The sequence below is a fragment of the Arthrobacter sp. CC3 genome (assembly GCF_039907775.1).
Lineage (GTDB): Bacteria > Actinomycetota > Actinomycetes > Actinomycetales > Micrococcaceae > Arthrobacter.
This window is the reverse complement of the sequence record NZ_JARCCY010000020.1, coordinates 1-56,925: the sequence shown is the minus strand read 5'-3', so window position 1 is coordinate 56,925 and position 56,925 is coordinate 1. Positions and strand designations below refer to the sequence as shown.

Here is a 56,925-nt window from a genome sequence, read left to right as displayed (position 1 = left end):
ACCATGCCCAGTTCCGAGGCCCGGGCGGCCAGGTTCTGGGGAGCGTCGAAGTTCTGGACCTGCTGTGTCAGGTCCTGGTTCTGCTTCGTCAGTGTGGACTGGTTGCTCCTGAGCTGCACCAGCTGGTACTGCGCTGTGGAAACGGAGATGTTCAGGACCAGGACCGCCATGAGAGCGACCGCCAGCAGTGCGAAGCAGAGCACAACAAAAGGAGCCCTGCGCTTGCGCGGGGTCGAACGGACCACGGACAGCGGGGTCCGCAGCTTCCGCTCGGATCCGCCGGAAGGCTTAAGGCCTGTGAGGGCTCGGGCCGCCGTGCCGGACACGACTGGGAAGTTCTTGGCAGCGGCGGTGCTCATGCGGCCCTCCTGGCTCTGATTCGTTCAACTGCGCGCAACCGGGCGGACGCTGCGCGTGGGTTTTCGGCGATTTCATCGGCGGTGGGAACCTCGGTGCCCTTAGTCAGGGTTTTGAGTTCGGGCTTGTGTTCTTCCAGTTCCACCGGGAAGCCCAGCGGCGCGGAGGACTTGGATCCGGTCTGGAAGACTTTCTTGACGATTTTGTCCTCCAGCGAGTGGTAGGACATGACCACGACGCGGCCCCCCATCGCGAGGGCGTCCACAGCGGCAGGCACCGCACGTTCCAGGACGTCGAGTTCCTCGTTGACTTCGATCCGCAGGGCCTGGAAGGTCCGTTTGGCCGGGTGGCCTCCGGTCTTCGCCGCCCCTGCCGGAACCACCGCGCGGATGGTGTCGACCAGTTCACCCGTGGTGGTGAACGGCTTGACTGCGCGCGCAGCCACGATGCGGTTAGCGATCCTGCCGGCGAACTTTTCCTCACCCCACTTGCGGATGATCCGGACCAGGTCCTCTTCGCTGTAGTTGTTCACGACGTCCGCGGCCGTCTGGCCCCGGCTCGTGTCCATGCGCATATCCAGGGGCGCATCAAAAGAATAGGCAAAACCGCGTTCGCGCTCATCCAGCTGCAGGGAAGATACGCCCAGGTCCATCAGGACGCCGTGGACTTCCTCGACGCCAAGGTCCCGGAGGACGTCCGGGATTTCGTCGTAGACGGCGTGGACCAGGTCAGAGCGGTTTTCGAAGGGCTTCAGACGCTCGCCGGCCAGGGCCAGGGCTTCTTCGTCGCGGTCGATTCCGATGAGGTGAAGGTCCGGAAACCGCTGGAGCAGGGCTTCGGAGTGACCGCCCATTCCCAGGGTTGCGTCGATGACCACCGGCGTCTCGCCCCGGCTGCGGGCCGCCTCGATGCCAGGGGCCAACAAATTGATGCACCGGTCCTTGAGGACCGGTACATGGCGTTCGGACGTGGGTTTTGGCTGGTTGGGATCGCTCATACCTTCGTCCTTTCGTGCCTCTGTTTGCCTTGCTGGGCCTGGCTGGTCCTCGGTGCGGTTCTTAAGCCAGATCCCCATCCGCGCCTATCCCAACGTCCGCCTGGCTCCGGGGAAGTGAGCCAGGAAAACGTTCGGATGGGCGGCTGGAGATCTCGTTCAAGAAACGCTGCCGTCGTCGCTTCCGGGCCTCAGAAGATTCCCGGGATGGCGTCGTCGGTTTCAGAGAAGGAGGTTTCCTTTTCTGCCAGGTACTCGTTCCAGGCCTGGGCATCCCAGATCTCCGCCCGGGAGCCTGCGCCGATAACGGCGAGCTCCCTGCCAAGACCTGCGTATGCCCGGAGTGCGGGAGGAATAGTCACGCGCCCCTGCTTGTCAGGTACCTCGTCCGAGGCTCCAGAGAGGAAAACCCGGATGTAGTCACGAGTCTGCTTGGAGGAGATGGGCGCCTCCCGCATTTGCTCGTGAATCCGCTCGAATTCCCGCTCACTGAAGACGTAGATGCAGCGTTCCTGGCCCCTTGTGAGAACCAGTCCGCTGGCAAGTTCCTCACGGAACTTCGCTGGGAGGATGATCCGCCCCTTTTCGTCCAGACGCGGTGAGTGAGTGCCAAGAAACATGGCCACCCGCCTGTCTGTCGTCAGGAGCTGCACGTCCCCTGTGCTGCCACTACCCTCTTACCTGCTCCACTTTACTCCACATCGCTCCACAGTCAACGCGACACGGAAGATTCGTCCCGGGTTTGGACAAATCCCGCCCCGGAAATCCGGGGTTCTGGGCGGGTGGTGGAAAGTGGTGGGATATCGGCGCCTGGAGGGGCGCGAAGAACAGCACGACGGCGGACGGCACGGACCGGACGGCGTCGCGTCCGCGAGCGCCGGCCGTTAAAAGCAAAAGACCCGCCGCGGCGGGTCTTTCTGCAGGTCTGCCAGGGGCAGGTGGTGCGAAGTGGAGCGTTAGCTGAACACTGTCACGGTCGGGTTATTGCTGCTCACCCCGGCGCCGTTCATCCCAGCGTTCTTCAAGGCCGCTCATGAACGAACTGCGCCCCTTGCCGGTTTTCTTGCCACCGGTTGATTTCGCTTTGCCGGCGGCGGAGCTGCGCATCGTTGCGAAATAGACTCCGGCTCCCATCACGATAAATCCGAGGACACCAACAAAAATGCTCTGAAGTGATACGCCCACCAGCAGGAGGAGGACACCGGCCAGTGTGGCCAGCACGCCGATCACGATGTGGCGCGTGGACCAGTTGCGGCCCGGATCCGATCCCATTGAATTGGCAAACTTCGGATCGTCCTCGTGCAGCTGCTTCTCCAGCTGCTCGAGCAGCTTCTGTTCGTGCTCCGAGAGCGGCATCACGACCTCCTTAAGTCGGCCAACGTCCGGACCTGCCCTGGTCCTGTGTTGTCAATCCACTAACGTCCGGCATGCGCGGGAGGTTCCCGGCCACCGTATAACGAAAGGCCGGATTCCACGCATTCGGACGGCGGACCTGTTCAGCAGGGTGTTCGGTAAGTCCAGACGTTCGAAATCTATGTATATCTAAGGATAGTTTGTTGCGCCCTGTTCTGAAAGACACTCCGGCGCGGCGGAACGGTCACTCTCCGGGCGTGTGCGGGTCCATCAGGCGCGCCGGGAGCACCGATTTCGAGCCGAACTTGGCCGCCACCTTGTCCAGTGCTTGTTCCGCGGCCCGCCAGTTGTCGTCGCGGCGGTCAAAGCTCAGCTGGAGCGAAGTCTGGGCAGCTTCCTCAAGCTGTTCGGCCCGGACGCCGACGAGCCGGACCGTCATGGCCCGCGGACCGAGCGATTCCAGGAGCTGAACGGCCACGGCGTAGATCAGCTGTGCACTGTCGACCGGGGCGTGCACCGTGCGGCTGCGCGTGATGGTGGAGAAATCGGTGTAGCGGAGCTTGAGGGAAATGGTCCTCGCCACCATCCCCGTGCTTCGGAGCCGCTCGGCGGTCCGGTGGGACAGGCGCAGCAGTTCACGGTGCAGGAGGGCGTCGTCGGCTGTATCAACGGCGAACGTTTCCTCGGCGCCGATACTCTTCTCGAGGCGGACGGGGGTTACGGCACGGGGATCAATCCCCCACGACAGCCTGTAGACGTGCTCCCCTGACGCCCCCAGCAGCTTCTTCAGTACCGACGGCGGCGTCGCGGCGACATCGGCCACGCTCCGGATTCCCATGCGGGCCAGCACCTCGCCCGTCTTCGCCCCCACGCCCCACAGCGCGTTGACGGGAAGGCTGTGGAGGTAGGCGACGGTCTCATCCGGCCCGATCAGCAGGAGCCCGTCCGGCTTACAGCGGGTGGATGCGATCTTGGCGACAAATTTGCTGGCCGCAATGCCCACGGAGGCCGTGATGCCGAGTTCCTCGTGCACGCGCCGGCGGATGATCCCGCCGATCTCGCGCGGACTGCCCAGCCGCCGGATTGCTCCGCCGACGTCGAGGAAGGCCTCGTCGACGCTCAGCGGCTCCACCAGCTCCGTAATCGACCCGAAGATGGCCATGAGCTGGGCGGAAACCTCGTAGTAGAGCTTGTGCCGGGGTTCGATAATGACGGCCGAGGGGCACATGCGCGCCGCTATTGCCATGGGCATCGCGGACTTGACCCCGAATTTCCGGGCCTCATAGGACGCGGACAGCACCACCGAACGCTCCGCCGGGTAACCCACAATCACCGGTTTGCCGCGAAGTTCGGGCCGGGTCCGAAGCTCCACGGAGACGAAAAAGGCGTCCATGTCCACATGCATGATGCTGCTTCGCCGGAGCTCCCGGAGGGTCGCTTCGAGCTGCTGTTTATCCTGTTCCGACCCCACGTCTTCAATCCTATGCCGTGGTACTGACTAAACTGGAGGCTGCATCCGGCGTCAACACCAGGAGGAATGTCCCTGTGAAGGTAATTGGAAAGCTCAAGCCTGCGGGCTGCGCCGTGATCGTGGCCGGCGCGGTGCTGGCCCTGGCGGCGTGCACCCCGGCCAATCCCGGCGCCACAGCCACCGGGACTGCCAGCGCTTCAGCTTCCGTCACCGGACAGGCATCCGCCACCGCCCCCGCGAGCCCCACCGCCTCCCCTGGAACCACCGCCGCCGTCGGCGCATTGGTGGCCGGCTTCCCCGAGAAGCTGCTGCCCGTGATGCCGGGGGCAAAGGTGGTGTCCAGCAGCTTCGACAAGACCTCCACTCCGGCAACAGCGGCATTGGTGGGAAACATCACCTCCCCGGCTGCCGCCGTCGTAGCGTTCTACACCAAAGAGCTTGAGGCCCAAGGCTTCAAAGCAGTGCCCGGCGAGAACGTGGGCGCGGTCGCGTCCAAGGACTTCCTCCGCGGTGACAACGAAACCGTGAACATCGCAGTGGTGGAAACCGGCGGGGTCTCCACGTTCACCATCGGCGCCAACGTCGCAGCTGAGTCCGCGAAGTGACGGTCGCGGAGCAGCTGCGCCTGGAGCAGACGGCCTACGTAGCCGCTGTCGCGGGCAAGCTCAATGACTTCCTGGCGACCCGCCAGTCCGTGATGTCCGCCATTTCCCAGGACATCGACCCGCTGATGGGGTCCATCTCCAACCTGGTCACCGGCGGCAAGCGGCTGCGTGCGCTGATGTGCTACTGGGGGTGGCGCGGCGCAGGCGGGGATGCTGCTGCCAATGAGGTGATCACTGCCGGATCGGCACTGGAGCTCTTCCAGGCGGCGGCATTGATTCACGATGACATCATCGACCGGTCCGATACGCGGCGCGGCGGACCCAGCGTCCACCGGCGCTTCAGCCAGCTGCATGAAGACCAGGGCTGGGCCCTGGACAGTGAGCGGTTCGGCCATGCCGCAGCCATCCTGACCGGCGACCTCTGCCTGTCGTTCAGTGAAGAAACGTTCACGGACATCGGCCAGGCGGCAGCATCAGGGAGCCAGGCACGGCTGATCTTCAACCTGATGAGGGCCGAGGTGATGGCCGGGCAGTACCTGGACATCCTGGAAGAAGTCGCCGGTCCCATGCGCGACCGGGCCGGAGCGGTCAGCCGGGCCCAGTCGATCATCCGGTTCAAGTCGGCGAAGTATTCCACGGAGCACCCGCTCGCCCTCGGAGGTGCCCTGGCCGGGGCGTCCGATGAACTCCTCCGCGGCTACTCAGCGTTCGCGCTGCCGCTGGGCGAAGCGTTCCAACTCCGGGACGACGTGCTGGGAGTGTTCGGCGATCCCGTGACCACCGGAAAGCCGGCGGGCGATGACCTCAGGGAGGGGAAGAGGACGGTCCTGGTGGCCTTCGCCCTCGACCAGGCGTCCCCGGAGGAGTCCCGCTTCCTCGACGCAAAGCTCGGAAGCCCGGACCTGTCCGACGATGATGTGGAGGAAATCCGCCGCATCATCGTGGACTGCGGTGCGCTCCAGGCCACCGAAGTCCTGATTGAGGAATTCGGCCGCGCCGCCTTCAGCGAACTGGACATGCTTCCACTGGAAGACCTTCCCAAGACGGCCCTGCGGAAACTCGCCGAGGCCACCGTCAGCCGCGCCTCCTGATTTCGGGGGGCGCGGCCACCGCGCGTGGAATAACCGCGCGGTACTGCCGGGCGGGGATTACCAGGCGAGGGATTGTGCCCTGCGGCGGATTTCCGTCTTCCGGCCTTCACGCAGGGCGTCAATCGGACGGCCACGCAGTGATTCATCCGGGGTGAAAAGCCACGTCACAAGTTCCTCGTCGGAATAGCCTGCATCCGACAGGACCACAATGGTCCCCTTAAGGCTCTCGACCGGATGGCCGTCCTGCATAAAGTCCGCCGGCACCGACCTGATGCGGCGTTCACCGACCCTCAATGCCACCAGTGCTTTTTCGTCCAGCAAACCGTGGACCTTAGTAATGGAGACGTTCATCATTTCTGCAACGTCGGGCAGGGGCAGCCATTCGCCTACAAGGCTTTCTACAGTACTCACGGATCAAGATTGCCACGCGGTGCACTGTTGCGCCTAGTCAGCACAATGAGGCGGGCGGAAGGCGTAAATCGACACTCCGAAAAAAGGCATATAAGAGATGCCATACATTTCTTGTGCTAATCAGCAATTCGTGAGAGATTCACATAGATCACATTTGCATCAACGCTAACTTTAGTAACACTAGTACCATTCGTAACAACGGCCTGACCGACAGCATTCGCCGCTGAGAAGAGGATCACTCCCATGACGACGCCCCGATCGCCAAAGCAGCACCCCAGGCCGAGCCTGCCTATGATTGCGGCGACCACGGCCGCCCTTCCGGCCGTCGTCCTGTCCTCTCTCGCCATCGCCCAGCCGGCGGCGGCGGAAGCCCGTCCGCGGGTTGTTCCTGCCACCTTGGCAGCCGCGATGCAGGCCCAGGAAGCCGCCCTCAAGGCGGGCGTCATTCCGGCCGCCTCGGTCTCCACCTCAATCCCGGCCTCCCTCCGGCCCGCCCAGCCGTCCGCTCCGGCTGAGTACACCATTGCCCGCGGTGACACCATCAGCGGCATTGCGGGCCGCTACGGCCTCGACACCAATGCCATCCTGAAGCTGAACAACCTGCAGCCCAACACCATCATTTACCCGGGCCAGAAGATCAAACTGACCGGGTCCGCCCCGGCACCTTCCGCTCCGGCGGCGAAGCCCGAGGCCCCTGCACCCGCCACGTCCGGCGGAAGTGTCTACACCGTAAAGTCCGGTGACACCCTGGGGGCCATCGCCGCGCGCCACGGAGTGAAGCTGTCAGAGGTGCTGAGCTGGAACGGCCTCAACATGAATTCCATCATTTACCCGGGCCAGAAGATCAAGATCGGCGGCGGCCAGTCCTCCGCCCCGGCACCTGCCCCGGCCCCCGCGGCCACCCCGGCTCCTGCTCCGGCCCCCGCCCCCAGTTCGGGCTCCTACACGGTGAAGTCCGGGGACACGTTGTCCGCCATCGCCGCAAAGCACGGCGTCAAGCTCTCAGACATCCTGTCGGCGAACAAACTCACCCTGTCCAGCGTTATCTACCCCGGCAACAAGCTGGTCATCCCCGGCGCTTCGATCCAGCCGGCTGCCAGCGTCACTCCCCTGGTGCCGAGCTCCTTCCTTGGTTTCACCTACCCCGCTGCAGTGGTCTCTTCCGCCAACCAGAACAAGGCCCTGCTCAACGCTTCTCCCGTACCCACTCGGGAACAGATGAAGTCGATCGTCGCCGATACGGCACGTCGGATGGGCGTGGACCCCTCGCTGGCCCTTGCCTTCGCCTACCAGGAGTCCGGCTTCGACCAGCGCGCAGTCTCGCCGGCCAACGCCATCGGCACGATGCAGGTCATCCCGACGTCGGGCGAATGGGCCTCCGACCTGGTGGGCCGCAAACTGAACCTGCTCGATCCCTATGACAATGCAACCGCAGGCGTAGCCATCATTCGCCAGCTGATCCGCACGAGCAAGGACCTGGACCACGCCATCGCCGGCTACTACCAGGGCCAGTATTCCGTCAGCAAGAACGGCATGTTCGACGACACCAAGGCCTACGTGGCAGCCATCAAGGCGCACCAGAAGAACTTCGGCTAGAACCATAACGGCACCGCAAAGGCGGGTGCCGGGAGGGTAACGATACGGGTCCGGATTGCATGTCGATTCGGGCCCGTTTCCGTGTAGCACTTAGGATCGTAAGGTGCAGGAAAAAGTGTCGGACTCCCTCGTTGGAACCCTGGTGGACAACCGCTACCGGGTTCAGTCCAGGCTGGCGCGCGGCGGAATGTCCACTGTCTACCTGGCCACGGACCAGCGTCTTGAGCGCGACGTCGCACTCAAGGTCCTCCATCCGCACCTCGTCAACGACGGAAACTTCCTGGACAGGCTGGGCCGGGAGGCAAAGGCCGCGGCCAAGCTGTCCCACGCCCATGTGGTGGGCGTCCTGGACCAGGGCAGCGACGGTCACACGGCCTACCTGGTCATGGAGTACATCAAAGGCCACACCCTCCGGGACGTCATCAAGGAGAAGGGTGCGCTGTCTCCGCGGCTGGCCCTGGCGCTGATCGACCCCGTAGTGGAAGGCCTCGGAGCGGCGCATTCCGCCGGGCTGATCCACCGCGACATCAAACCCGAAAATGTCCTGATCGCCGACGACGGCCGAATCAAGGTGGGCGACTTCGGGCTGGCCCGTGCCGTCACCACCTCGACGAGCACCGGGGCACTGATCGGCACCGTGGCCTACCTGTCCCCCGAGCTCGTGCTCGGCAGGCAGGCCGACGCCCGCAGCGACATCTACTCGGTGGGCATCATGCTGTACGAAATGATCACCGGGACGCAGCCGTTCGACGGCGAAGTCCCCATCCAGGTGGCCTACCAGCACGTAAACTCCTCCGTCCAGGCCCCCTCGGCGGTTGTGCCGGGGCTGGCTGCCGAGGTGGACGAGCTGGTGCAGTGGTGCACGGCGCGTGACCCTGAACAGCGTCCGGTGGACGGCAATGCGCTGCTGTCCGAACTCAGGCACATCCGCACCAACCTGACCGACGCGGAACTGGATCTCCAGCCCCCGGCGGCTATCGCCGCCGTCGCCCATTCTCCGGCCGGGCTGCGCCCTCCCGCCCACCCGCCCTCAGGTCGACCCGCCGCGGCCCGGCCCCCTGAGCGCCAGGACCACACGGAGGTCCTGTCCGCCGGCCAGCATCCGACGGAAATCATCACCCGCCAAAGCAATCCCACCACGGTGCTGTCTGCTTCCCCCGGGCGGACGGGCCAGTTTGGCGCCCTGGCGGCCCCGCCGGAAACGGAATCCGACTTCGCGGATGCCGGCGACGACGGGCCGGACGACGCGGTTCCATTGAGTAAGCGGGCGCAGCGCAAGCAGGACCGCGACGCCGCCAAGGCACAGTCGAAGGCGGCGTCAACGCCGGTCCGGCCCCTTCGCGAAGGTAGTCCCCGCCGTCGCGGCATCCTGTGGATCATCATCCTTGTCATCGCCGCGTTGCTCGCAACGGGCGCCGGCTGGTTCTTCGGCATGGGACCCGGCTCCCCCGGCACCATTCCGCGGGTAGCCAACAAGACGGTGGCCGAGGCCCAGCAGCTGCTTGGCACTGCCGGGTTCCAGTCCACCACAAAGGATGTTTTCGACGACGATATCCGGGCCGGGCTCGTCGTCGGCACCGAACCTGAGGCAGGGCGGGAAATCCGCAAGTTCCAGTTGGTGTCGCTTTTCGTGTCCAAGGGCCCCCAACTTTTTCCGCTTCCCGGACTGACAGGCAAGTCATTGGACGAGGCCAAGACCCAGCTCAACGGGGCAGAGATGGCCTTGGGCAAAGTCACGGAGACCTACAGCGAAACCGGTCCGGCGGGAACCGTCCTCGCCCAGGACCCGGCGGCGGGCACCCCCGCCCGACGCGGCACGCCCGTCAGCCTCACTGTCTCGAAGGGGCCGGAGCCCATTCCCGTCCCGGATGTGCGCGGCCAGGAACAGGGCGCAGCAGTCAAGGCGCTTGAGGCGGCCGGACTGAAGGCAGTGATCTCCCCCGAAACGGTCAACGACAAGAAGGTCCCCAAGGGCGCCGTCGTGGCCCAGGACCCGTCCTCCGGCACCCTGACCCGGGGCGATACCGTCACCCTGACGGTCTCCAAGGGACCCAAACTCGTGGATGTGCCCAGCTACATCGGCAAGCAGGCCAATGATGCCCGCAAGGCGCTGGAGAAGCTCGGCTTCGAGGTACGGGTAAACAACATCCTGGGCGGCTTCTTCGGAACGGTGCGCGACCAGGATCCGGTGGACACCCAGGTGCCCGAAGGGTCACTCATCACCCTCACCGTCGTCTGACCTGGACCCACTAAAAAAGCTCCGCCCGGCTGGTTCCAGCCGGGCGGAGCTTTGTGATTAGTCAGCGCAGTCAATCAGCGCGTCCGAGTCGGATCAGGGGCGCTTGGACAGGGCTCCTGCGACGAGGAAGGCCATCTCCAGGGACTGCATGTGGTTCAGGCGCGGGTCGCAGACCGATTCGTAGCGGTCCAGGAAGGCTTCCTGGTCGATCGGGTCGGCACCGCCGAGGCACTCCGCGACGTCGTCCCCGGTCATCTCAACGTGCAGGCCGCCGGGAATGGTGCCCAGCGAGTGGTGGACTTCGAAGAAGCCGCGGACTTCGTCGATGACGTCGTCGAAGTTCCTGGTCTTGTAGCCGTTGGGCGAGGTGACAGTGTTCCCGTGCATGGGATCGGTGACCCAGAGAACCTGGGCGCCGGAGGCCGTGACCTTCTCGACGATGGCGGGGAGCTTCTCGCGGATGTTGCCCGCGCCCATCCGGGTGATGAAGGTCAGCCGTCCGGGTTCGCGGTCCGGATCGAGCTTGTCGATGAGCCGCAGGGCGTCGTCGCCGGAGGTCTTGGGGCCCAGCTTGACGCCGATCGGGTTGCGGACGCGGGACAGGAAGTCGACGTGGGCGTGATCCAGTTCGCGGGTGCGTTCGCCGATCCAGAGGAAATGGGCCGAGGTGTCGTACGGAAGTCCGGTGCGGGAATCGATGCGGGTCAGTGCGCGCTCGTAGTCGAGCAGCAGCGCCTCGTGGCTCGCGAAGAATTCGACCCTTTTCAGGGCTTCGAAGTCCGCGCCGCAGGACGCCATGAACTTGATGGCCCGGTCGATGTCGCGTGCCAGCGACTCGTAGCGGGCGTGGGCCGGGTTCTCGGTGAAGCCCTTGTTCCAGTGGTGAACCAGGCGCAGGTCAGCGAAGCCGCCCTGCGTGAACGCCCGGATGAGGTTCAGCGTGGAGGCCGACGTGTGGTACGCCTTGAGCATCCGGCCGGCGTCGTGGGCCCGGGATTCCGGCGTGAAATCGTAGCCGTTGACAATGTCGCCCCGGTACGCCGGGAGGGTGACGCCGTCGCGCGTTTCATCGTTGGAGGAACGCGGCTTGGCGAACTGTCCGGCCATCCGGCCCATTTTGATGACGGGCATGGCCGCGCCGTAGGTGAGGACGACGGCCATCTGCAGGATGGTTTTGACCCGTGCGCTGATCTTGTCCGCCGTGGCGGCCTCGAAGGTTTCGGCGCAGTCCCCGCCCTGGAGCAGGAACGCCTTGCCCTGCGCGGCAGCGGCCAGCCGTTCGCGGAGGATGTCCACCTCGCCGGCGAAGACGAGCGGCGGAAGGACGGAAAGTTCCTTCACGGACGTGTCAAAGACCTCTTTGTTTTGCCAGCTGGGCTGCTGGGAAACCGGCAGGTCCCGCCAGTGGTCCAGTCCCGGATAGTTGGCGGCGCCGCTCTGGGCGGTACTGGTCAGCAGGGAGGCAGGTTTTGCGGATAGCTCAGTCACACTACAAGACTAGTTCCCGGATCGGCGTTTACGCACCGCAACCGTCATTCGCCCCAAACCATCGTCACAGAACCGGCGTCACGCTTTGTCGGGTTCCGCGGGGCCGGCGCCCCCTCCGGATCCGTCCGAGCCGCCGGATACGTCCGGGCCGCCGGCGCTGCCTGAGCCGTCAGCGGGTGTGCCCGCCAGCCGCAGTTTGACGACTGCCGCATATTCGTCCACATACTCCTGCCCCGAGAGGCGCATGAGTTCGTACATGATTTCGTCGGTCACGGAACGCTGGATCAGCCGGTCTTCCTCCATGCCGTAGTAGCGGCTGAAGTCCAGCGGTTCGCCGAAGATCATGCCGATGCGCCGGATGTTCGGCATCCGCTTACCGATCGGCTGGACTTTGTCCGTGCCGATCATGGCGACGGGAATCACCGGAACCCGGGCCTGCAGGGCAAGTTTTGCCACACCCACCTTGCCGCGGTACAGGCGAGAATCGGGGCTGCGGGTTCCTTCCGGATAAATTCCCAGCAGCGAACCGTGCGAGAGGACGTCCATTCCGGCGTTCAGCGAAGCGGCCGAGGCCGCGCCGCCCGACCGGTCCATGGGCAGCTGGTTGGTCAGCCGGAAGAAGAGTGCAGTCAGCCGGCCCTTGAGGCCCGTGCCGGTGAAGTATTCCGACTTCGCCAGGAAGACCACGGGACGCGGAACCATCAGCGGCATAAAGATGGAGTCGGAAAACGACAAATGGTTGGACGCCAGGATGGCTGCGCCTTCGGCCGGGACGTTGTCCAGCCCTTTGACCCAGGGCCGGAACAGGAGCTTTAGCACCGGTCCCAGGACGAACGTCTTCATGAACCAATAAAACACGTGGTGTACCTCTCCGGAAGGCGTCTGGCCGCCCCTTCGTCGGGCCCGGCCAGGACTTCAATGCAACCCTACTCTAGTGAGATTTGTGGTGAATGGTGACACGATGGGCACATGAGAGAAAGCAGCAAACCGACTGTGCCTGCCGCTTTCAGCTACCCCGGCCACGGAAGCAATGCCCGGATCGGCGTCGCCATTTGCCACGGCTTCACGGGAAGTCCCCTCAGCGTCATGCCGTGGGCCCTGCACCTGGCGGAGCAGGGGTTCGCCGTTTCCGTCCCGCTCCTGCCCGGGCACGGGACTGACTGGCGCGAGCTGGCCCGCTCGGGCTGGCGGGACTGGGCCGGTGCCTTCGAAGCCGCCTATCTTGAGCTCGCCGGCCGGACTGACACCTGCTACGTCGCCGGGCTGTCCATGGGCGGCGCAGTCGCCCTGCGCACGGCGTCCCGCCATCGCGTTGCCGGTGTGGCCGTGGTCAATCCCGGGCTCAGCTTCTACGACCGAAGAGTCCGTATTATCGGCATCCTGAAGTACTTCCAACAGACCACGCTGCCGATTGTGGAAGCCAACCCCACCGCGGCCACCACTGAGGACGGCGACTATTCGCAGACGCCACTGGCCGCCGTCCACCAGCTGAAGAAGCTGTTTGCCGCCGCCCGCCGTGGACTGCCCCGCGTCACGGCGCCGGTTTTGGTTTTCAAATCGGACACCGACGACGTTGTGCCGCCGTCGTCCCTTGAGCTGATCAGGCGGCGGCTGGGGTCGGCCTCGCTTCGCGTGGTGCCGCTGCCCAACAGCGGCCACGTGGCCACCCTGGACAACGATGCCCCCGTGATCTTCCGGAATTCGTCCGCCTTCTTCCATGAGCACGCGCAGCACCACGTACCCTCGGAGACATCATGAGCATCGCCGCCGACCACAGCCCCCTGAGTTCCCCCTTTACCGGAGACGGCCCGTCGATCGGCGTTGCCGTGTCCCACGGCTTCACCGGAAGCCCGCACGGTGTGCGGGCCTGGGCCCAGTCACTGGCGGACGCCGGCTTTGCGGTGCGGATGCCGCTGCTGCCGGGGCACGGGACCAGCTGGCAGGAACTTGCCAGGACCCGCTGGCAGCAGTGGTATTCCGCCTACGACGCGGCGTACCTGGAGCTTGAGGCCGAATGCGACCATGTGTTCACGGCCGGCCTGTCCATGGGCGGGGCACTCGCCCTGAGGGTGGCAGCGCAGCGTCCGGTGGCGGGTGCCATCGTGGTCAATCCGGGCCTGGTCATTGATGATCCCCGGGCGCCGCTGGCCGGTGTCCTGAAGCTGGTCCTGAAAAGCACTCCAGCCATCGCGAACGACATCCTCAAGCCGAACACGGACGAGGGCGCCTACCCGCGGACACCCGTGGCGGCGGCGCACGAACTGAACAAACTGTTCAGGGACACGCGGCGGCTGCTGCCGCGGATCACTGCACCGGTCCGGGTGTTCCGTTCCACGGTGGACCACGTCGTGTCGGATTCGAGCATCGTGGCGCTGCGCCGCGGCCTCACCCATGCCACGCTCCAGCTGAGCGCCCTGGGCAACAGCTACCACGTGGCCACCCTGGACAACGATGCCGCAGAGATTTTCAGCGGGACCGCGGAATTTATCCGCGCCGTGGTTCCGGGAAACCTGGACCCGTCCCCCGCTAGCCGTGAAGGACATGGCCGATGACCCGATCCGACTCCAATTCCTCAGACCAGAGCGCGAACCAGGACGACGCCGTATGGCTCGACCTGGTGGCCCGGCTCGAGGGCAGCGACACTCCGGCCGCTGACGGCACCGGTGACGCCGTCGAGGGCAGCCAGCCAGCCAAACGGCCCTTCCGCGACTTCGATCCGCTGGGCCTGTCCGGAGCCGCGCCGACGGAGCCCTCTGCGTCTGAACGCCAGGCCGCCGTCCGCGAGCCGCAGCTGGGGGCGGACCACGGAAGCACAGCTGAGACGGAGGCAACCGGTGGGCCGCGGGATTACGACGCCGATGACGATGAACCGTTCGTACCTGAGGAACCGCCGAGCCTGGCCGGCACGGATCCCCTGACCATGCTCGCCTGGCTGGGTGCCGTGGGCGGTCCCGTCGCCCTGGTGCTGGCCGCCATGTTCTGGCGGTCGGCGCCGCTCATGGCCATTTTGGGAATCGTCGCCGCATTCGTCGTCTCCGTGATCTACCTGATCATGCAGCTGCCGCAGGAAAAGGACGAGCACGACGACGGCGCGCGGGTTTAGTGCCCCGCGCTTAGCCCGCTGATCGCCCGGTTAGCCGTGCATCCGGCTGCTGACCCGTGACAGGTCCGCGGCGCCGATCAGCCCGGCGTTGGGGCCCAGGGCGGCCAGGGCGATTTCCGCCGCCGGGCGGAACCCGCGCCCGGTCAGGTTCCGGGCAAAAGCCTTGCGTGCCGGTGCCACCAGCAGCTCGCCGGCATCGCACAGGCCTCCGCCGATCACGAACTTCCCGGGGTCCAGCGCGGCAGCCAGGTTGGCCAGCCCCAGTCCCAGCCACTCCCCGACGTCTTCCAGGAGCTCCCTGGACGTCGGATCGCCCGCCTTGGCCAGTTCCGTCACAATGACGCCGGTGATCCGGTCAACCTGTCCGTCCACGGCTTTGAGGAGTTCCTGCGCGACGGGTGAATTGGCGGCGGCCAGCTCGCGGGCTTCACGGCCCAGGGCGTTTCCGGAGGCATACTGCTCCCAGCAGCCGCGGTTTCCGCATTCGCACCGGTGGCCTCCGGGCATGATGATCTGGTGGCCGAATTCGCCGGCAACGCCGAAGCGTCCGCGTTCCACCCGGCCGTCCATCACCATGGCGCCGCCGATCCCGGTGCCGAGGGTGATGCAGACGAGCCTGTTTTGTCCCTGCCCGGCGCCAAAGCGCCATTCGGCCCAGGCCGCGGCGTCGGCGTCGTTGGTCAGCAGGACCGGCCGTCGCAGCAGGCGCTGGAGGTTGTCCCGCAGCGGTTCGTTGCGCCAGGCGAGGTGGGGGCTGAACAGCACTGTCCCGCCGTCGAGGTCCATCCAGCCGGCGGCGCCGATTCCCACCGACCAGATGCGGTGGCCCTGGCTTAGCTCTTCGACCAGTTCCACAATCACTTGTTCCACTGCCCGGGGGTCGTTCCCGGGCGTCGAGCGCCTGGCCTGGCTGAGTATCCTGCCGTCGGCGTCGACTACGCCTGCAGCGACCTTGGTGCCGCCGATGTCCACACCGATTGCCAGCCCCTTGCGCCCCAGCCGGAGATGCTCGCGAAAGCCCTGGCTTGCGGCCAGCGCGTCCTGCCCGGCGGGCTTCCGGCGCCGCCAGGAGGCAGTCCGTCGGTAGGGTCTGGGCAGGTCGCCGGGTGTTGGTGTGTGCATGGTTCCCCATTCTATTGCCCGGGCCCTGTTTTCCCGCGTGGCCGGGCGCTGCGTGAAGCGGCTCCGGACACGGCTCGCGGCGGGCCGGATTGGCGGGTTTCCGGCCGTTAACCGTAAAGTTACTCGCCAGTAGGTGAAACAGGACACACCTCCGCAACGGGCGTACTAGTGTTAGCAGTACCCCCTGCGGGTCTATGGATAACAAAGGAGCTATCGTGCGCGAATTCAGTGTTCCGCCCTTGGTGAATGTACCCCCCGAAACCAACATCACCGACCTGGTGCTGCGGCAGGCCGCCAAGGCCTCGAACCCGTCCCTGTATTCGCGGCTCGATGCCGCCGGGCAGTGGCAGGACATCACTGCCACCGATTTCGTCGCCGACGTCCGCGTCCTGGCCAAGGGACTCATGGCCAGCGGAGTGGCGGCGGGCGACCGCGTGGGCATCATGTCCCGCACGCGGTACGAGTGGGCCCTGGTGGACTTCGCCATCTGGTTCGCCGGCGGCATCTCGGTTCCCATCTACGAAACGTCGTCACCCAGCCAGGTTGCCTGGAACCTGGGCGACTCGGGTGCCGTGGCCGCGTTCGGCGAATCCGCGCACCATGAGGACATCATCCGGCAGGCCGCCACCTCGGAAGGACTCTCTTCCCTCGCCCACGTCTGGCAGCTCGAGGGCGCCGGGCTGGACGAACTCCGCGCCGCAGGAACCGCCGTCAGCGATGAGGACCTGGAAGCCCGCCGCAGCCTTGCCTCGCTCGCCGACGTCGCAACGATCATCTACACCTCCGGCACCACCGGCAGGCCCAAGGGCTGCGAACTGACACACGGCAACTTCGTGGAGCTGTCCGAAAACGCCCTGGCCACGTCGCTGTCCGGCATCGTCCACGAGCAGGCACGGACCATCATGTTCCTGCCGCTGGCCCATGTGTTCGCCCGGTTCATCTCCGTCCTGGCCGTAGCCGCCGGCGTCACCGTCGCGCACACCCCGGACATCAAGCACCTCCTGCCGGACCTGCAAAGCTACAAGCCCACTTTCATCCTGGCCGTGCCGCGGGTGTTCGAAAAGGTCTACAACTCCGCCCTGACGAAGGCTGAGGACGGCGGCAAGGGCGCCATCTTCCACAAGGCTTCCGACACCGCCATCGCCTACTCGAGGGCACGGCAGGCCGGCTCCATCGGCCTCGGCCTCAAGCTCCGCCACGCACTCTTCGACAAGCTCGTCTACAGCAAACTGCGTGCGGCCATGGGCGGCCAGGTTGCCCACGCCGTCTCCGGCGGCGGCCCGCTGGGCGAACGCCTGGGTCACTTCTTCCAGGGCATCGGCATGCAGATCCTCGAAGGCTACGGCCTGACCGAGACCACCGCGCCCATCACGGTCAACACCCCGTCGCTGATCAGGATCGGCACCGTGGGCGCTCCCCTGCCGGGCAATGCGGTGAAGATCGCCGACGACGGCGAGATCCTCGCCAAGGGCGTCTGCGTGATGCGCGGCTACTACAAGCGCGAGGACCTCGCAGCCGACACGTTCGTGGACGGCTGGTTCCGCACCGGCGACATCGGACAAATGGACGCTGACGGCTTCCTGACCATCACGGGCCGCAAGAAGGAAATCATCGTGACGGCCAGCGGAAAGAACGTCGTCCCCGCCCTGCTGGAGGACCAGATCCGGGCCGATGCCCTGGTCTCCCAGGTGCTCGTGGTGGGCGACAACATGCCGTTCATCGGAGCCCTGGTGACCCTCGACGAGGAAGCCCTGCCGGGATGGCTGCACCGGCACGGGCTGCCGACCACCACGTCCCTTGCCGAGGCGGCGGAACATCCCGTGGTCAAGGCGGCCGTGCAGGACCTCATCACCCGCGCCAACCAGTCGGTATCCCAGGCGGAAGCCATCAAGTCATTCCGGATTGTGCCGTCCGACTTCACCGAGGCATCCGGCCATCTGACGCCTTCGATGAAGGTCAAGCGGGCCCAGGTGATGAAGGACTTCGAGTCGGTCATCGGGGAAATGTACGCTGCACCGAGGCCGGCCCGCGCCGAGCCGTCCGGCCAGCACTAGCCCAAGGCAGCACTAGCCCGGACAACACAAAAGGGGCCTCCCGGCGGGAGGCCCCTTTTGTGTGTGCGTGGGTTACTCGACGACGAGCAGCAGGTCTCCGCCCTGGACCTGTTCCACGGCGCCGACCGCGAGGCGTCCAACGATGCCCGCCACCGGCGTCGTGATGGAAGCTTCCATCTTCATGGCCTCGATCGTGGCAACGGTGTCGCCGGCATTGACGGCGTCGCCCACCTTGACCGTGAGCGTCACCGCTCCGGCGAACGGTGCGGCGACGTGCCCCGGCTGGCTGGCGTCGGCCTTTTCAGCTGCCTTGACATTGCTGACCACGGAACGGTCGCGGACCACCACTGGCCTGGACTGGCCGTTGAGCGTGCACATGACAGTGCGCATGCCCTTCTCGTCCGGCTCCGACACGGCTTCGAGGGAGGCGATCAGGCGGACGCCCTTCTCGAGCTCGATCTCGTGCTCCGCTCCGCGCTGGAGCCCGAAGAGGTAGTCGCGGGTGTCCAGGACGGACAGGTTGCCGTAGGTCTCCACGCTCTTCAGGTAGTCCTTGGTGGGGCCTTCGAAGAGCAGGCGGTTGAGGGTCTGCTGGCGGGTCTTGGAATCACTCTTCAGGGCGGCGCTGTCCTCTGCGCTGAGCTCGGCATCGCGCACCTTGATGCTCCGGCCCTGGAGGGCTTTGGTGCGGAACGGCTCCGGCCAGCCTCCGGGAGGATCACCCAGTTCGCCGGACAGGAACCCGATGACGGAATCGGGGATGTCGTAGCTCTGCGGGTTTTCGTTGAAGTCCGCGGGATCGGCATTGAGGCCGACGAGGTGCAGGGCCAGGTCGCCCACCACCTTCGAGGACGGAGTGACCTTCACAAGGCGGCCCAGGATGCGGTCTGCCGCCGTGTACATGTCCTCGATGGCTTCGAAGCGTTCGCCGAGGCCCAGGGCCATGGCCTGCTGACGCAGGTTGGAGAGCTGGCCGCCCGGAATCTCGTGCTGGTAGACACGGCCGGTGGGACCCGGCAGGCCCGACTCGAACGGAGCGTAGACCCGCCGCACTGCCTCCCAGTAGGGTTCCAGCGAGCTGACCTCGGCCAGGCCCAGGCCGGTATCGCGGGGCGTGTGGGCCAGGGCGGCAACCAGGGCGGATGCCGAGGGCTGGCTGGTGGTTCCGGCCAGTGACGCCGAGGCGACGTCCACCGCATCCACCCCGGCATCCACTGCCGCCAGGAGCGTGGCCAGCTGGCCGCCTGCGGTGTCGTGGGTGTGCAGGTGGACCGGAAGGTCGAAGCGTTCACGCAGAGCCGCCACAAGCTTCGCAGCGGCCGCGGGACGCAACAGCCCTGCCATGTCCTTGATGGCGAGGATGTGGGCGCCGGCGTCGACGATTTTCTGCGCCAGCTCCAGGTAGTAGTCCAGCGTGTACAGCTTTTCGTCGGGGTTGAGCATGTCGCCGGTGTAGCAGAGGGCAACTTCAGCGACGGCGGTGCCGGTGGCGCGGACGGCGCGGATGGCCGGAGCCATCTGGTTGACGTCGTTGAGGGCGTCGAAGATCCGGAAGATGTCGATGCCGGTTGCCGCAGCCTCGTTGACGAATGCCTCGGTGACTTCCTCGGGGTACGGGGTGTAGCCCACGGTGTTGCGGCCCCGGAGCAGCATCTGCAAACAGATGTTGGGCAGTGCCTTGCGCAGCGCGGCAAGCCTGTCCCAGGGGTCCTCGCCGAGGAACCGCAGGGCGACGTCGTACGTGGCACCGCCCCAGGCTTCCACGGACAGCAGTTCGGGAAGCAGCGCGGATACGGCAGGGCCGGCTGCCACCAGGTCGCGGGTGCGGACCCGGGTGGCCAGCAGCGACTGGTGGGCGTCACGGAATGTGGTGTCGGTGACGGCGACGGCGTTCTGATCGCGCAGTGCCTTGGCGAAGGCCTCGGGACCCAGCTCGAGCAGGCGCTGGCGTGAACCCTTGGGGGCGGGGGTGTCCCCCACTGCGGGGAGCTTGGCCGCGGGGTTCGAGTGGACCGTCAGTTCGCCGTTGGGCTTGTTGACGGTGACCTCTGCCAGCCAGGTCAGCAGCTTGGTGCCGCGGTCCGCCGAGACGCGGGCCTTGAGCAGCTCGGGGCGCTGGTCAATGAAGTTGGTGGCAACATCGCCGGCGATGAAGTCCGCGTCGTCCAGGACGGCCTGCAGGAAGGAGATGTTGGTGGAGACGCCGCGGATGCGGAATTCCGCCAGGGCCCGCCGGGCACGGGCGACGGCTGCGGGGTAGTCACGGCCGCGGCAGGTCAGCTTGACCAGCATGGAGTCGAAGTGCGGGCTGATCTCGGCACCCGAGTAGACGGTGCCGCCGTCGAGCCGTACACCGGCGCCACCGGCGGAACGGTAACCGGTGATCTTTCCGACGTCGGGGCGGAAGCCGTTGGCCGGATCCTCGGTGGTGATGCGGCACTGCAGTGCGGCGCCCTTGAGCTGGACGGTTTCCTGCGACAGGCCAAGGTCAGCGAGCGTTTCGCCGGACGCAATGCGCAGCTGCGCCTGGACCAGGTCCACGTCGGTGACTTCCTCGGTGACCGTGTGCTCCACCTGGATGCGCGGGTTCATCTCGATGAACACGTGCTGGCCGGCGCGTTCGCCGACGGTGTCCACGAGGAATTCCACCGTGCCTGCGTTGACGTAGTTGAGCGCCTTGGCGAACTTCACGGCATCCCGGTAGAGCGCCTGGCGGATGCCCTCATCCAGGTTCGGGGCCGGAGCGATTTCCACGACCTTCTGGTGGCGGCGCTGGATGGAGCAGTCGCGCTCGAACAGGTGCATGATGTTGCCCTCGGCATCGGCCAGGATCTGGACCTCGATGTGGCGGGGGCGGAGAACGGCCTGCTCCAGGAACATGGTGGGGTCGCCGAACGCGGCGTCAGCCTCGCGCATGGCAGCCTGCAGCGCTTCCGGGAGAGCCTCACGGGTGTCCACACGGCGCATGCCGCGGCCTCCACCGCCGGCAACGGCCTTGGCGAAAATGGGGAAGCCGATGACGTCTGCGGCGGCGATCAGTTCATCCAGGTCCTTGGAGGGCTGGCTCGACTTGAGGACGGGAACACCGGCGGCGCGTGCGGCTTCGAGGGCAGCCACCTTGTTTCCGGCCAGTTCAAGGACCTCGGCCGGCGGACCAACAAAGGTGATGCCGGCCTCTTTGGCGGCCCGGGCCAGACGCGGGTTTTCCGACAGGAAGCCGTACCCGGGGTAAATGGCGTCGGCGCCGGCCTCCTTGGCCACGCGAACCACTTCGTCCACATCGAGATACGCCCGGACAGGGTGGCCCTCTTCGCCGATCAGGTACGCTTCATCAGCCTTCTGGCGGTGGATGGAGTTACGGTCCTCATTGGGGAACACGGCGACAGTCTTGGCACCCAGCTCGTAGCCGGCACGGAAGGCGCGGATCGCGATTTCGCCGCGGTTAGCCACCAGAATCTTGGAAAACATACTTCTCCTGCATCATCGCGGGTGTATCGGTAAGTGGTCACAGTGTGTAAGACGGGCGCGGGGAAACACAAATCATTGTGTCGACCATCACAGAATTATCCGTCATGCAGGCCGGTTTAGGCAGGCCAATCCGGCAACCGGTGTCCTCAGGCGCGTGGGATGCGCCGCACAGCCGCCCGATGAAACGGGATTCGACACCTCGGCAACATATGATGAGTCGGGGGCGCTTACGCGCGCCCTCCGCTCCGGGGAGCCGGAGCCGGCACTACCCCAACACGGCAACCGGCGTTAGGTATTGGTTTTTCAAGTGCAAGTAGTCAGCATCAGCAGCCTCAAAGGCGGGGTCGGCAAAACTTCCGTCACCACCGGATTGGCATCTGCGGCCCTGGCCGCCGGCATCCCCACCCTTGTGGTGGACCTTGATCCGCACGCGGATGCCAGCACGGCACTGGGCGTCCAGCCGGATGACCAGCTGGACATCGGCAGGATGCTCAAGAGTCCCCGCCGCGCCCGCCTGTCGGAAAACGTCGTCACCAGCAGCTGGGTGGCCCGGGAAAACTATAACGGTGCCCGGCCCGCCGTCCTGGACGTCGCTGTGGGCTCCGCTTATACGGGAATCTACGATCGCCCGGATCTGGGCCGCCGGGACCTGCGCAGGCTTTCGGCAGTCCTCGCCGGCACGGACAAGTACCAGCTGATCCTGGTTGACTGCCCGCCGTCGCTGAACGGGCTGACCCGGATGGCATGGTCCGCCAGCGACAAAGTGGCCCTCGTCGCCGAACCGGGCCTGTTCTCCGTGGCCGGCACGGAGCGCACCATGCGCGCCATCCAGCTGTTCCGCCAGGAGTTCGCCCCGAACCTCTCCCCCGCCGGCATTATTGCGAACCGCGTCCGCTCAGGTTCGTCCGAGCACGCCTTCCGGCTCACGGAGATGCACTCGATGTTCGGTGAACTGTTGCTGACCCCGCACATTCCGGAGCAGGCAAACTGGCAGCAGATCCAGGGTGCGGCGCATTCCGTGCACCACTGGCCGGGGGATTCCGCAAAGAACGCGGCCAGCCTCTTCAACACGCTCCTCGACAACCTCCTGGCCTCCAACGGCGCGGATTCGGCCGCAGCCCTCCGGGAACGCAGCCTCCGCTAGCGGGTCAGCGGCGTCGAAGCACGCACGGCCTGAACACACGGCTGAATGAGAATGGCCGCCTTCCCGAGGGAAGGCGGCCATTCTCTTTGGCTCTGATCGTTAAGGTACGGATCGATACGGTACGGGCTCAGCCGGTCTTCCGGGCTGCCCGGCGCTTGCTGAGCTCGTCATCCGGAAAGGACTGCTCGACGACGTGTTCGCTGGGAAGAGCCGCGAGGCTGCCTTCCACTTCGCGCCACACCCGGCCGACCGCGATCCCGAAGACGCCCTGGCCGCCCTGCACCAGATCTATGACCTCATCCGCGGACGTGCACTCGTAGACGCTCGCGCCGTCGCTCATAAGAGTGATCTGGGCGAGGTCCTCAACGCCGCGTTCCCGCAAATGCTCCACGGCGGAACGGATCTGCTGCAGTGATACTCCGGTGTCCAGCAGCCGCTTGACCACTTTCAGCACCAGGATGTCACGGAAACCGTAGAGCCGCTGCGAGCCGGAACCGGCGGCGCCCCGCACGGCAGGCTCAACGAGGCCCGTGCGTGCCCAGTAGTCGAGCTGGCGGTAGGTGATGCCCGCGGCCTTGCAGGCGGTGGGTCCGCGGTAGCCCGCGTCTTCGTCGAGGACGGGAAGGTCCTCCGTGAAGAGGAGGCCCTGGGCGCCGCTCGCAGGCAGGGCTACGCCAGCCGTTGACGCCTGCTTTAGCTCGCCCGCTTCGCCTTTCGGACTCACGTGGATCCTCCTCGTCGTATGCTCCCCTAGGGAAGTCGCAGCAACAGCGAACACAGATCTGAAATTCATCCGTGTAATTCAGCCGGGGCTGCACATTCCAGTGTGACTTGCGCGGCTGTTGTATGCAATGGGAACTTGATACTTCGACGTTAGGCCCGACGCGCCCCAAGGTCAAAGATGCTGGCCCCATTTCGGGGGCGTGTCGAAAGTTTCATCCTCAACTTTAACCTTAACGTGATCTCAGCCGTCGAAATCTTCCGGCTCCACGTCGTCCAGGAACTCCCGGAAGCGCCGCAGTTCGCGTTCCTCGTCCACGGTGGGACCCGGCTCTGTGTCTTCGCCTTCATCGTGCTCGGTGATCCGGACCCCGGCCTCGTCCATCACCGAATCGGCGCACCAGATACGGCACTTGGCCCGCAGCGCCAGGGCAAGGGCGTCCGAAGCCCTGGAGCTGACGGTGGTGCCGTTTTCAAACTGCAGCTGTCCGTAGAAGATGTTGTCTTCGACGGCGACGATGTTCACGCTGACGATGGAGTGGCCCAGCGTTTCGACGACGTCGATCAGGAGGTCGTGCGTCATGGGCCGCGGCGGGACCACACCCTGCTGGGCCAGGGCGATGGCGCTGGCTTCCGGGGTGCCAATCCAGATGGGCACGTGCCGTTCACCGTGGATTTCCCGCAGGAGCACCAGCGGCTGGTTGGACGGCAGTTCGATCCTCACACCCACGATCTCGACTTCAATCATCAGATATCCATTCGCGATATACGGTCCTGCACCAGGGCGCGGTGCAGCGTCAGGCAGAGATCACTTATTTCCCGGGCCGCTTCGGCGGCACGGGCGTGGGATGCAGCGTCCTTGCGGGAGGTCAGCGGCGCGACGGCCCGCTCCACCAGCCCGAACTCCCGCTCCGCGGCGGCCTGGAAGGGACGCAGGTGGCGAGGTTCGAGGCCGTAGCTTTCCAGCTGGACGCATGCGCGGGCCACCTGCAGGGCGTGTTCATCGAACTTGCCGTTGACGTGGCCGATGAGGCCGAATTCGAGGAGGGAGCGCAGCAGCGGCACGCTGGCTCCGGACTCGGCCCGAAGTTGATCCTCGCTCAGCCTGCGAACCTTGTTCTGGAGTTCGCTGGCGAGCTCGTCCGAGACGATTCGCGGGGAGACCGTGACGCCGGGCGGAAGGTTCTCGGGGCGTTCGCCGCGGTCGATGGCGTCGAGGTAGTCCTTGATGACCTTCAGCGGAAGGTACTGGTCGCGCTGGAGTGCCAGCACGAATCGGAGCCGCTCAACATCCGTGTCCGCATACTGCCGGTAGCCGGCGGGAGTGCGTTGCGGGTTGATCAGGCCTTTTTCCTCCAGGAACCTGATTTTGGACGCAGTCATCCCGGGAAAGTCGTCGCTCAGCTGCGCGAGTACTTCCCCGATGTTCAGGACCTGGGGTCCGCGCCGTTCCGGTTGTGCCAGTGCCACAGGCAGCTACCCCGGGATCAGACGTTGCCTGCTGCGCGGGCAGGGCTGAGGTAGAAAGTGAGACGGAACTTGCCGATCTGGACCTCATTACCGGACTTGAGTTCGACGCTGTCCACGCGGTCGTGATTGACGTAGGTTCCGTTGAGGCTGCCCGTATCAACCACTTCGAAGCTCCGCGCTGTCCGGCGGAATTCGACATGGCGGCGGGATACCGTGACGTCGTCCAGGAAGATGTCCGCATCCGGGTGCCTGCCGGCGGTGGTGACGTCGGAGTCCAGCAGGAACCGCGCACCGGTGTTGGGGCCGCTGTGGGCCACCAGGAGCGCCGAACCGAACGGAAGGGCTTCAACGGCCACCCGCTCTTCCGGAGCGAGCTTGCGCGCGATGGTCGGCTCGTCACGGATTGGCGTGAGGTGGATCGAGGTGGTCTCCGAAGCTTTCACTCCGCCCGTGCCGTAATCATCACCGCTGTGGCTATTTTCGTGACCAACCATGGAGTCCTCCTTTTCCGTTGCAGATGTCCCCCTGCAAACAACGCGTGCCCTCCGGAAAAGCCTGGCAGATCCGGTACTACGGCGTGTCGTCCGGCTGTCAATCCCTCAACAGCCGGACCTCCAAGCCGGTTATCTTTAGCCTACCTGTTGTTCGTACTCCGATGCACTGAGCAGGGACTCCACTGCATCAGCCTCTGCGAGCTTGACCTCAATCAGCCAGCCTTCACCATAGGGATCGCTGTTAATGAGCGCCGAATCGGTGTCCAGGGCTTCGTTCCTGGCGACGACTTCGCCGCTGACCGGGGCGTAGATGTCACTGACGCTCTTGGTGGACTCAACCTCGCCCACGACCTCGTTTGCCGTCACCTTGGTGCCGACTTCAGGCATCTGCGCGTACACAACGTCGCCCAGTGCGTCCTGGGCAAAATCGGTGATGCCTACCCGCACCACGCCGTCGGCGTTGGGGGCGGTCACCCACTCGTGTTCGGCAGTGTAGGACAGGTCTTCGGGAATGTTGCTCATCAGGGGCCTTTCATCGGGTCAACCAGGAATGTTGGTCAATCAGCAATGTCAACGGAGGTCTGCAGAACAAGCCGCCGCTGAAAGTATATGCATACCAACATCCCCCGCAGGGAGTACCGTGTCGGACCCTTGTGGCACAGTAGTGACATGCCAGAACTTCCCGAAGTGGCCGGGCTGAGCGCTTTCCTGGGCGCCCGGCTTCGCGGAGCCGTGCTGACGAAAATCCAGGTGGTGTCGTTTGCAGTCCTCAAGACCGCAGACCCGCCGTATACGGCGATGGAGGGGCGCACCATCTCCGGCGTGCAGCGCCGTGGAAAGTTCATCATCCTGGATGCAGACGGGATCTTCCTTGCGTTCCATCTGGCCAAGGCCGGCTGGCTGCGGTACACGGAATCGCCGTCGAACGCCGTGCTGGCGCGCGGCAAGGGATATATCGCGGCGAGGCTGGAGTTCGTCAGGCCGGACCCCGGCGGCGGCGATACCCATCTCGGCATCGACCTGACCGAGGCAGGCACCAAAAAGAGCCTTGCCCTGTATGTGGTCAGGGATCCGGAAGCGATTCCCGGCATCGCCACCCTGGGCCCCGATCCGCTGGACGCCTCGTTCAGCCTGGACATTTTCGCCGAAATTCTTGCCTCAAGCACCCAGCAGATTAAGGGACTGTTACGGAATCAGGGGGTGATCGCCGGCATCGGCAACGCGTACAGCGACGAAATCCTGCACGCGGCCCGGATCTCCCCCTTCGCCATCGCAAAGTCCCTGGACCCGGAGGCCGTCCGCGTCCTCTACGACTCCATCCACAGCGTTCTGGTCGGGGCCGTCACCGAGGCCGTGGGCAAGCCGCCGAACGAACTGAAGGACGCCAAGCGGAGCACCATGCGCGTCCACGGCCGGACGGGCCAGGAGTGCCCCGTCTGCGGGGACACGGTCCGGGAAGTGTCATTTGCCGACCGGGCGCTGCAGTACTGCGCCACCTGCCAGACCGGCGGCAAGATCCTTGCGGACCGGCGCACGTCACGCTTCCTGAAATAGCGGCCGGCAAAAAACCCGGCGGCAAAAACGAGCCGGGCCTGCACATAGAAAAACCGCCCCGCGTCCGGGATATTTCCCGGATACGGAGCGGTTGTTCATGCTGGTCGGGCTGACAGGATTTGAACCTGCGACCCCTTGACCCCCAGTCAAGTGCGCTACCAAGCTGCGCTACAGCCCGTTAGTTCCGCCGTTCTCCGCCTCGGTTGTCCTCCTGGGTTACCCCGGGATTTTTACCTCAGCAGTCCGGCCGAACCACCTCCAAAAGCTTACACGATTCCGGAGGGTGCAAGTGACACTTTGCGGGTGTCACCGGCGAGGTGTGTCGTAATTAACGCTTCTTGCCGCGCTTTTCACGAACACGCATGTTGACCTCAATGGGCGTTCCCTCGAAACCGAAGGTTTCGCGGAGGCGCCTGGTGATGAACCGGCGGTATCCGGGGTCCAGGAACCCGGTGGTGAACAGCACAAATTTCGGCGGACGGCTGGAGGCCTGGGTGCCGAAGAGGATGCGGGGCTGCTTGCCGCCGCGAACCGGGTGCGGGTGCGCGGCCACCAGTTCTCCGAGGAACGCGTTCAGGCGTCCGGTGGGGATGCGCTTGTCCCAGCTTTCCAGTGCTGTGTCCAGCGCCGGAACCAGCCGGTCCTTGTGCCAGCCGGTCAGCGCGGAAATGTTGACGCGCGGCGCCCAGGCAACGTGCGCCAGGTCCTGCTCGATTTCACGCTCCAGGTAGGTGCGGCGTTCGTCGTCCAGCAGGTCCCATTTGTTGAACGCGAGAACCAGGGCGCGGCCGGATTCGATGGCCAGCTGAAGGATGCGGACATCCTGTTCGCTGAGCACTTCGTCCACCGCAAGGAGCACGACGGCGACCTCCGCCTTTTCGAGTGCGCTCTGCGTGCGCAGTGAGGCGTAGAAGTCTGCGCCCTGTGCCATGTGCTGGCGGCGGCGGATGCCCGCGGTGTCGACGAAGCGCCAGGTGCGGCCGCCGAGTTCGATGAACTCATCGACCGGGTCGCGGGTGGTGCCGGCGGTGTTGTCCACGACAACGCGCTCGGAACCGGCCAGTTTGTTCAGCAGCGAGGACTTGCCCACGTTCGGACGCCCGATCAGGGCGATGCGGCGCGGGCCGCCGGAGCGCTCGAGGCCTTCGATCGTGGAGTACTCGGGCAGGGTGTCCATGACGTGGTCAAGGAGGTCGGCCACGCCGCGGCCGTGCAGCGCCGAGACCGGGTACGGCTCGCCGAAGCCAAGGCCCCAGAGCGTTGCCGAGTCGGCTTCCTGGGCGAAGTCATCCACTTTGTTGGCCACCATGATGACCGGTTTCTTGGACTTCCGGAGCATCTTCACGACTGCTTCGTCCGTGGCGGTGGCGCCCACGGCGGAGTCGACGACGAACAGCACGGCGTCCGCGAGTTCCACGGCCATCTCGGCCTGTTCCGCGACGCGTGCGTGGATGCCGCGTGCATCGTGTTCCCAGCCGCCGGTGTCCACCACCGTGAAGTTCCGGCCGTTCCAGGTGGCCGAGTACATCACACGGTCACGCGTGACACCGGGGGTGTCTTCCACCACGGCTTCGCGGCGGCCGAGGATGCGGTTCACCAGGGTGGACTTGCCCACGTTGGGCCGGCCGATGATCGCGAGGACCGGGTCGAGCTTGACCGGACCGTCGAAGTCCTCGTCGTCGTAGTGGCCGCTCAGGAGGGCGGCGTCATCCTCGTCCAGTTCGTAGTCGTCCAGGCCGGCCCGGAGGGATGCGGCCCGAAGCTCTGCCTCGTCATCGTCCAGGGCAGCAAGATGCTCCGCCACCTGGTCCGTGCCGGTGGGCGTGTATTCGTCTTCGCCGGCGCCAAATTTGCCGGAGGCTTGAGTCGTATCGCTCATTGCACTTTCCTTAGTGGTGATCTGCCGGCGTCCCGGCTACTTCTTCATGACGTTCTTGCGGGGAATCCGCGCCGGGCAAAGGCTGCCCGCTGATTTGTATCGTTTGCTGGACATGCCGTGCCAGGGCAGCGCGGATCTCATTTCCCGCCCTGTCCATTGAAGCACGCCCTGTCTCGCCGGGCCTGCGCCCGATATCCACGGCCTCGCCGAAGCTGACGTGCAGCCGCCGGCCGGGCCGCGGAACGGCGTCGAGGTGTTCGCCGGCGATCCTGGTTCCCAGGATCGCGACGGGGACCACCGTCGCGCTGGAGTTCAGTGCAAGCCAGGCGACCCCGTTGTTGATGCTGGAGGCCTCGCCGCTCCCCCGCGTTCCTTCGGGGAGGATGCCGACGCACCGGCCGGCGTCGAGCGCTTTTTTGCTCAGCTGCAGGGCGGCGCGATCGCCGGAGCGGTCAACCGGCAGCTGGCCGGAGGCCGTGAGGACCCGCCCCAGGAAGCCCTTGAACATTTCCTTCTTGACCAGGATGTGCATGGGGCGCGGTGACGCGCCGAACATCACCGGTCCGTCCAGGAAACTGATGTGGTTCGCTGCGAAGATCACGGGACCTCCGGTTGGAACGTTCTGCCGGCCGTGGACAGTCGTCCGGTAGACGATGTGGTCCAGGAACCAGCCGACCGGCCGGCTCCAGGCCATGGTCCAGGCGCCCGGAAGGTCGCGACGGGCCGCCGGAAGGGTCAGCGGAGTCCGGCCGCCTGCGTCAGTCACGGTTCAACACCTTGTTGACTATTCCCAGGGCCGCGTCGACGGTGCCGTCGAAGTCCAGGTCCGAAGAGTCCAGGGTGACCACCCCGTCCGCCGCGGTGGTGAAGTTGACGACGGTCGAGTCCTTGGCGTCGCGCTGCGTGACCTGGGCGGCCAGCTGCTCTGCGCTCTGCGTTCCGCCCAGCTGGACGCCCCGGCGGCGGAGCCTGGCTTCCTCGCTGGCGGTCAGCAGCATGCGGACTTCGGCGCCGGGAGCGACGACGGTGGTAATGTCGCGTCCTTCCACCACGATGCGGCGGTGGTGGACCTCAATCAGCTCACGCTGCCGGCGCACCAGTTCCTTCCGCGCACCGAGGGTGGTGGCGATGGCACTGACGGCCGAGGAGATGGCCGGTTCCCGGATCGCCTCGGTGACGTCCGTGCCGCCGACACGGACGTATTCCTCGTTCGGGGTGGTGCTGACGTCCAGCGGCAGGTCCTCGGAGGCCTGCTCGATGGCCGCGGCGTCGGTCAGGTCGATGCCCTGGTCCAGGCAGTACCAGGTCAGCGCACGGTACATGGCACCGGTGTCCAGGTAGGCAAGGCGCAGCCGCCGTGCCACTTCCCTGCTGACGCTTGATTTTCCGGACCCCGACGGTCCGTCGATGGCGACGACCAGCGGCCTGCCCTGGCGAAGCATGGGCACGGTATCGATGAGTTCCTGTGTCATTACTGCAGTACCCGCCATCCACGGTCGTTGAGTGCTTCGATGAGCAGATCATGTTTGTTGGGCAAAACCGACAGTTCCACCATGCCCACATTCTGCCCGGAGGAATGATCCAGCCGCAGGTCTTCGAGGTTGACCCCGATTTCGCCGATCTCCGTCAGGAGGCGGGCGATCTGTCCCGGCTTGTCGTCCACCAGGACGGTCAGCCAGGAATAGGCCTGCGGAGGTCCGCCGTGCTTGCCCGGAATGCGGGACTGCCCGGCGTTGCCCTCGCTGATCAACTGCGCGAGGTCCAGGCGTGCGCCGGGGGCTGCCGGGTCCTCAAGGGTCCCGATCAGCCGGTTCAGGTCGTCACGCACGCCGTGCAGGATGTCCACCATCGGGCCCGCATTGGCGCCCAGGATCTGCACCCACAGCGTGGGATCGCTCGCCGCGATCCGGGTGACGTCGCGCAGGCCGTTTCCGGCCAGGGACAGCGCGTGCATGGGCGTGCCCTGCAGCCGGCTGGCCACCAGCGATGACATCACCTGGGGAAGGTGGGACACGAGCGCCACGGCCTGGTCATGTTCTTCGGCGCCGAACTGCGTGACCACGGCGCCCAGGTCGGTCGCCAGGGCGCGGGCGGCCTGCAGGGCACCGGGCGACGTTTCCCCGGAAGGGCACACCACCCACGGCATGGAGGTAAAAAGCTCACCGCGGGCCGCGACGGGGCCTGACTTTTCCCGGCCTGCCATGGGATGCGTTCCCACGTATCGGGCGAGGTCCACGCCGCGTCCCCGAAGGTCGGCCAGGATGCCGGCCTTGACGCTGGCGATGTCCACCACCGTTGCCGCGGGGTAGTCAGCCAGTGAGCTTTCCACCACGTCCGCCGTTACGTCCGGGGGCACGGCCACCACAACGAGTTCAGGCTGCTCGTCGCCAAGGCGCGACAACGGAAGGCCTGCCCCGATATCGACGGCGACAGCCTGGTTGGTGGGCGAAGGGTCGGACAGGAACACGGACACGCCGCGCCCCCGCAGTCCGAGACCGATGCTGGTTCCCAGCAGCCCGGTTCCGATAACCACTACCGGGCCGTTCAGGTGCCCGCGGCCGTGGGCGTGAAAGGCAGACATAAGCTACAGCCCTACGGATGCCAGCAGGTGGCCGACTTCCTGCTTGCCGAGGTTGCGGATGCTCCCCTGGCGCTGGTCTCCCAGGCCGATGGGGCCCACCTTGACGCGGACGAGCCGGAGTACCGGGAAGCCCACAGCGTCGAAGAGGCGGCGCACGATGCGGTTCTTGCCCGAGTGCAGCACAACCTCGATCAGCACGTGGCCCGGCGTGGAGTCCACCAGCTTGAACGAGTCCACCGAGGCGAACCCGTCCTCCAGTTCAACACCGGCCTTGAGCTGCGCGCCGATTCCCTGGGGGAAGGGGCCGCGGACCTGGACCAGGTACGTCTTGGGTACCTCGTAGGACGGGTGCGTCAGACGGTTGGCGAGTTCGCCGTCGTTCGTCAGCAGCAGCAGTCCTTCGGTGGCGACGTCGAGGCGTCCCACGTGGAAAAGGCGTTCGCCGTGCGTGTTGCGGACGAAGTCGCTGATGCACGGACGGCCGTCCGGGTCCTCCATGGTGGACACAACGCCCTTGGGCTTGTTGAACACCATGTAGACCATGTTTTCATCCAGCTGGATGCGGAGCCCGTCAACGTGGATCACTGCCGTTTTCGGGTCGACGCGGACGCCGAGCTCGGTGACCACCTTGCCGTCCACTTCAACGCGGCCTTCGGAGATCATTTCCTCGCAGACGCGCCGTGAAGCGACGCCGGCTGAGGCCATGACCTTCTGCAGGCGGATGCCGTCGGCGTCGTGCATTTCGGACTGCGGAACATCGCCGCGGGGTCCGCGCTTGCGCGAAGGCTTGCGGACGGGGCCGAGGTTCTGCCCGAACCGTTCGCCGCCGAAAGCGCGCGTACCGAAGGTTTTGGCTGACGCGGACCGCGGCTTGGGCTTGAGGGCGCCGGGCGTGCCGGGCTCCTTGCCGGCGCCGGGCTTCCGTGAACCGGGCTTCCGGGCGGCAGGTTTGCCCTGCTTCCAGTCAGCTGCTGCCGGGCGGTCTGCCGGTGCGCCGGCCGGACCCTGCAGGTCCGGATCGATGAAGGCCTCTTCGCGAGGCTTGGGGCGTTTGAAGGGGCGGTCGCCGCCTCCTTTGTAGCCGGCGGCGCCGCCTGCGCGGCTGGCACCGCCCTGTACCGGGCGTCCGGCTTTATTGTGTCCGGCGCTGTTGCGTCCCGAACTGTTACGTGGTGAACCCTGGCGTCCCGCCTGTGTCATGACCCGTCCTTCGTTATGGTGGCCGGCGATGGTTGTCTCCCGACAACCCTAGCCAGCCGGGCGGATTAAGTCCGCCCTGGTGGATACCCGTGCGCAGGCGTAAATGTGCCTACATTCTTCCGGCGTCGTAGAACTCTTCGATGCCTTCAAGCCCCGGAAGATGGGGTGAAAGCTGCGGCAACTCAGCCACCGAGCCGATTCCCATGCGTTCCAGGAAATACGACGTCGTACGGTAGAGGATGGCCCCGGATTCGGGATCGGTCCCCGAGTCTTCGATCAGTCCCCGCTGCATCAGCGTCCGCACGACAGAGTCAACATTAACTCCTCGAATTGCAGACACCCTGGCCCTTGATACGGGCTGGCGGTAAGCGATGACGGCGAGCGTTTCCAGCGCCGCCTGCGTCAGCCTGGCTGTCTGTCCTTCCAGTACGAATCCGCCTACGACATCGGCGAAATCCGCGCGGGAATAGATGCGCCAGCCTCCGGCGATATTCCGCAATTCAAAACCCCGGGGTCTGGATTTGTGGCCAGCAGTGGTGATCACAGCGGCAACGTCCGAGTCCGGGGCATTAACAGTATAGCCGTTATACTCGCGCTGAAGTTCCGCGAGCAACTGCTCGACGGCGTCCACTGTCAGGTTGAGTCCTGCGGCCAGCTCGACGGCGGTGGCCGGCTGGTCGATGACCATCAGCACTGCCTCGATGGCGGCGCGGGCGCCGCCGGGGAGTTCGGCGACGTCCACTCCCGTGTCCGCTTCCCCGCGGGCGGCCGGATCCGGCGTCGTGTCGCTCAAGTCTCCTCCTCGTATTGCTCGCTGTATTCCTCGGTCAGATTTTCGCTGCTCCAGTCTTTGGTTCCCGCCGTCCAGTGAACCGTCAGGTCGCCCAGGGGAAAGATCTGGTCGAAGCCGACCACCTTGTCCCGGAACATTTCCAGCAGCGCCAGGAAGCGCGCCACCACAACCAGCGTTGATTCGGCGTCGGCGGTGAGGGCCCGGAACGACAACGGCCTTCCGGCCTGGAGCTTCAGTCCCAGGATTTCGGCCTGTTCCTTCACGCTGACGGCGCTGCCGTGCAGGTGCGCCAGGCCGACTTCGCTCGGCGCCGCCTCCTTAGGCACCAGCGCGGCTTCCGCCAGGGCGGCAAACTGTCCGGGAGTGTGCCGCCAGACGAGCTCCGGCAGCAATGCCGCGAACTGTGCCTCCAGGGCTACCTGCCGGGGGAAACTGCGGGCCTCCAGCTCCAGGGTGGTGTTGATCAGCCCGGCCACATGCTTGAAGGCTTTGTATTGGAGCAGGCGGGCGAAGAGCAGGTCCCGCGCTTCGAGCAGTGCGACGTCCTCATCGTCCTCGACCTCGCCGGCCGGCAGGAGTCGGGCGGCCTTGAGGTCCAGGAGCGTGGCGGCGATGACCAGGAATTCGCTGGCCTCGTCCAGCGCCCACTCCTCGCCCAGCTTCTGGAGGTTCCTGATGTACTTGATGAATTCATCAGTCACGGTGGCCAGGGCCACTTCGGTGATGTCCATCTGATGTTTGCTGATCAGGCCGAGCAGCAGGTCAAAGGGACCGGTGAAGTTGGCCAGCCGCACTTCGAAGCCGGCCTTCTTCGATGCCTCCGCCTGCGGGGTGACTGCCAGTGCCACGGCTATGGCTAGGGCGCGCCGCCGCGCGAAATCAGCTCTTTGGCCAGGCGGCGGTATGCGTCGGCGCCGATGTGGTTGGCGGCGTAGCTGGTGATGGGTTCCGCGGCCACGGTGGCGTCGGCAAACTTGATGGAGCGCTTGATAACGGTCTCGAAGACTTTGTCCCCGAACGCTTCCACGAGCCTGCTGATGACCTCGCGGCTGTGCAGGGTGCGGGCGTCGTACATGGTGGCCAGCACTCCGTCCACCTGGAGCCTGGGGTTCAGCCGGTCCTGGACCTTGTCGATGGTTTCCACCAGCAGGGCCACGGCCCGGAGTGCAAAGAACTCGCAGATCAGCGGAATGATGACACCGTGGGCAGCCGTGAGGGCGTTGACGGTCAGCAGCCCCAGTGAGGGCTGGCAGTCAATCAGGACGACATCGTAGTCGTCCTCAACCTTCTTCAGGGCCCGGTCCAGCACCTGTTCGCGGGCAACCTCATTGACGAGCTGCACTTCCGCGGCGGAGAGGTCGATGTTCGCCGGCAGCAGGTCAACGTTCTCGACGCCGGTGTGCTGGATGGCGTCCCGGATGTCCACCTTGCGGTCCATCAGGACGTTGTAGACCGTCAGGTCCAGTTCATGCGGATTGGTTCCGAGGCCCGCGGACAGTGCGCCCTGGGGATCGAAATCCACCAGCAGGACACGGCGCCCGTATTCGGCGAGCGCGGCGGCCAGATTAATGGTGGAGGTCGTTTTGCCGACGCCGCCCTTCTGGTTCACCATCGCGATCACACGCGCGGGGCCGTGGGACGACAGCGGCGCAGGCTCGGGAAATTCGCGGTAGGGGCGCCCGGTAGGACCCATGACGGCGTCTTCCAGATCGAGTTCGGTGCCTTCCAGAGTTGCTGAACCCTGCTCGCTGCTCACGTATCTATCCACACTTTCGATGACGTTGATGTCCTGCCGCTGAAAGTTCAGCGCCTATGGTTCTTCCCACCAAGGTTACAGCGCCGCATCCGTGATTCAACGGAACTTGACACGCGCCCTTGCCTGAGCCTTTACCTTCTGGTAAAGGTCGAAGGTTGAGGCCGGCGGCACACAAAACCGCCCGTGCAGGATGATCCTGCACGGGCGGTTCCTTTGTAGCTACGGGTGTCGGTCCGGATGTTGGTCCGGGCAGGCGCTTCAGGCGCGGGCGGGAACCTGAGCCGGAGCTTCCTGCTCGGTGTGGTGGCCGGCGATCATGGTCTGCTCGTCGAAGGGCTCTTCGCCGGACAGGACACGCTCCACCTGGCCGCCGTCGATCTCCTTGACCCAGGTGCCGATCAGGACCGTGGCCACGGCGTTGCCGGTGAAGTTGGTCAGGGCGCGGGCCTCGGACATAAAGCGGTCGATGCCGACGATCATGCCGACGCCGCCGAGCAGTTCGGGCTTGTGGGCCTGCAGGCCTGCGGCCAGGGTGGCCAGGCCGGCGCCGGTGACGCCGGCGGCACCCTTGGAAGCGATGATCATAAAGACCAGCAGGGAGATCTGGGCGCCCAGGTCCAGCGGGGTGCCCATGGCGTTGGCCACGAACAGGGACGCCATGGTCAGGTAGATGGCCGTGCCGTCAAGGTTGAAGGAGTAGCCCGTGGGAACGGTGACGCCGACAACCGGCTTGGAAACACCCAGGTGTTCCATCTTGGCAATAAGGCGCGGCAGGGCTGCTTCGGAAGAGGACGTGGAGAAGATCAGCAGGTATTCGCGGGCCAGGTACTTCATGAGCCGGAAGATGTTGACGCCGGCCACAACCTGCAGCAGGCCGCCAAGGATGATCACGATGAACAGTGCACAGGTGATGTAGAAGGCAAGCATCAGGGTGAACATGCTGACGATTGCCTGGAAGCCGGTGGCACCGACGACTGCGGCGATGGCGCCGAAAGCTCCGACGGGCGCCAGCCACATGACCATGATGAGGATGCGGAACACCAGGGCCTGGCCGTGGCCGATGGCCTTGAGGATGGGGGCGCCCTGCGGACCCATCTTCTGCAGGGCAAAGCCCACGAGGATCGCTGCCAGCAGCGTGGGCAGCACCGGAATATCTCCCGGGATGATTCCCAGCAGGAAGTCAACGGTGCTGTCGGTGGCGGCCTTCTTGTTGGGATCGTAGGGCGTCAGCTTCAGGCCCTCACCCGGGTGGATAAGGTTGCCCACCACGAGGCCGATGGCCAGCGCGAAGGTGGACATGACGATGAAGTAGCCCAGCGCCAGGCCGCCCACCTTGCCGACGGTGGCAGCCTTCGCGATGGAGCCGATGCCCAGGACGATGGTGCAGAAGATCACCGGAGCGATCATCATCTTGATCAGCTTGATGAAGCCGTCGCCCAGCGGTTTGAGTGATTTGCCGACCTCCGGGAACAGAAGCCCGATCACGGCGCCGAGGATCACGGCGGCGATGACGGCGATGTAGAGGTAGTGCGACTTGTCGAGTCCTTTGCGCTTTGCCTTGACGGGCGCAGCTGACTCTCCTCGTTGAGAAGCCATGATGTGTCTCCTTATGGATAATCTGGAAGACGTTGCGGCACAGTCTCTGGGCTCCACACGTCCGTCCGGTGTGATATCCATCATTGGGCATGGCGTGACCTGGCTCACCGTTGCGTTCATATTGGTCGTGGAAGGGTTGCATGAGGCACAAATGGAGCATTGCGCGCCGGCTGTTCGTGGCGCATTTGTTGTTCATGCTCGCGCTGACCGCAACAGTTGGGACCGCCACGTTTATCGATGCCCGGGACCACGCCTACGACGAAGCCGGACGGCGGATGTCCGGTGTTGCCACGGCCATTGCCGACAATCCCCTGGTCCTGCAGGCTGCCGGGTCGGCCGACCCGTCCGCAGTGCTGCAGCCCTACGCACTGGACGTTATGGACGATGCCGACGCGGATTTCATCACGATCATGGCTCCGGACCGGACCCGCTGGACGCACCCGCGCAGCGAGGAACTCGGCAAGCCGTATATCGGGTCCATAGATGCCGCCCTGAACGGGCAGGTATTCACGGAAATCACGGCCGGCACGCTGGGTCCGTCGGTGCGGACGATTGCGCCGGTCAAGGACCAGTCGGGGAACGTCAGGGCCCTCGTGGCCGCGGGCGTGACAGTGCGGACGGTGGACGTTGCCATTTCAGGGCGCCTGCCGGCCCTGCTGGCCATCGCCTTCGCCCTCCTGGTGGGCGGCTCCGTGGCGTCCTGGCTTCTGGGCCGGTACCTGCGCAATGTCACCCGGGGCTGGGGACCCGAACAGCTCGCCCAGCTGTTCGCCTACTACGAGTCCGTGCTGCACTCCGTCCGTGAAGGGGTGATCCTGATCGACCCCAAGGGGCGGGTGGTGATGTACAACGACCAGGCCGCGGAGCTCCTGGGGCTTGCCCCTCGGCCATCCGGGGGCGATCCCGCCGACGCCTTCCTGCTGAGCGACCTCCCCCTGGCACCCAGCCTGAAGGACCTGTTTGAATCCGGCCGGACGACGCAGGACGAAATTCACCTGGCCGGTCCCCGCGTCCTGGTGATCAACCAGGGTCCGGCGGTGGGACCGGCGTCGTCGGCCGGCCGGCAGCGCCCGGCGGTGTTCGGCACCGTGGCAACCATCCGCGACCGCACGGAGATCGAGTCCCTGGGCAGCGAACTGGAAACCATGCGCACGCTGTCGGATGCCCTGCGTGCCCAGACCCACGAGCACGCCAACCGCCTCCACACCATCGTGTCGCTGATGGAACTGGGCCGGTCCGACGAGGCCCTGGATTTTGCCACCAAGGACCTGGAGCTCAGCCAGCAGCTCACCGACGAGATGGTGGGTGCCATCGAGGAGCCGGTGCTGGGCGCGCTCCTTATGGGCAAGGCCGCCGAGGCACACGAACGCGGTGTTGAACTGGGCCTGCAGGCGAACAGCACGGCGGGGACGGCCGGTGTGGCCGTGCAGGACCTGGTGACCATTCTCGGCAACCTGCTGGACAACGCCATCGATGCGGCGGCGGATGCCCCGGCACCGAGGTGGGTTGAGCTGTCCGTGGAGTCGGGAGCCCGGGGCGTTGAGATCACGGTGGAGGACTCGGGCCGCGGAATCGACCCCGAAGCCGTGGATGATGTGTTCCGGCACGGTTTCAGCACCAAGGCCCCCGGCAAGTATGGCCGGGGGCTGGGCCTGGCCCTGGTCCGGCAGGCCGTCCACCGGCTGGGCGGCACCATGGCCATCACGAATCCCCGCGGGGCGCACTTCCACATATTCCTCCCCGCAGCGGGCACCACCAAGGAGACACCATGAGCGACATCCGAGTTCTCGTCGTTGAGGACGAACCGGTAGCCGCGGCAGCGCACGGCGCCTACGTAGGGCGGCTCAACGGCTTTTCGCTGGCCGGCACGGCCCCGGACGGCCAGTCCGCGCTGCGCCTCCTGGCTGAATTCGCCGCGGCAGGCAACCCGATTGAACTCGTCCTGCTGGACATGAACCTTCCCGACCTCCACGGCCTGGACATTGCGCGGCGGATGCGGGCCTCCGGGCTGCTGCCGGACATCATCGCGATTACTGCCGTGCGTGAGCTGAACATCGTGCGCAGTGCCGTGTCCATCGGAGTGGTCCAGTACCTCATCAAACCCTTCACCTTCGCCACTTTCGCGGACAAGCTGGCCAGTTACCGGCAGTTCCGCGAGCAGCTCGCCGCCGGCCCGGGCGGGACCAGGTCGGGAGCGTCACAGAGCGACGTCGACCAGGCGTTTGCGAGCCTGCGGGCGCCGAGCGAGCTGCCCCTTCCCAAGGGCCTGTCGACGTCGACCCTGGACGCGGTGCAGGAGTTCATGAAGCAGCAGGCGGAGGCGGTCTCGGCCACGGAGGTCATGGATGCGCTCGGGATGTCGCGGGTGACGGCCCGGCGCTACCTTGAGTACCTTGCGGATGCCGGAACCGTCTCCCGGACAGCCCGCTACGGCGCACCGGGCAGGCCGGAGAACGAGTACCGCTGGAACCGGAGCTGACTGCTGGTTGCGGGGCGCTAGTTCCGGGGCGTTGCGGGGCGAAGGGTTCCGATCAGCTGGTCGATCACGCCGGCGTCCTCAATGGTGGACGGCACCACGTACTCCTCGCCGTCGGCAATCTGCCGCATGGTCTTGCGGAGAATTTTGCCGGAGCGGGTCTTGGGCAGTGCATCCACCACTGCCACGTGCTTGAAGTCCGCCACGGCCCCGATATCGCGGCGGACCAGCGCGATCAGGTCCTTGACCAGGACGTCCTCCGCCACCTCCACACCCGATTTCAGCACCACGTAGCCGCTGGGACGCTGGCCCTTCAGCGGGTCCGCCAGGCCGATCACGGCGCACTCCGCAACCGCGGGGTGCTGGCCGATGACCTGCTCCATGGCGCCGGTGGACAGCCGGTGGCCGGCAACGTTGATGATGTCGTCGGTGCGGCCCATCACGAACACGTAGCCGTCCTCGTCCCGGTAGCCGGAGTCTCCGGTTGCATAGGAACCTTCGAACGCCTGGAGGTAGGAGGAGATGTAGCGGTCGTCGTCGCCCCAGAGCGTGGTCAGCGTGCCGGGCGGAAGCGGGAGCCCGAGCACAATGTTGCCTTCGGTCCCGGGTTCGACGTCCTCCCCCAGTCCGTCCACGATGGTGAGCTTGAAGCCCGGCATCGGGACGCTCGGCGATCCCGCCTTGATCGGGAGTTCTTCCAGTCCCCGCGGGTTGGCGCAGATGGCCCAGCCTGTCTCGGTCTGCCACCAGTGGTCCACCACCGGGACGTTCAGCGACTTCGTGGCCCAGTGGAAGGTATCGGTGTCGAGCCGCTCCCCGGCCGCGAAGAGCGTCCGCAGGCTGGAGATGTCGTAGTCCTGGAGCAGCTTGGCCTCGGGGTCGGCTTTCCGGATGGCGCGCAGCGCGGTGGGCGCGGTGAACAGGACATTGGCCCGGTGGTCCCGGATCACGCGCCAGAAGGCACCTGCGTCGGGAGTTCCCACCGGCTTTCCCTCATAAAGGACGGTGGTGGCGCCGGCCAGCAGCGGACCGTAGACGATGTAGGAGTGCCCCACCACCCATCCGACGTCCGAGGCGGTCCACATGACGTCTCCCGGGCCGATGTCATAGATGTTTTCCAGGGTCCAGCTGAGCGCCACGGCATGGCCGCCGTTGTCGCGCACCACTCCCTTGGGCGTGCCGGTGGTTCCCGAGGTGTAGAGGATGTAGAGCGGGTCGGTGGCTTTGACGTCGACCGGAGCCGCCGGTTCCGCGGCGGCCATCTCGGTTTCCCAGTCCAGCCAGCCATGGTCCGAGGCTGAGGAGGTGAAGCCGTCCCGTGCGGTGACGATCACCGGCAGCTCCGGAGTTCCGGCCAGGCGGAGGGCCTCCTCGACCGCAGGGAGGTATTCGATCCGGCGAGACGGCTCAATGCCGCCGGATGCCGTGACCACCACGGCCGGAGCGGCATCCCGGATGCGGGCCGCCAGCTCCTTGGGCGCAAAGCCGCCGAAGACCACCGAATGGACGGCGCCCAGCCGCGCAGTTGCCAGCATGGCGATCGCGGCTTCGGGGATCATGGGCATGTAGATCACCACCCTGTCCCCCTTGCCGACCCCGCGGCCCCGGAGGACGCCGGCAAAACGTGCCACAAGCTCCGTGAGTTCGGCATAGCTGAAGCGCTGCTGGGTCCCGAGCATCGCGGAATCGTAGATGAGCGCATCCTTGCTGCCCCGCCCGGCCTCCACATGGCGGTCGAGGGCGTTGTACGACGTGTTAAGAACGCCGTCCGGAAACCAGCTGTACAGCGGTGCCCGGCTGGAATCCAGGGCACGGCGCGGCGGCACCGACCAGGTAATCTTCCCGGCGGCATCCAGCCAGAAGTCTTCGGGGTTCTCCAGGCTCTGTGCGTAGCTGTCCTGATACCTCTTGGTAACCATGAAATGCATCCCGTCCACGACATTGTGATGCGAGCCATGCTAGTCCGGCCGGGGAAGCGCGCACAAGGGTCTATGTATACAAATTCGAAGCACTTTTGATTTTCTAGGGCAATTGCTGGGCAAAACTGCCGCCTGTGTATACACTGAGGAGCGTCAACCAACGAAGGAGGCAGGGATGCGCGCCAGCGATAGGGCCTACGCGGCACTGCGCGACGACATCATCGAATGGCGCCTCCTGCCCGGGACGGTACTCGCCGAAGTGGAGCAGTCAGAGCGGCTCGGCATCTCCCGCACCCCTCTCCGGGAGGCCCTGAGCCGGCTCACCGCTGAGGGACTGACGACGACGGCGGGCAGCCGCGGCGTCGTCGTCACCGATATTTCGCTGGAGGACATCGACGAGCTGTTCGAACTGCGCGAAACCCTCGAAGGCAAGGCGGCCGCACTGGCCGCCGAACGCGGCGATCCCGCCACCTTCGAGCAGCTCAGGCTGGAGCTCCTCCAGGCCCCGGAGCTGATCAACGGCGGCGGGCCGGGCCTCCACGCGTACTACGAGCTCGCGGGCCGCCTCGACGCGGCCATCGATGCCGCGATTTCCAACTCCTACCTTGCCCAGGCCATGCGCAGCCTTCGCGTGCACCTGGTCCGGGTCCGCCGCCTGGCCGCCGACGACGCCCGGCGGCTCACGGCTGCCGCCGCCGAGCACGCCGCCATCGCCGAGGCCATCGCCGCCGGCAACCCCCGGCTTGCCGAGGCGGCCACCACCGTGCATCTGCACCGAAGCCTTTCCCACGTCAAAGTCACGCATACACCTCACTAGAAGGAGCACCATGGTCAAGGAACACCACGTCCGCGTTTACAAGAGCGAGGAAAACCTGCCCCGCGAGGACCAGCTCGCGTACAAGATCGCCAAGGTTGCCACCGATCCCGTCGCCGTCACCGACGACGTCACCGACATGGTGATCAACCGCGTGATCGACAACGCCTCGGTGGCCATCGCCTCCTTGAACCGGGCCCCCATCGTTGCCGCCCGCGCCCAGGCCCTGACCCACGGACCCACCACCGGCGGCAAGGGATCCAAAGTCTTCGGCATCGACGAGCGGGTGTCCCCCGAATGGGCCGCCTGGGCCAATGGCGTCGCAGTCCGCGAGCTCGACTACCACGACACCTTCCTGGCTGCGGACTACTCCCACCCGGGAGATAACATCCCGCCGATCCTTGCCGTCGCCCAGCACGTGGGCTCCAGCGGACAGGACCTGATCCGCGGCATCGCCACCGGCTACGAGATCCAGGTGAACCTGGTCAAGGCTATCTGCCTGCACAAGCACAAGATCGACCACGTAGCCCACCTCGGCCCGTCCGCCGCCGCCGGCATCGGCACCCTCCTGGGGCTCGACGTCGAAACCATCTTCCAGTCCGTCGGCCAGGCGCTGCACACCACCACCGCCACCCGCCAGTCGCGCAAGGGCGAGATTTCCACCTGGAAGGCGCATGCACCGGCGTTCGCCGGGAAGATGGCCGTCGAGGCGGCGGACCGCTCCATGCGCGGCCAGACCTCCCCCGTGCCGATCTATGAAGGCGAAGACGGCGTGATCGCCTGGATGCTGGACGGCCCCGACGCCTCCTACATGGTGCCGCTGCCCACGCCCGGCGAGGCCAAGCGTGCCATCCTGGACACCTACACCAAGGAACACTCCGCCGAGTACCAGGCCCAGGCCTGGATCGACCTCGCCCGGAAACTGAACAAGGAGCACCCGGAAACCACCGATCCGGCCAATGTGAAGTCGGTGCTGATCAAGACCAGCCACCACACGCACTACGTGATCGGCTCGGGCGCCAACGATCCGCAGAAGTACAGCCCCACGGCCAGCCGGGAAACCCTGGACCACTCCATCCCTTACATTTTCACTGTCGCCCTGCAGGACGGTGCCTGGCACCACGTGGACTCCTACGCCCCGGAGCGGGCAGCGCGCCCGGACACCGTGGAGCTGTGGCACAAGGTCACCACGGTGGAGGACCCGGAATGGACCCGCCGCTACCACTCCCTGGACATCGCGGAGAAGGCCTTCGGCGGATCGGTGGAGATCACCCTGACCGACGGCACCATCATCACCGACGAAATCGCCGTGGCCGACGCCCACCCGCTCGGCGCGCGGCCGTTCGCCCGCGAACAGTACGTCAACAAGTTCCGTACCCTCGCCGCCGGTGTTGTCGACGAAGAGGAGATCGAACGCTTCCTCGCCGCCGCGGCCCGGCTCCCGGAACTGGCAGCCGGAGAGCTGGACCAGCTGAACATCAAGGCAGCCGACGGCGTGATCGACCTCGCCGCCGCTCCGAAGGGACTCTTCTGATGCTGTACTCGAAGGTCACGCCGGAGCAGAAACGGATCCGGTTCCGCGAACTCCTGGCGTCCGGGACCATCCAGCAGTTCCCCGGTGCGTTCAACCCGCTCTCGGCGCGGCTGATCGAGGAGAAGGGCTTCGCCGGCGTCTACATTTCCGGCGCCGTGCTGGCCAACGACCTGGGCTTGCCGGACATCGGCCTGACCACGCTCACCGAAGTGGCGACGCGGGCCGGACAGATCGCCCGGATGACGGACCTGCCCAGCATCGTGGACGCGGACACCGGGTTCGGCGAGCCCATGAACGTGGCCCGCAGCGTCCAGGAAATCGAGAACGCCGGCCTGGCCGGCCTGCACATTGAGGACCAGTTCAACCCCAAGAGGTGCGGCCACCTGGACGGCAAGAACGTGGTGGACCTGGAAACCGCCACCAAGCGCATCCGCGCCGCAGCCGACGCCCGCCGCGACCCCAACTTCCTCATCATGGCCCGGACGGACATCCGCGCCACGGACGGTCTGGAAGCGGCACAGGAACGCGCCAAGGCACTTGTCGAGGCCGGGGCGGACGCCATCTTCCCGGAAGCCATGAAGGACCTCGGCGAGTTCCAGGCCATCCGCGACGCCGTGGACGTGCCCATCCTCGCCAACATGACCGAGTTCGGCCAGAGCGAGCTGTTCACTGTGCAGCAGCTGCAGGACGTCGGGGTGAACATGGTCATCTACCCGGTCACCCTGCTCCGTAGTGCCATGGGGGCAGCTGAGCGTACTCTGGAATCGATCAAGTCCGACGGCACCCAGGAGGCACAGGTAGAGAGCATGCTGACCCGTGCGCGGCTGTATGACCTGGTGGACTACGAGGCCTACAACCGCTTTGACACCGGGGTCTTCAATTTCAGGATTCCCGGCACCAACTGACCCCCTATTCATCCGGACTTCCGGCTCCGGCCGGCACACAGCATAAGGAACGAAGGAGTTTCAGCATGGCTGAAAATGAGATCAAAAAGGGCCTCGCCGGCGTCGTGGTGGACTACACCGCGGTGTCCAAGGTCAACCCCGACACCAACTCGCTGCTGTACCGCGGCTACCCGGTGCAGGAACTTGCAGCCAAGTGCAGCTTCGAGGAAGTGGCTTACCTGCTCTGGAACGGTGAACTGCCCACGCCGGAGCAGCTGGCCGAGTTCACGGCCAAGGAACGTGCCGGCCGCGCTTTGGATCCGGTGGTCAAGCAGGTGATCGACGCGCTGCCCATCACGTCCCACCCGATGGACGTCTGCCGGACTGCTGCATCGGTCATGGGCGCACGGCACCCGCTCGCCGAGGATTCCTCCCGGGAAGCCAATCTGGCCAAGGCTATGGATCTGTTCGCCGCGATGCCGGCCGTCGTAGCGTATGACCAGCGCCGCCGCCACGGCCTGGAGCTGGTGGAGCCCCGCGATGACGTGGGCTATGACGCCAACTTCCTCTGGATGACGTTCGGCGAGGAGGCTGTCCCCGAAGTGGTCGACGCGTTCAATGTCTCCATGATTCTGTACGCCGAGCACTCCTTCAACGCGTCCACGTTCACGGCCCGCGTGATCACGTCCACCCTGTCGGACCTGCATTCGGCAGTGACCGGCGCCATCGGCGCCCTCAAGGGAACACTCCATGGTGGTGCCAACGAAGCTGTGATGCACACCTTCGACGAAATCGGCATCCGGCCGGAGGAATCCCTGGAAGAAGCCGCCGCCCGGGCCAAGGCCTGGATGGAGGACGCCCTGGCCCAGAAGAAGAAGGTCATGGGCTTCGGCCACCGTGTCTACAAGCACGGCGACTCGCGCGTCCCCACCATGAAGGCCGCGCTGGACAAGATGATCGCGCACTACGGCCGTCCGGAACTCCTGGGCCTCTACAACGGGCTGGAGACCGCAATGGACAAGGCCAAGGGAATCAAGCCGAACCTCGACTACCCCACCGGCCCCACCTACCACCTCATGGGCTTCGACACTGATACGTTCACTCCCCTGTTCGTTGCCAGCCGAATCACCGGCTGGACTGCGCACATCATGGAGCAGCTGGATTCGAACTCGCTGATCCGTCCGTTGAGCGAGTACAACGGCGTGGAAGAGCGGCACCTTTCCTAGGCCCTCAGGTCCTTTCCCCAGGACTGCGTGCGCAGGACTTTGGGAGCGCAAGACGGCGGCCGGTCACTTTTCAGGTGACCGGCCGCCGTCGTGCGTCATGCTCACAGGTTCCGCAGGACGCTCACTGAAGACGCCACCGTCTCGTTGTCGGCGTTGAGGGTGACCAGGATGTCCACGGTCCCGCCTTCCAGCACCGGCGGCAGCCAGTGGTCCGCGTCCTGCCACATGCGGTCCACCGGCAGCGACAGCGCATCAAACCATTCGGGTTCTATCTCCGGACTTTCCGCCGGTTCGCCGTGCCACCGGCGGGCGGTAAACAAGGTGGTGTGCATGTTCCACTCCGGCCGGTGGGGGAAGACAAACTCCACAACGCCGGCAGGGTGCAGATCCCGCTCGAGCACGACGACGCCGGACTCTTCCTGGACCTCCCGGCAGGCCGCCTCGGCGTGGCTCTCTCCCGGCTCCACGTGACCGCCCAGCCCCACGATCTTGCCCCTGCCGAAGCCGGTCTTCTTGAGGCCGAGCAGCACATCCGTTCCCCCGTCAGGCCGGTCCCGGAGCAGGAAGCAGAGTGTTACGGGGGTCGAAGTCATGGACCCAGACTAGCGTTGTTGACCTGAGAGGTCAGCCCAGCGCCCGCGGGTGGGCGGCGGCGTAGATCTCCCGCAAGGTATCGGCCGTGACCAGCGTGTAGACCTGCGTGGTGGTCACAGAGGCGTGGCCCAGGAGTTCCTGGACCACACGGACGTCCGCGCCGCCTTCCAGGAGGTGGGTGGCAAAGGAGTGCCGCAGGGTATGGGGCGAGACGTCCTTGGTGATGTTGGCTTTGTCCGCGGCTGCCTTGAGGATGGTCCAGGCGCTCTGCCGGCTGATCCGGCCGCCGCGGGCGTTCAGGAAGAGCGCCGGCGTGCCCTTGCCCTTGGCGGCAAGCAAAGGCCGCCCGCGCACCAGGTACGCGTCAAGGGCACGTGCGCCGTAGGACCCCAGCGGCACCAGGCGTTCCTTGGATCCCTTGCCGAACAGCCGGACAATCGCCGGGCCGGCCAGCTCCGATTGCAGCGATATGTCGTCCACATCCAGGCCCACCGCCTCGCTGATGCGGGCGCCGGTGGAGTAGAGGAATTCCAGCAGGGCCCGGTCCCTCAGGCCTGTTGCCGTGTCCGTGCCGGCCGCTTCCAGGATCCTGGTGACTTCATCGACGCTGATCGCCTTGGGCAGGCGCTTGCCCGGCATGGGCGGGTGGACGTCGCTGGCGGGATCCGCCGTCGTGATTCCCTCAAGTGCCCAGAACTTATGGAGCCCGCGGACCGCCACGACCGTCCGCGCCGCAGACCTGACACCGAGGGCAGTCCCGCCGTCGGAACCGTCGGACAATGCCTGCACGAACCCGGTGACGTGCCGGCGGGTGACGTCACCCGGCCGGTCCGGGCCGCACGCCGCGAGGTAGTTGGCATAGCGGGACAGGTCGCGGCGGTAGGCGGACAGCGTGTTCGCTGCAAGCCCCCGCTCCACGCCCATGTGTTGGAGGTAGTCGCCCACTGCCCGGTCGATGGCGTTGCGCGGCCGGACGGCCGCTTCCGCGCCGGACGCCGCCTGCGCCTGTTCGGCACCGGCACGTTCCGGCGCGGGAGTGACCGTGCTGCCCATCAGCGCTGGCTGGGATGGGCGGGCCAGGGTGCGTTCCCCGGGCGCAGGTGCTCGAAGCCATCTGCGCGGGCCGCCGCTGCGGCAAGAATTCCGACGACGGCGGACGGGTTGTGCAGCCGGCCCTCCAGGACTGCAGCGACCGCGTCCTCCAGCGGCGTCCAGTGCAGTTCGATCTCCGCTTCCTCATCCGTGCGGACATGCAGTTCGTGATCGGGAACATCGCTGAGGTCCCGGGCGAGGTAGATGCGGATGGCCTCGCTTGAGGATCCGGGCGAGTTGAAGAAGTCCGCCAGCACATTCCAGGTCCCGGCTACCAGGTCCGCTTCCTCGGCCAGCTCCCGGGCGGCGCCGACGACGAAGTCCTCACCCTCAACGTCCAGCAGCCCGGCCGGGATCTCCCACAGGTCCATGCCCACGGGATGCCGGTACTGCTTCATCAGCAGCACCTCGCCGGCTTCGTTCATGGGCAGGACGGCCACCGCGCCCGGATGGTCGATGTAATCGCGGACCAGCTCGTCGCCGTGTTCGCTGAGCTGGAAGCTGTCGCTGACAACGTCCCAGATGCGGCCTTCGTACACCTTCCGGGACGACAAAAGACGGCGCGGGCTCGGCGCATCCGAAACCTGCCGTGCAGCATTGGGGGTTTCAGACATACCGGGCATCGCGCCGTCCTTTGATCTAGTTGGTGACTACTTGGCCGAAACCTTGCGGGCGGAGCCGCCGGCCCCAGCCGGTGCTTCCGCACTGGTTACTTCCGCACTCTTCGTTTCCGCGCTGTTAGCGACGGGAAGCAGGTCCCCGCCCTTCTGGTGATCCAGCGCAGCCTTGACCAGGCCCGCGAACAAGGGATGCGGCCGAGTGGGGCGTGAGCTGAGCTCGGGGTGCGCCTGCGTTGCCACATAGTACGGGTGGACGTCGCGGGGAAGCTCCACGTACTCCACCAGCTTGCCGTCCGGGGAGGTTCCGGAGAACACGAGCCCCTTCGCCGCAATCTGGTCGCGGTACTTATTGTTGACCTCGTAGCGGTGGCGGTGGCGTTCGCTGACCTTCGTGGTCCCGTAGGTCTCGGCGATGACGGAGCCTTCGTCCAGCTTGGCTTCGTAGAGGCCAAGGCGCATGGTGCCGCCAAGGTCGCCCTTGCCGTCCACGATGTCCAGCTGCTCTTCCATGGTGGCGATGACCGGGTACTTGGAGTCCGGTTCGAATTCGCTGGACGATGCGCCCTCGAGGCCCACCACGTTCCGGGCGTATTCGATGACCATGCACTGGAGGCCCAGGCACAGGCCCAGGACCGGCAGCTTGGTTTCGCGGGCGTACTTCAGGGCGCCCAGTTTGCCTTCGAGGCCGCGGATGCCGAAGCCGCCGGGCACGCAGATGGCGTCCACGCCGTCCAGGGAGTTGACGGCGCCTTCGTGCGTTTCGCATTCGTCCGAGGGGACCCAGCGGATCTTCACCTTGGTGTCGTTGGCGAAACCGCCGGCGCGCAGGGCCTCGGTGACGGAGAGGTAGGCGTCCGGCAGGTCGATGTACTTGCCCACCAGGGCGATTTCCACCTCGTGCTTGGGGTTGTGGACCGCTTCGAGCAGCCTGTCCCAGCTGGTCCAGTCAACGTCCTTGAACGGCAGGTCCAGTGCACGGACGATGTAGGAGTCCAGGCCCTGGGAGTGCAGGGTCTTGGGAATGTCGTAGATGCTCGGGGCGTCCGGGCAGCCGATCACGGCGTCGATGTCGACGTCGCACATGCGGCCGATCTTGTCGCGCATGGCCTGCGGGACTTCGCGGTCCGAACGGATCACGATCGCCTCGGGCTGAATGCCGATGGAGCGCAGCGCGGCAACGGAGTGCTGCGTCGGCTTGGTCTTCAGTTCCTGGGACGGCCCAATGTACGGGACCAGGGACACGTGCAGGAAGAAGACGTTGCCGCGGCCGATGTCCTGGCGGACCTGGCGGGCGGACTCGAGGAAGGGCTGCGACTCGATGTCGCCGACGGTTCCGCCGATCTCGGTGATGATAACGTCCGGCGCATTCTTGCCTTCGGCAGGAAGGCGCATCCGGCGCTTGATCTCATCGGTGATGTGGGGGATGACCTGGACGGTGTCGCCGAGGTACTCGCCGCGGCGTTCCTTGGCGATAACCGTGGAGTAGACCTGGCCGGTCGTGACGTTGGCCGACCCTTCGAGGTTTTCATCGAGGAAGCGCTCGTAGTGGCCGACGTCCAGGTCAGTCTCGGCGCCGTCGTCAGTGACGAAGACTTCGCCGTGCTGGAAGGGGTTCATCGTGCCCGGATCCACATTCAGGTAGGGATCGAGCTTCTGCATTGTTACAGACAAACCGCGTGCCCGCAGCAGGTGGCCGAGGCTCGAAGCCGTCAGTCCCTTGCCTAGCGAGGACGCCACACCGCCGGTGACGAAGATGTGTTTGGTCGTCTTGGACGAGCCCGGGAACCGGGAATTTACACGGGAATTTGATCGCTGCACCACGGAATTCGAGCCTATCATCAATTGAGCCTTCCACGGGTCGAAAATCGGATTCCCCAAATGCTTCAGTCTCCCCCGCTGTCCCCTCCTGATCAAGCCTGCTCAGGGGACGGCGGCTTCCGGGTGCTTGACCGGTCCGGCGGATGTGACCAGTCTCGCAGTGTTCTCAGGCCCGTTGCGGCAGCAGCTTGGCGTCGTCCAGAAGCTCCTGGGCGTGGGCCTGGGCCGTCTCGGAATCCTCCTGGCCGGCGAGCATCCGGGCCAGCTCCTTGACCCTTTCGGGGCCGTCGAGCAGCCGCACGTCGCTTGAGGTGAACCCGGTGGCGGTGCCGCCGTCAGCCCCTCTGACCGATGTTTTGGTGACGGTGATGTGCTGGTCCGCGAACGCGGCCACCTGCGGCAGGTGCGTGACCACCAGGACCTGCACGTGCTGTGCCAGCATGGCCAGCCGTCGGCCGATCTCGACGGCGGCCCGCCCGCCCACGCCGGCGTCCACTTCGTCGAACACAAAAGTGGGCACCGGATCCACAGCCGCCAGCACCACTTCAATGGCCAGCATCACGCGGGAAAGCTCGCCGCCGGAGGCACCCTTGCCCAGCGGCCGCGCCGGTGCACCGGAATGGGGCTGGAGCAGGAACGAGATCTCATCCGCGCCGTACGGCATCAGCTGGGCGGCAGGTTCGATGGTGATCACCAGGGTCGCATCGGCCATGGCCAGGGCCTTCAGCTCGGCGCTGACCCGTGCCGAGAGGTCCTTGGCGGCCTTGCCGCGGACCTTGCTGATGGCCGCAGCCTCTTTCTTCAGCTCAGCCTCGGTCCGGGCAACCTCCGCGTCCAGCGCCTCGATCCGGGTGGAGTCGTCCTGGAGTTCGTCGAACCGGACGCGTGCATTCTCCGCCCATACCAGGACCTCGTCGATGCTGGGGGCATATTTTCGGACCAGCTTGGCCAGGGCAGCCCGCCGGTCCTCGATTTCCGCGAGCCGTTCCGGCCCCTCTGAATCCAGCCCTGCCTGGTAGCTTGCCAGTTCCGTGGCGATGTCGTTCAGCAGGAAACCGACCTCCGCGAGGCGGGCGGCTGCCGCCCCGAGTTCGGCGTCGTGCTCGGCCACATGTTCGAGGGTCCGTTTCGCCGCGTCCACCAGGGTGGTGGCGTCGCCCTCGTCGCCATAGTCCTCCGCGATGAGCGCCTGGTGCGCGGTATTTGCCGCAATCCTGAGTTCTTCCACGTTGGCCAGTTTCACGGCCTCCGCTTTGAGGGACTCGTCCTCGCCCGGCTGCGGATCCACGTCATCGATCTCCGCCAGGGCAATCTGCAGCGATTCCGCTTCCCGGAGCCTGTCCCGTGCAGCACCGCGCAGCGTGTCCAGCTCCGCCTGGCTGGCCTTCCAGTGGCTGTACAGCGACTGATACGTGTCCAGGGGGCCTGCCAGGGCGTCGCCGGCGAACTTGTCGAGGGCGCCCCGCTGGGCAACTGCCCCCTTAAGCCTGATCTGGTCCGACTGGCCGTGGACCACCACCAGGCTTTCGCCGATCTCCGCGAGGACCCCCACCGGGGCGGCGCGCCCGCCAAGGTACGCACGGCTGCGTCCGTCCGCCCCCAGGCGACGGGCAAGGATCAGTTCGGCGCCGCCGTCGAACTCTTCAACGTCGGCGCCGGCTTCCCGGGCCCGGTGCACGGCGGCGTGGCCTGCGTCCAGCTTCAGGACGGCCTCCGCCGAGGCGCTCTTCGCGCCGCTGCGGACCGCGCCAGCATCGGAGCGGGCACCCAGCAGGAGCCCGACGGCGGTGACGACCATGGTCTTGCCGGCGCCGGTCTCGCCGGTCACCACGCTGAGGCCAGGGCCGAGCGGGAGGGTTGCGTCGGTGATGACGCCGAGGTCGCGGATTCTCAGTTCTTCAAGCATGATTCACTTCGCAGTCGTCGGATCAGTCTCGGACGTCCCGGTGTGCCGGGGACCCGCAGGCGGCACCATCGGCCTGGGGGTACGGATGATGGGCACGGGCCCGGTGTGGATGGATTCGGACTGGGGCATGGGCCCGCGCCAGCCGTGAATGGGAAGCTGGAACTTCCGGACCAGCCTCGCTGAAAACGGTGTCTGGTGCGTCCGTGCGAGCCGCACCGGCGTGGCCGAGCGGGTTACTTCCACGCGTGCGCCCGGCGGCAGGTCAACGGAACGGCGGCCGTCACACCAGAGCACACCCTGGGCATCGGTCCGGTTCAGGACCTCCACGGCCAGCCTGGACCGGGGTGAGACCACCAGGGGCTTGGCGAAGAGCGCGTGGGCACTGATGGGAACGATCACCAGGGCCTCCACCTCAGGCCACACCACCGGACCGCCGGCGGAGAAGGCATAGGCCGTGGAGCCGGTGGGCGTTGCCATCACCACGCCGTCACAGCCGAAGGAGGTCAGCGGACGCTCGTCCACTTCCGTGACCACCTCAAGCATCCGTTCCCGGTTGCCCTTCTCGATGGCGGCCTCGTTCAGCGCCCATGTGTGCCAGATCTTCTGTCCGCGGACCCAGACCTGGACGTCGATGGTCATCCGCTCTTCCACCGTGTAGTCGCGGCTGGCGATCCATTCCACGGTCTGGGCAAGGTCGGCCCGCTCGCTCTCGGCGAGGAAGCCCACATGGCCCAGATTGACGCCCAGCAGCGGCACGTCCACTTCCCGGACCAGCTCGGCGGCACGGAGGATGGTGCCGTCACCGCCGAGGACCATGACAAGCTCGACGTCGGCGAGCTGGATGTGGTCATGGAGGATCTCCACGGGGTCATCGAGCCGGCCGAAAAAGCCTTCCATGTCTTCGAGTTCGGATTTTTGCATCACGGGAACAATGCCTGAAGCATGCAGTTGGATGCATGCCTCCCAGGCAGCCTTCAGTGATTCCTCGCGGCCGGTGTGGGCAAGGACCAGTACACGCCTGCTCATCGGGTTCCGCTTTCTAGTGGTTCGGCCAGATTGTTCCGAGCAACGCAGCAAGGGCTGCGTCCCGCTCTTCGATCTTAGGCAAGTCTGAGGTGATCCTGCGCTTTATCCACAGGAAGTATTCGACGTTTCCGTCCTGGCCGGGGAGGGGGCTCGCCGCGAGGCCGCGCAGTTCAAGCCCGGCGTCCAGCGCCGCATTGGCGACTTTTTCCACCGCCATCCTGCGTTCACGCTCGGAATTCACCACGCCCGTGCGGCCCAGCCGGTCCTTGCCGATCTCGAACTGCGGCTTGACCATCAGGACCAGGTCGCCGCCGGGATGCGTGCATGCCGCCAGCGGCACCAGGACCAGGGTCAACGAGATGAACGACAGGTCAGCAACCGTCAGCGCCGCGGGACCGCCGATCGCGTCCGGCGCCATGTAGCGCACGTTGAGACCTTCGTGCACGGACACGCGGGGGTCGCTCCTGAGCTGGGGAACCAGCTGGCCGTGTCCGACGTCGACCGCCACCACATGGTCCGCACCGCGCCTCAGCAGGACCTCAGTGAAGCCGCCGGTGGAGGCTCCGGCGTCCAGGCAGCGCTTTCCTTCCGCAGTGACGTCCGGGAAGGCGTCCAGGGCCCCGGCCAGTTTGTGGCCGGCCCGGCTGACGTACGTGTCCTGCCCGTCCTGGGCAACATCCAGGGGCGTGAGATCGTCCACCTGGACGGAGGCTTTGGCCAGAACTGTTCCGTCTGAACTGACTTTGCCTTCGGCAATCAGGCGCGCGGCATGGGTGCGGGACCTCGCCAGCCCGCGGGTGACGAGCATTTGATCAAGCCTTGCCATCCTCAGGCGTCGCCTTCAGCCGACGGGTCGTCATCGTTGAGTGCGTCCAGCAGTGCATCGTGGAGGGCGGAATACGCTTCGGCGTGCGCTGCAACGGGCAGGCCCGGAATGCCGGCCAGGCGGTCCAGGACGGCGTCGACGGCAGAGTCTCCGACCGGGCTCACGCCGCTGCCGACGTCCGGAATGTTGTTCAGCTCGGTCATGTTCCCAGTCTAGTGAGTCGTCTTAGTGCGTCAGCCATTCGATGGCCGGTGCCAGCGGAGCGTCTTCCTGTGGATTTGCCGTCCACCACGCCGAGCAGGCCGCACGCCACGAGTCCAGGTCACCGGGAAGCCCGCTGATGTGGACCGCTTCTCCCCGTACGACCGCGGAGGCCGCACCGCAGCGGAACGTGCCGCCGTCGTGCTCTTCCACCGCGGGGTACGGGCGGTACAGATCGCTGAGGTCATTGATGAGGTAGTCCGGCCGCTCGGCCGTGCGGGCGGCGAGGATCGATTCCCTGGTGTCGACGCCGGTGAGCACTGCCACGGTGGCGAAGCCGGCGTTGTTCCCCCCGAGGATGTCCGTGTCCAGCCGGTCGCCGACGACGAGCGGCCGGTCGGAGGTCAGCCGCTTGGCGGCCGTGCGGAACAGCGGAGCCTCCGGCTTTCCGGCCACCAGGGGCCGCTGTCCGGTGGCCGCCGCAACGGCAGCCACCAGGGTTCCGTTGCCCGGAGCAATGCCACGGGCCTGCGGGATGGACATGTCCGTGTTGGTGGCAACCCAGAGGGCGCCACCGGCGATGACATACGATGCCTCGGCGAGGTCCTTCCAGCCGATCTCGGGATTGAATCCCTGGACCACGGCCACTGGATTGTCCTTGGCGCTGTGGACCGGGGTCAGTCCCACCAGTTCCACCTCATGCGCCAGTGCCGGGCTCCCTGTCACCAGGACGTTTGCGCCGGGGGGAAGGAGGCCGGCGAGCAGCTCGCCGGCAGCCTGCGAGGAACTGACCACCTGCTCGTCTTCGGCGGGAGCGCCAAGCTCGCGCAAGTGGGCTGCCACCTGCGCGGGCGTCCGGGAGGCGTTGTTGGTCACGTAGCCAAGTCCGACGTCGATACCTGCCAGTTGCCGCAGGGCCTCGACGGCTCCCGGAATGGCGTGGGGACCAGCGTAGACGACTCCGTCAAGGTCCGACAGCAGGGCGTCGAACCTGGAGATCAATGAAGCACCGCTCATGGGCAGTTATTCCCTTTCGCGGTCCGGGTTTGCGGTATCGGCATCCCCGGCATCGTAGGCGTTGTCTTCGGCGGCGTCTTCGGTGGTGCCGTCTTCGAGTTCGTCCGCTTCGACGGAGTCCTGGTCCGATTCAGCGTCGTCGGATTCGAAGTAGTCACCTTCTGCATCGTCGGAGCCTTCGTCCAGGGCAGCTGCATCTGATGCGGCAGCGTCCGAGGCCGCAGCCTCGACGACGGCCGACTGGCTCTCGTCACGAACGCCGGGCGCTGCGGCCGGAGCGCTGTCGGCCTGCTGCTGGGCAAGCAGGCGGCGCCGTGCTTCTTCTTCGCGGGCTTCTTCTTCCTCGTCCCAGCCGAGGTCGATGATGTCCGGTTCCTCATCCTCGCAAAGGCCGAGGGCGTTCTCGGCCACAACGGCCTGGCGCTGCCACTTTGCGGATTCCTCCGTGCGGCCCACTGCCGCGAGAGCATCGGCATAAGCGCGGAACAGCCGGGGGCTGTAGGAGAAGGCCCGGTTGATATCCAACTGGGCGATTTCCAGTTCGGCCACGGCAGCGTCGAGCTGGCCAAGGTCGGTACGGGCGCCGGCAGCCACGATGGCCAGTTCAACCTTGCCGGGTGCGTCGAGGTCGTTGGCTTCCTCCGAGCGCGCCACATCAAGGGCACGGTCCGGACGTCCCAGGCCGCGTTCGCAGTCCGCCATCACGGGCAGGTGGACGTTGGAGCCGCTGATCCGGCGGTAGGTGCGGAACTCTCGGAGGGCTTCACCGTAGTGGCCTGCGGCGTAGGCGGTCAGGCCAACTGCCTCGCGCACTGCGGACAGGCGTCCGCCGCGCCGGCTGGCGGCCAGGGCATGCTGGAAGGCAAGCTCCGGTTCTTCGTCAATGAGGCGGCCGGCCATCACCAGGTGGCGTGCGACCCACTCAGCGCTCTTGGGTTCGAGGGTCTTGATCTCGTGCTTGGTGGCGCGGTCCAGCTCCTGGCCCGTGACGTCCTCGTCGATCTGGGGAGAACGCTCACGGTCCGGACGGTTGGCGCTGCGCAGGTCGCGGGCGTTGGGCACGCGTGCAGGGCGGTCCTCGGGGCGGTCGCGTCCGAAGTCGCGGGGGCCTGATTCGCTTCGGTCAAAGCTCCTGGGAGCGCGTTCCTGGCGGTCGCCGAACGGCTTGCGGTTGTCGCCGCCACCAAAGCTGCGGCGTTCGCCGTCGCCTTCACGGCGCGGACGGTCACCGAAAGGCTTACGGTCACGGTCGCCACCACCAAAGCTGCGGCGTTCCCCGTCGCCTTCACGGCGCGGACGATCGCCGAACGGCTTGCGGTCACGGTCGCCACCACCGGCACCAAACGGCTTACGATCACGGTCACCGGCGCCAAAGCTGCGGCGTTCCCCGTCGCCTTCACGGCGTGGACGATCGCCGAACGGTTTGCGGTCACGGTCGCCCGCGCCAAAGGGCTTACGATCACGGTCACCACCACCAAAGCTGCGGCGTTCCCCGCCACCTTCGCGCGACGGACGCTCGCCAAAGGGCTTACGATCACGGTCACCACCACCGGCACCAAAGCTGCGGCGTTCCCCGCCACCTTCGCGCGACGGACGCTCGCCGAACGGCTTGCGGTCACGGTCACCACCACCGGCACCGAAGCTGCGGCGCTCTCCGCCACCTTCGCGCGACGGACGCTCGCCAAAGGGCTTCCGGTCACGATCGCCGCCGGCACCGAAAGGCTTACGGTCACGGTCGCCTGCGCCAAAGCTGCGGCGCTCTCCACCACCCTCGCGCGACGGACGCTCACCACGGTCATCCCTGGCACGGAATCCGCGGGGGTCGCCCCCTGAGTTATTCGATGGGCGGAAGGGGCCGCCGCCCGAGGGCCGGCCGCTTCCGGAACTGCCGCGGTCTTTTCCGCTTCGATTTCCGCCGTTGTGCTCAGCCATGTTGGATTCCTCCTGTTGTGAGCCGACCACTGGCGCAATCGCAGCCGCTCTTATCCGTGTTTCGTTATCCTACGCAACCCGAAATAAAGCGCTTCGAAGTCCGTACATCTCATGCAATTCTAGGCGAGTCACCGCTCACGAACTAACTGCCCCGGCCCCATGAGCCGCTGCCGTGGCAAGCCTCACAAGGACCTCGAACCCAACTCGGCGTTTGGGCACGGCCACCTTCCGGTCCGCTCCGCTCGGGGGAAATCCCTGAGCAGCGGACGCTCCTCCCCCACCAACGCTCCATAATGTAGGGGGAGTTCGACGGCGGTGGTTGGGTTGGGTGCCTGGCCGGCGTGGCCGGGCGGTGCGGGTGGTGGGAGAGGGTTGGCCGTGATACCCCGGGATCTGCGAGAGGGTCCGTCAGAACACCCTCTACGTCAGGCTGGTTGTGAGTCAGTCAGTGATTGAAGAGGAGCAGCCATGTCTGTTGGGCCGCGAGGTATTAGCCGCGAT

51 protein-coding genes and 1 tRNA gene (1 of these 52 only partly in view) are annotated in these 56,925 nt (G+C 65.9%); 16 read left to right on the top strand and 36 right to left on the bottom strand.

Annotation, left to right across the window (positions count from 1 at the left end; all coding sequences use genetic code 11):
• The 5 genes from PV761_RS13525 to dinB form a co-directional block, all read right to left on the bottom strand.
• Positions 1–359, bottom strand: partial view of a hypothetical protein gene (locus tag PV761_RS13525; RefSeq protein ID WP_347897434.1) — the 5' portion only. Its footprint begins 319 nt before the window's first position; the window shows 359 of its 678 coding nt (coding positions 1–359); its start codon is at positions 357–359; its stop codon lies off the left edge, out of view.
• Complete coding sequence (gene rsmH, locus PV761_RS13520) at positions 356–1,354, bottom strand: 16S rRNA (cytosine(1402)-N(4))-methyltransferase RsmH (RefSeq protein WP_347897432.1); 999 nt, start codon at positions 1,352–1,354, stop codon at positions 356–358. Before rsmH ends, PV761_RS13525 begins: the two co-directional genes overlap by 4 nt.
• A 188-nt stretch (positions 1,355–1,542) precedes the next feature.
• A complete protein-coding gene (mraZ, locus tag PV761_RS13515; RefSeq protein ID WP_028271726.1) occupies positions 1,543–1,971 on the bottom strand; it encodes a division/cell wall cluster transcriptional repressor MraZ in 429 nt (142 codons plus the stop codon).
• Between the two features lie 361 nt (positions 1,972–2,332).
• Positions 2,333–2,707, bottom strand: a complete 375-nt coding sequence (locus PV761_RS13510) for a DUF3040 domain-containing protein (protein ID WP_347897430.1) — start codon at positions 2,705–2,707, stop codon at positions 2,333–2,335.
• Positions 2,708–2,948: 241 nt separating this feature from the next.
• Positions 2,949–4,175 (bottom strand): DNA polymerase IV, encoded by a 1,227-nt coding sequence (gene dinB / locus PV761_RS13505; RefSeq protein WP_028271724.1) that lies wholly within the window; start codon positions 4,173–4,175, stop codon positions 2,949–2,951.
• A gap of 74 nt (positions 4,176–4,249) precedes the next feature.
• On the opposite strand from dinB, the gene PV761_RS13500 reads away from it, so the two are divergent.
• Together PV761_RS13500 and PV761_RS13495 are read left to right on the top strand one after the other, a co-directional pair.
• The gene (locus PV761_RS13500; protein ID WP_028271723.1) at positions 4,250–4,780 is read left to right on the top strand and encodes a hypothetical protein; all 531 of its coding nucleotides are present in this window, start codon (positions 4,250–4,252) and stop codon (positions 4,778–4,780) included.
• Positions 4,777–5,871 (top strand): polyprenyl synthetase family protein, encoded by a 1,095-nt coding sequence (locus PV761_RS13495; RefSeq protein WP_028271722.1) that lies wholly within the window; start codon positions 4,777–4,779, stop codon positions 5,869–5,871. Before PV761_RS13500 ends, PV761_RS13495 begins: the two co-directional genes overlap by 4 nt.
• 57 nt (positions 5,872–5,928) lie before the next feature.
• Here the strand turns inward: PV761_RS13495 and PV761_RS13490 are convergent, their stop codons facing one another.
• Positions 5,929–6,282: an Rv2175c family DNA-binding protein gene (locus PV761_RS13490; protein ID WP_028271721.1), complete on the bottom strand. Its 354-nt coding sequence runs from the start codon at positions 6,280–6,282 to the stop codon at positions 5,929–5,931.
• Positions 6,283–6,525: 243 nt separating this feature from the next.
• Here PV761_RS13490 and PV761_RS13485 point away from each other — a divergent pair, with 243 nt between their 5' ends.
• Both PV761_RS13485 and PV761_RS13480 read left to right on the top strand, forming a co-directional pair.
• The gene (locus PV761_RS13485; RefSeq protein ID WP_347897427.1) at positions 6,526–7,878 is read left to right on the top strand and encodes a LysM peptidoglycan-binding domain-containing protein; all 1,353 of its coding nucleotides are present in this window, start codon (positions 6,526–6,528) and stop codon (positions 7,876–7,878) included.
• 103 nt (positions 7,879–7,981) lie between these two features.
• Positions 7,982–10,117, top strand: coding sequence for a PASTA domain-containing protein (locus tag PV761_RS13480; protein ID WP_347897426.1), 2,136 nt, complete (start codon positions 7,982–7,984; stop codon positions 10,115–10,117).
• Between the two features lie 93 nt (positions 10,118–10,210).
• On the opposite strand, the gene PV761_RS13475 is transcribed toward PV761_RS13480, so the two are convergent.
• Positions 10,211–11,605 carry a 3-deoxy-7-phosphoheptulonate synthase class II gene (locus tag PV761_RS13475; protein ID WP_028271718.1) on the bottom strand — a complete coding sequence of 465 codons (1,395 nt, stop codon included), beginning with the start codon at positions 11,603–11,605 and terminating at the stop codon, positions 10,211–10,213.
• Positions 11,606–11,683: 78 nt separating this feature from the next.
• Positions 11,684–12,463 carry a lysophospholipid acyltransferase family protein gene (locus PV761_RS13470; RefSeq protein ID WP_043438927.1) on the bottom strand — a complete coding sequence of 260 codons (780 nt, stop codon included), beginning with the start codon at positions 12,461–12,463 and terminating at the stop codon, positions 11,684–11,686.
• 111 nt (positions 12,464–12,574) lie between these two features.
• Between PV761_RS13470 and PV761_RS13465 the strand changes: the two genes are divergently transcribed.
• From PV761_RS13465 to PV761_RS13455, 3 genes are read left to right on the top strand one after another with little or no spacing between them, the layout of a single operon-like run.
• Positions 12,575–13,363 (top strand): alpha/beta fold hydrolase, encoded by a 789-nt coding sequence (locus PV761_RS13465; protein WP_347897423.1) that lies wholly within the window; start codon positions 12,575–12,577, stop codon positions 13,361–13,363.
• Positions 13,360–14,157: an alpha/beta fold hydrolase gene (locus PV761_RS13460; protein WP_347897421.1), complete on the top strand. Its 798-nt coding sequence runs from the start codon at positions 13,360–13,362 to the stop codon at positions 14,155–14,157. Before PV761_RS13465 ends, PV761_RS13460 begins: the two co-directional genes overlap by 4 nt.
• Positions 14,154–14,708, top strand: coding sequence for a hypothetical protein (locus tag PV761_RS13455; RefSeq protein ID WP_028271715.1), 555 nt, complete (start codon positions 14,154–14,156; stop codon positions 14,706–14,708). Before PV761_RS13460 ends, PV761_RS13455 begins: the two co-directional genes overlap by 4 nt.
• A 30-nt stretch (positions 14,709–14,738) precedes the next feature.
• On the opposite strand, the gene PV761_RS13450 is transcribed toward PV761_RS13455, so the two are convergent.
• On the bottom strand, positions 14,739–15,830 hold the full coding sequence (locus PV761_RS13450; protein ID WP_347897419.1) for an ROK family glucokinase: 1,092 nt from the start codon (positions 15,828–15,830) through the stop codon (positions 14,739–14,741).
• A 215-nt stretch (positions 15,831–16,045) separates the two neighbouring features.
• Between PV761_RS13450 and PV761_RS13445 the strand changes: the two genes are divergently transcribed.
• On the top strand, positions 16,046–17,884 hold the full coding sequence (locus PV761_RS13445; protein ID WP_028271713.1) for an AMP-dependent synthetase/ligase: 1,839 nt from the start codon (positions 16,046–16,048) through the stop codon (positions 17,882–17,884).
• A 72-nt stretch (positions 17,885–17,956) separates the two neighbouring features.
• Here PV761_RS13445 and PV761_RS13440 read toward each other — a convergent pair whose 3' ends face one another.
• On the bottom strand, positions 17,957–21,352 hold the full coding sequence (locus tag PV761_RS13440) for a pyruvate carboxylase (protein ID WP_347897416.1): 3,396 nt from the start codon (positions 21,350–21,352) through the stop codon (positions 17,957–17,959).
• Between the two features lie 307 nt (positions 21,353–21,659).
• On the opposite strand from PV761_RS13440, the gene PV761_RS13435 reads away from it, so the two are divergent.
• Positions 21,660–22,496, top strand: a complete 837-nt coding sequence (locus PV761_RS13435; protein ID WP_347897414.1) for a ParA family protein — start codon at positions 21,660–21,662, stop codon at positions 22,494–22,496.
• A 127-nt stretch (positions 22,497–22,623) separates the two neighbouring features.
• Here PV761_RS13435 and PV761_RS13430 read toward each other — a convergent pair whose 3' ends face one another.
• From PV761_RS13430 to gcvH, 5 genes are all read right to left on the bottom strand, one after another.
• Positions 22,624–23,220 carry a MerR family transcriptional regulator gene (locus PV761_RS13430; RefSeq protein ID WP_028271710.1) on the bottom strand — a complete coding sequence of 199 codons (597 nt, stop codon included), beginning with the start codon at positions 23,218–23,220 and terminating at the stop codon, positions 22,624–22,626.
• 240 nt (positions 23,221–23,460) lie between these two features.
• On the bottom strand, positions 23,461–23,964 hold the full coding sequence (locus PV761_RS13425; protein WP_028271709.1) for a bifunctional nuclease family protein: 504 nt from the start codon (positions 23,962–23,964) through the stop codon (positions 23,461–23,463).
• Positions 23,964–24,680: a MerR family transcriptional regulator gene (locus tag PV761_RS13420; protein WP_347897486.1), complete on the bottom strand. Its 717-nt coding sequence runs from the start codon at positions 24,678–24,680 to the stop codon at positions 23,964–23,966. The genes PV761_RS13425 and PV761_RS13420 overlap by 1 nt, the downstream gene beginning before the upstream one ends.
• A 23-nt stretch (positions 24,681–24,703) precedes the next feature.
• Positions 24,704–25,180 carry an FHA domain-containing protein gene (locus PV761_RS13415; RefSeq protein WP_028271707.1) on the bottom strand — a complete coding sequence of 159 codons (477 nt, stop codon included), beginning with the start codon at positions 25,178–25,180 and terminating at the stop codon, positions 24,704–24,706.
• A 135-nt stretch (positions 25,181–25,315) separates the two neighbouring features.
• Positions 25,316–25,702 carry a glycine cleavage system protein GcvH gene (gene gcvH / locus PV761_RS13410; RefSeq protein WP_028271706.1) on the bottom strand — a complete coding sequence of 129 codons (387 nt, stop codon included), beginning with the start codon at positions 25,700–25,702 and terminating at the stop codon, positions 25,316–25,318.
• A 147-nt stretch (positions 25,703–25,849) separates the two neighbouring features.
• Between gcvH and PV761_RS13405 the strand changes: the two genes are divergently transcribed.
• Complete coding sequence (locus PV761_RS13405) at positions 25,850–26,734, top strand: DNA-formamidopyrimidine glycosylase family protein (RefSeq protein WP_347897411.1); 885 nt, start codon at positions 25,850–25,852, stop codon at positions 26,732–26,734.
• A 101-nt stretch (positions 26,735–26,835) separates the two neighbouring features.
• Here the strand turns inward: PV761_RS13405 and PV761_RS13400 are convergent.
• The 10 genes from PV761_RS13400 to PV761_RS13355 all read right to left on the bottom strand — a co-directional run bounded on the left by PV761_RS13400 (position 26,836) and on the right by PV761_RS13355 (position 36,539).
• Positions 26,836–26,912 (bottom strand) — tRNA-Pro (locus PV761_RS13400).
• A 150-nt stretch (positions 26,913–27,062) separates the two neighbouring features.
• Positions 27,063–28,613, bottom strand: coding sequence for a ribosome biogenesis GTPase Der (gene der / locus PV761_RS13395; RefSeq protein ID WP_028271704.1), 1,551 nt, complete (start codon positions 28,611–28,613; stop codon positions 27,063–27,065).
• A gap of 10 nt (positions 28,614–28,623) precedes the next feature.
• The gene (locus tag PV761_RS13390; protein ID WP_028271703.1) at positions 28,624–29,307 is read right to left on the bottom strand and encodes a lysophospholipid acyltransferase family protein; all 684 of its coding nucleotides are present in this window, start codon (positions 29,305–29,307) and stop codon (positions 28,624–28,626) included.
• Positions 29,308–29,371: 64 nt separating this feature from the next.
• Positions 29,372–30,085 (bottom strand): (d)CMP kinase, encoded by a 714-nt coding sequence (gene cmk / locus PV761_RS13385; RefSeq protein WP_028271702.1) that lies wholly within the window; start codon positions 30,083–30,085, stop codon positions 29,372–29,374.
• Positions 30,085–31,194 (bottom strand): prephenate dehydrogenase, encoded by a 1,110-nt coding sequence (locus tag PV761_RS13380; protein WP_028271701.1) that lies wholly within the window; start codon positions 31,192–31,194, stop codon positions 30,085–30,087. Before PV761_RS13380 ends, cmk begins: the two co-directional genes overlap by 1 nt.
• 3 nt (positions 31,195–31,197) lie before the next feature.
• The gene (locus PV761_RS13375; RefSeq protein ID WP_028271700.1) at positions 31,198–32,394 is read right to left on the bottom strand and encodes a pseudouridine synthase; all 1,197 of its coding nucleotides are present in this window, start codon (positions 32,392–32,394) and stop codon (positions 31,198–31,200) included.
• Positions 32,395–32,503: 109 nt separating this feature from the next.
• Positions 32,504–33,136, bottom strand: a complete 633-nt coding sequence (locus tag PV761_RS13370; RefSeq protein WP_347897484.1) for an SMC-Scp complex subunit ScpB — start codon at positions 33,134–33,136, stop codon at positions 32,504–32,506.
• Positions 33,137–33,183: 47 nt separating this feature from the next.
• Positions 33,184–34,035, bottom strand: a complete 852-nt coding sequence (locus tag PV761_RS13365) for a ScpA family protein (protein WP_347897408.1) — start codon at positions 34,033–34,035, stop codon at positions 33,184–33,186.
• An 8-nt stretch (positions 34,036–34,043) separates the two neighbouring features.
• Positions 34,044–34,943, bottom strand: a complete 900-nt coding sequence (locus PV761_RS13360; protein ID WP_028271698.1) for an AAA family ATPase — start codon at positions 34,941–34,943, stop codon at positions 34,044–34,046.
• 258 nt (positions 34,944–35,201) lie between these two features.
• A complete protein-coding gene (locus tag PV761_RS13355) occupies positions 35,202–36,539 on the bottom strand; it encodes a cation:dicarboxylase symporter family transporter (RefSeq protein WP_028271697.1) in 1,338 nt (445 codons plus the stop codon).
• A gap of 140 nt (positions 36,540–36,679) precedes the next feature.
• Here PV761_RS13355 and PV761_RS13350 point away from each other — a divergent pair, with 140 nt between their 5' ends.
• Together PV761_RS13350 and PV761_RS13345 are read left to right on the top strand one after the other, a co-directional pair.
• A complete protein-coding gene (locus tag PV761_RS13350) occupies positions 36,680–38,311 on the top strand; it encodes a sensor histidine kinase (RefSeq protein ID WP_347897405.1) in 1,632 nt (543 codons plus the stop codon).
• Positions 38,308–39,018 carry a response regulator gene (locus PV761_RS13345; protein WP_028271695.1) on the top strand — a complete coding sequence of 237 codons (711 nt, stop codon included), beginning with the start codon at positions 38,308–38,310 and terminating at the stop codon, positions 39,016–39,018. The genes PV761_RS13350 and PV761_RS13345 overlap by 4 nt, the downstream gene beginning before the upstream one ends.
• 17 nt (positions 39,019–39,035) lie before the next feature.
• Here the strand turns inward: PV761_RS13345 and PV761_RS13340 are convergent, their stop codons facing one another.
• Positions 39,036–40,934, bottom strand: a complete 1,899-nt coding sequence (locus tag PV761_RS13340; RefSeq protein ID WP_347897403.1) for an AMP-binding protein — start codon at positions 40,932–40,934, stop codon at positions 39,036–39,038.
• Between the two features lie 175 nt (positions 40,935–41,109).
• Between PV761_RS13340 and PV761_RS13335 the strand changes: the two genes are divergently transcribed.
• The 4 genes from PV761_RS13335 (at position 41,110) to PV761_RS13320 (ending at position 45,392) form a co-directional block, all read left to right on the top strand.
• Positions 41,110–41,751, top strand: coding sequence for a GntR family transcriptional regulator (locus PV761_RS13335; RefSeq protein ID WP_028271693.1), 642 nt, complete (start codon positions 41,110–41,112; stop codon positions 41,749–41,751).
• Positions 41,752–41,761: 10 nt separating this feature from the next.
• Complete coding sequence (locus tag PV761_RS13330; RefSeq protein ID WP_347897401.1) at positions 41,762–43,282, top strand: MmgE/PrpD family protein; 1,521 nt, start codon at positions 41,762–41,764, stop codon at positions 43,280–43,282.
• Positions 43,282–44,187 (top strand): methylisocitrate lyase, encoded by a 906-nt coding sequence (gene prpB / locus PV761_RS13325; RefSeq protein WP_028271691.1) that lies wholly within the window; start codon positions 43,282–43,284, stop codon positions 44,185–44,187. Before PV761_RS13330 ends, prpB begins: the two co-directional genes overlap by 1 nt.
• A gap of 65 nt (positions 44,188–44,252) precedes the next feature.
• Positions 44,253–45,392, top strand: a complete 1,140-nt coding sequence (locus PV761_RS13320; protein ID WP_347897399.1) for a bifunctional 2-methylcitrate synthase/citrate synthase — start codon at positions 44,253–44,255, stop codon at positions 45,390–45,392.
• A 101-nt stretch (positions 45,393–45,493) separates the two neighbouring features.
• On the opposite strand, the gene PV761_RS13315 is transcribed toward PV761_RS13320, so the two are convergent.
• The 10 genes from PV761_RS13315 to PV761_RS13270 form a co-directional block, all read right to left on the bottom strand.
• Positions 45,494–45,985: an 8-oxo-dGTP diphosphatase gene (locus PV761_RS13315; protein ID WP_028271689.1), complete on the bottom strand. Its 492-nt coding sequence runs from the start codon at positions 45,983–45,985 to the stop codon at positions 45,494–45,496.
• A gap of 31 nt (positions 45,986–46,016) precedes the next feature.
• On the bottom strand, positions 46,017–47,039 hold the full coding sequence (gene xerD / locus PV761_RS13310; protein ID WP_347897397.1) for a site-specific tyrosine recombinase XerD: 1,023 nt from the start codon (positions 47,037–47,039) through the stop codon (positions 46,017–46,019).
• Positions 47,039–47,701, bottom strand: coding sequence for an NUDIX hydrolase (locus PV761_RS13305; RefSeq protein WP_028271685.1), 663 nt, complete (start codon positions 47,699–47,701; stop codon positions 47,039–47,041). Before PV761_RS13305 ends, xerD begins: the two co-directional genes overlap by 1 nt.
• A gap of 27 nt (positions 47,702–47,728) precedes the next feature.
• Positions 47,729–49,537: a CTP synthase gene (locus PV761_RS13300; protein WP_347897395.1), complete on the bottom strand. Its 1,809-nt coding sequence runs from the start codon at positions 49,535–49,537 to the stop codon at positions 47,729–47,731.
• Positions 49,538–49,682: 145 nt separating this feature from the next.
• Positions 49,683–51,422: a DNA repair protein RecN gene (gene recN / locus PV761_RS13295; protein WP_347897393.1), complete on the bottom strand. Its 1,740-nt coding sequence runs from the start codon at positions 51,420–51,422 to the stop codon at positions 49,683–49,685.
• Positions 51,423–51,425: 3 nt separating this feature from the next.
• The gene (locus PV761_RS13290; protein ID WP_028271682.1) at positions 51,426–52,448 is read right to left on the bottom strand and encodes an NAD kinase; all 1,023 of its coding nucleotides are present in this window, start codon (positions 52,446–52,448) and stop codon (positions 51,426–51,428) included.
• A gap of 13 nt (positions 52,449–52,461) precedes the next feature.
• Positions 52,462–53,274 (bottom strand): TlyA family RNA methyltransferase, encoded by an 813-nt coding sequence (locus PV761_RS13285; RefSeq protein ID WP_347897391.1) that lies wholly within the window; start codon positions 53,272–53,274, stop codon positions 52,462–52,464.
• A 2-nt stretch (positions 53,275–53,276) separates the two neighbouring features.
• A complete protein-coding gene (locus tag PV761_RS13280; RefSeq protein WP_347897389.1) occupies positions 53,277–53,477 on the bottom strand; it encodes a hypothetical protein in 201 nt (66 codons plus the stop codon).
• Positions 53,478–53,499: 22 nt separating this feature from the next.
• A complete protein-coding gene (locus PV761_RS13275) occupies positions 53,500–54,492 on the bottom strand; it encodes an HAD-IIA family hydrolase (RefSeq protein ID WP_347897387.1) in 993 nt (330 codons plus the stop codon).
• Between the two features lie 6 nt (positions 54,493–54,498).
• Positions 54,499–56,424 carry a hypothetical protein gene (locus PV761_RS13270; RefSeq protein ID WP_347897385.1) on the bottom strand — a complete coding sequence of 642 codons (1,926 nt, stop codon included), beginning with the start codon at positions 56,422–56,424 and terminating at the stop codon, positions 54,499–54,501.
• Positions 56,425–56,925: the final 501 nt, after the last annotated feature.

What these genes read in the sequence shown, in the direction of transcription:
- PV761_RS13415 (WP_028271707.1), bottom strand. Translation starts at nt 25,180, where the DNA reads ATGGTTGGTCACGAAAATAGCCACAGCGGTGATGATTACGGCACGGGC.
- PV761_RS13305 (WP_028271685.1), bottom strand. Translation starts at nt 47,701, where the DNA reads ATGCCCGGTATGTCTGAAACCCCCAATGCTGCACGGCAGGTTTCGGAT.
- PV761_RS13455 (WP_028271715.1), top strand. Translation starts at nt 14,154, where the DNA reads ATGACCCGATCCGACTCCAATTCCTCAGACCAGAGCGCGAACCAGGAC.
- PV761_RS13375 (WP_028271700.1), bottom strand. Translation starts at nt 32,394, where the DNA reads ATGACACAGGCGGGACGCCAGGGTTCACCACGTAACAGTTCGGGACGC.
- PV761_RS13270 (WP_347897385.1), bottom strand. Translation starts at nt 56,424, where the DNA reads ATGGCTGAGCACAACGGCGGAAATCGAAGCGGAAAAGACCGCGGCAGT.
- PV761_RS13355 (WP_028271697.1), bottom strand. Translation starts at nt 36,539, where the DNA reads ATGGCTTCTCAACGAGGAGAGTCAGCTGCGCCCGTCAAGGCAAAGCGC.
- PV761_RS13345 (WP_028271695.1), top strand. Translation starts at nt 38,308, where the DNA reads ATGAGCGACATCCGAGTTCTCGTCGTTGAGGACGAACCGGTAGCCGCG.
- PV761_RS13510 (WP_347897430.1), bottom strand. Translation starts at nt 2,707, where the DNA reads ATGCCGCTCTCGGAGCACGAACAGAAGCTGCTCGAGCAGCTGGAGAAG.
- PV761_RS13460 (WP_347897421.1), top strand. Translation starts at nt 13,360, where the DNA reads ATGAGCATCGCCGCCGACCACAGCCCCCTGAGTTCCCCCTTTACCGGA.
- mraZ (WP_028271726.1), bottom strand. Translation starts at nt 1,971, where the DNA reads ATGTTTCTTGGCACTCACTCACCGCGTCTGGACGAAAAGGGGCGGATC.
- der (WP_028271704.1), bottom strand. Translation starts at nt 28,613, where the DNA reads ATGAGCGATACGACTCAAGCCTCCGGCAAATTTGGCGCCGGCGAAGAC.
- PV761_RS13465 (WP_347897423.1), top strand. Translation starts at nt 12,575, where the DNA reads ATGAGAGAAAGCAGCAAACCGACTGTGCCTGCCGCTTTCAGCTACCCC.
- xerD (WP_347897397.1), bottom strand. Translation starts at nt 47,039, where the DNA reads ATGGGCAGCACGGTCACTCCCGCGCCGGAACGTGCCGGTGCCGAACAG.
- PV761_RS13390 (WP_028271703.1), bottom strand. Translation starts at nt 29,307, where the DNA reads ATGGCCTGGAGCCGGCCGGTCGGCTGGTTCCTGGACCACATCGTCTAC.
- gcvH (WP_028271706.1), bottom strand. Translation starts at nt 25,702, where the DNA reads ATGAGCAACATTCCCGAAGACCTGTCCTACACTGCCGAACACGAGTGG.
- rsmH (WP_347897432.1), bottom strand. Translation starts at nt 1,354, where the DNA reads ATGAGCGATCCCAACCAGCCAAAACCCACGTCCGAACGCCATGTACCG.
- PV761_RS13450 (WP_347897419.1), bottom strand. Translation starts at nt 15,830, where the DNA reads ATGCACACACCAACACCCGGCGACCTGCCCAGACCCTACCGACGGACT.
- PV761_RS13350 (WP_347897405.1), top strand. Translation starts at nt 36,680, where the DNA reads ATGAGGCACAAATGGAGCATTGCGCGCCGGCTGTTCGTGGCGCATTTG.
- PV761_RS13275 (WP_347897387.1), bottom strand. Translation starts at nt 54,492, where the DNA reads ATGAGCGGTGCTTCATTGATCTCCAGGTTCGACGCCCTGCTGTCGGAC.
- PV761_RS13485 (WP_347897427.1), top strand. Translation starts at nt 6,526, where the DNA reads ATGACGACGCCCCGATCGCCAAAGCAGCACCCCAGGCCGAGCCTGCCT.
- cmk (WP_028271702.1), bottom strand. Translation starts at nt 30,085, where the DNA reads ATGACACAGGAACTCATCGATACCGTGCCCATGCTTCGCCAGGGCAGG.
- PV761_RS13405 (WP_347897411.1), top strand. Translation starts at nt 25,850, where the DNA reads ATGCCAGAACTTCCCGAAGTGGCCGGGCTGAGCGCTTTCCTGGGCGCC.
- PV761_RS13340 (WP_347897403.1), bottom strand. Translation starts at nt 40,934, where the DNA reads ATGGTTACCAAGAGGTATCAGGACAGCTACGCACAGAGCCTGGAGAAC.
- PV761_RS13425 (WP_028271709.1), bottom strand. Translation starts at nt 23,964, where the DNA reads ATGATTGAAGTCGAGATCGTGGGTGTGAGGATCGAACTGCCGTCCAAC.
- PV761_RS13440 (WP_347897416.1), bottom strand. Translation starts at nt 21,352, where the DNA reads ATGTTTTCCAAGATTCTGGTGGCTAACCGCGGCGAAATCGCGATCCGC.
- PV761_RS13320 (WP_347897399.1), top strand. Translation starts at nt 44,253, where the DNA reads ATGGCTGAAAATGAGATCAAAAAGGGCCTCGCCGGCGTCGTGGTGGAC.
- PV761_RS13280 (WP_347897389.1), bottom strand. Translation starts at nt 53,477, where the DNA reads ATGACCGAGCTGAACAACATTCCGGACGTCGGCAGCGGCGTGAGCCCG.
- PV761_RS13290 (WP_028271682.1), bottom strand. Translation starts at nt 52,448, where the DNA reads ATGAGCAGGCGTGTACTGGTCCTTGCCCACACCGGCCGCGAGGAATCA.
- PV761_RS13285 (WP_347897391.1), bottom strand. Translation starts at nt 53,274, where the DNA reads ATGGCAAGGCTTGATCAAATGCTCGTCACCCGCGGGCTGGCGAGGTCC.
- PV761_RS13300 (WP_347897395.1), bottom strand. Translation starts at nt 49,537, where the DNA reads ATGATAGGCTCGAATTCCGTGGTGCAGCGATCAAATTCCCGTGTAAAT.
- PV761_RS13330 (WP_347897401.1), top strand. Translation starts at nt 41,762, where the DNA reads ATGGTCAAGGAACACCACGTCCGCGTTTACAAGAGCGAGGAAAACCTG.
- PV761_RS13380 (WP_028271701.1), bottom strand. Translation starts at nt 31,194, where the DNA reads ATGTCTGCCTTTCACGCCCACGGCCGCGGGCACCTGAACGGCCCGGTA.
- PV761_RS13315 (WP_028271689.1), bottom strand. Translation starts at nt 45,985, where the DNA reads ATGACTTCGACCCCCGTAACACTCTGCTTCCTGCTCCGGGACCGGCCT.
- recN (WP_347897393.1), bottom strand. Translation starts at nt 51,422, where the DNA reads ATGCTTGAAGAACTGAGAATCCGCGACCTCGGCGTCATCACCGACGCA.
- prpB (WP_028271691.1), top strand. Translation starts at nt 43,282, where the DNA reads ATGCTGTACTCGAAGGTCACGCCGGAGCAGAAACGGATCCGGTTCCGC.
- PV761_RS13335 (WP_028271693.1), top strand. Translation starts at nt 41,110, where the DNA reads ATGCGCGCCAGCGATAGGGCCTACGCGGCACTGCGCGACGACATCATC.